Genomic DNA, 56,463 nt, shown 5'->3' on the forward strand with positions numbered 1-56,463 from the left:
AGTACCGCCGCTGGCCCCCGCTGCCGTTTCGCAAACCGGGACAGTCGCTTTCGGCTATTGCGGGCAAGGCGCCCATATCAATTGCGTCGGCGACGGTGGCGTCTTCTGGTACAAAGGCGAGAAGATCGTGATTGCTGACATGGCAAGCCCAGTGGTCGACCAGGCGCGCTGCGACGGCGAGCGCCGGGTGGCCTTTGCCGCCAAGTCGCGGCTGCTGGCGCTTCTGAACGCCGGACCCTTCACCATGAATGCGGCGGGTAAGGCCGAGCCCTCTGGCGCGCCGCGCGTCGTCTCGCGCGACGGGCGCTCTTTCGGCGTGCAGCTGATCAATGAGGGCCTGGCACGCAAGCCAGGGGCCGCCGGCAGTGCCTGGTGCGCCTGAGGGCGGCTACTTACCCTTCTTCACCAGCTTGCCGCCAGTACGGAAACTGCCGGTGAAGGAGGAGTCTTTGCTTTCGGCGGTGCATTCGATCGCGATCGGCTTGCCGGCATAGGGGTTGCCGAAGGTGCAGAAGCCGGCGACCTTGACCTCTCCGGTCATCTTGTTGCCGACACCCGTGGTGACGAGGCTGAGCGGCAGGCGGGCATTACCATTGGAGGCAGGCTTGATGCCGCTGCCGTCGCCCTGGAAGCCCAGCGCTTTGCCATCCGAGGTGAAGATGAAGGTCACCACGCCATTGGCCAGCGTGACGCTGGCAAGCTCGTTCTTGCAGCCCTTGGTGGCGTCGAATTTGGCGACGACCAGCTTGGCGCATTTGCCGGAAAGCGTAATGACGCCGGGAGCGCCAGGAAAGGTCTCTGCGGGCGCGGCCGGCGCGGCAGAGGCCGGCAAGGCGAGGACGGCGGAAAAAAGGGCGGCAGCGGCAAGCGCGGATAACTTCATTTCGATCTCAAACCCCATGTCGTGGCGAGGCGAATCACTACCTCACCCTCGGTTCGCCATGGCATGGCTCTGTGTCCGAATTTGGCGCCGTTATAGCTGAGGCGCAAAAATTTTGTCGGCGGCCGCGGGGCTCGCTCGACGATCGGCGGCAGATCAGTGAAAAGTTGGTTGAACTTGCTGGTCACAAGATCCAGCAACGACATAGGCTGCCGGACATCGGCAACGAACCGATGTGATACGACAGTGGCAAGGCACTCATCGAGCGTGCCGTCTTGGACACACGTCTGGTCAAGGGGAATGGGCCCAGGCAGGGAAGTCCAGGCCCATTCTTTCCCGATCGGAGGTCAGTCAGATCAGGAATTTGTAGCTACCGGATAATTTAGGACAGGATTCAGATTTTAGGCCGACCCGGCCTAAAATGATCCTGTTCTAGCCGGCAGCCTTTTATCAGAACGCGCGCTGCAGGCGGAAGAAGCCCGAAGTGACGTCGCTAGCATTGTCCGGATCGAGGTACTGAACCGAAATCTTCGTGGAGAGGTTCTCGACGATCTGGTAGTCGATCGTCACGCCGGCCTTCCAGGCGCTAACGTCGTCGTTGAACTCGCCAGCGGTGATGCCGTAGTTGTCGTAGTACTGAACGGCCGGGGTGATCTTCAGCTTGTCAGTCGCCTTGATGGCGTATTCAGCGGCGATCGCCCATTCAGCCTTGTTGTAATAGGCGTTTGGGTTGGTTGCGTAGACGACTGCGAGGCCGAGCGTGCCCGGACCGACAGCAACCGTACCCATAGCGCGGACGGCGCCTTCTTCGTTGTCGGTGTCGTAGCCAGCAGTGATCTGGTAGCTGAATGCACCAGCCTTGCCGCCGAGACCGACTGCAACGCCGACGTTGTTGGCGGTTTCGCCGTCGTAGAACGGGCTGTCTTCCAGCTCGTCAACGCTGATGCCAGCGTAGAAGGCGTCGGTTTCGTACTGATAACGGATGGAGTTGTGCAGCGTGACCGGCGAGCCGATGTCGTCGGTTTCGCCGGAGAGGCCGTCGTCCCACCAGCTGTAGAACAGACCAGCGCGGAAACCGGCGATGTCGATGTAAGCGGAGTCGAGGATCGCCTTCTGAGCCGAAGCGTTGTCAGCATTGAACTGCATGACGATGACGCCGGTCAGCGGACCATATTCGGTGTCGCTCTTGGCGGTAAACTGAACCTGACCACGCGTACGGGCATCCCAGTCCGAGTCGTTGGCGACAGAACCACCGCCGCCGGCGCCGATCGAGCTGGCGTTCGGAGCAACGTCAACCTGGAAACGGACGTAGCCGTTGATCTTGAGGCAGGTTTCGGTGCCCGGGATGTAGAAGTAGCCGGTGCCGTAAGCGTCGCAGACGCGAACGTATTCAACCGGTTCCGGCTCGGCAGCAACGATAGCGTCGGCAGCCTGAGCGCCGGATACTACTGCAAGTGCAGCAGCGGAGCCGAGAAGAAGGCTCTTGATGTTCATGGAATAAACCTCCAGTTCAGATGCAAGAGGATGAAGACCGTCTGCCCTCGGCAGTCCCTACGTGTCTTCAACCCGTGTGACCGAAGCGGCACCGTTTTGGCTCGGTGCCTGCCTCGCCGCGGAAGTTACATAGGGGATGTTGCACTGCAACGAAATTGTCGGTCATGACAGCAGGCCGGCACGGCTATGTTGCTGAAATCACACGATTTTTGTCACAAACTCGTCATCTATCCGTCACAAAACCGCGCGTCCGGACGCTCGGGCAACGAAGGGCTGAACTTTCGGCAGCGGTATGCAATCGACGATCGCGTAAGCACGTCCTCATATGCGAACACCCCATAACTGCAATCTGCACGAATCGGGAAAGGCCAGGTGACCGCCAGGGTTTGCCGGGGGGCATGCCGATATTGGCCTCAGGTTCTAACTGGAAGTGATCGGTGGCTGACGATGCGTCGCCTCGACGAGAAGCGATGAAGATCTTGGCGCGCAGTTTTGCTGGAATTGCGCTATTTGCCCTTTTCACAGCTTGCCGGCGGCCGCTCGGGCGTCGAACGGAAAGAGCAATCGTCTCGCTAGGGATTTTTCAAGTCGTCCCAGAGGATCGCTGCCCCAGCCGCGAGGATCGTGATCGGAATCAGCCAAAGCTTGATGCTGACAGGTTCGACGACATGAAACTGCATATAACCGAAACCGAGGAGGCCAGCCCCAACCAGGGCGACGCCGAGGAATATGGATATTGCCTTCCGTGTCCGCGTCCTTTGCGTCATACGCCCTCAATTTGCCACGTGTGGGGCTATCCCACAGCCAATTGAATCCGGCCCATTATGTGGAGCCCTCGCTCCGCAAAGTGCCGGATTTGGAGCGCGTGCCAGCCTCAAGAATTAGAAAATCCCCACGGCGGGGATTTCTCAACAATGTCAGGGAGATCGGATGGTGGGCGTGACAGGGATTGAACCTGTGACCCCTACGATGTCAACGTAGTGCTCTCCCGCTGAGCTACACGCCCATCCGATGGCGGCGCATAGATCACAAAACCTTCGGAGCCGTCAATAGGCTTTTTTCAGTTTTGTGACGCGCCGCCCGGCAAGCCTTACGCGGCAAGCATCTTGTTGACCTCGTCGACGAGATCGCGCAGGTGGAAAGGCTTGGAAAGGACCTTGGCATCCTTTGGCGCCTTCGAATCAGGGTTCAGCGCCACGGCGGCAAAACCGGTGATGAACATCACCTTCAGGTCGGGGTCGAGCTCGGTGGCGCGGCGCGCCAGTTCGATGCCGTCCATCTCGGGCATGACGATATCGGTCAGCAGCAAGGAAAACGGCTCCTCGCGCAGCCGGTCATAGGCGCTGGCGCCATTGTCATAGGAAAGGACCTTGTAGCCGGCCTTTTCGAGCGCTTTCACCAGGAAGCGGCGCATGTCGTTGTCGTCTTCGGCGAGAAGTATCTTCTGAGTCATCAATCCAGACCGCGATCCATAGGTTTTTGGTGGGCTGCCAGCCGTTTACACTAGTCTTTACCCGGTAAACAACCGGTGAATTGTCTGTGCGTGACCGCCATCCCTTCTACATAGTATGGACTTGCGGCCGGGCAACTGGCAACATGGGCCAAGCAGTCAGTTCATGACATGGTAAAGAGGGCCGAAAGTGCCGGAAATACGCGAATACGAGCTTTTTGAGGTTCATGAGCCCGTGTCGCACACCATTCCCTTCGTCTACAACTCCCCCCATAGCGGCCGCATTTATCCACCGGAATTTATCGCCCAGTCCAGGCTGGAGGGCATCGCCATCCGCCGTTCCGAGGATCACTATGTCGACGAGCTCTTCGGCTCGGCCGTCGCACTCGGCGCGCCGCTGCTGGCGGCCAACTTTCCGCGGGCCTATCTCGACGTCAATCGCGAGCCCTACGAGCTCGATCCGCGGATGTTCGACGGGCTACTGCCGCCCTATGCCAATGTCAATTCGCTCAGGGTCGCCGGCGGGCTCGGCACCATTCCGCGCATCGTCGCCGAAAACATGGAGATCTATGCGCGGCGCCTGCCGGTGCAGGAGGGGTTAGACCGCGTCGAAGCGGTCTACAAGCCCTATCATGCGGCGCTCCGCCGGCTGATTGCGCGAACGCATGTGCAGTTCGGCTTCGGCGTGTTGATCGACTGCCACTCGATGCCCGGCAATGTGCGCGTTGCCGGCAGCACTGCGCGACCGGATTTCATCATCGGTGATCGCTACGGCACCAGCGCTTCGGCCGAACTTTCGCGCGCGGCCATCGCCATCCTCGAGGAAATGGGCTTCGCTGCGATCCGCAACAAGCCCTATGCCGGCGGCTTCATCACCGAACATTACGGCCGCCCCTCGCGCGGCCTGCACGCGCTGCAGATCGAAGTTAACCGGGCGATCTATGTCGATGAGCTGACGCTGGAGAAACGCGAGGATTTCGCCGCAGTGGCTGATGCCGTCACGGACTTCATGCAGCAGATGGCGGAATATGTTGAGAAATTTGCCGGCGAGCGGGCGCTGGCCGCCGAATAGCTCTCTTTTTCGATGTCGCTGGCATCTGGCCTACGTCTTCCCGGCCAAAAAAAACCGCGCTTGTGAGCGCGGCTAAGTCTAGGGAGGAAACACCCAAGGAGGGTATTTACAGTCAGAAGACTGTATGAAGACGCTACTATTGCATTGCACAAATGTCAAGCAATATATTGCGCTGCGATATCTTTGGGCAGTTAGAGCCAGATTGCCTGCTGCGTTTGCATTCCCGTTGCTTTTCGCTATGAAAAGCGCCATTCCCGCCAGCCAAACGGATCCATCATGTTTCCTGACCGTTCGTTCTTTAACCGCCTGGCGGAAGCCGCCCGAGCCGAGACGCTGCCGCGTTTCCGCTCCGGCCTCGATGTCACGAACAAGCTTTCCTCGGGTTTTGATCCGGTGACGGAGGGCGACCGGGCGGCCGAACTCGCCATCCGGGCGCTGATCGAGGAGAATTTCCCCGGCCACGGCATTCTCGGCGAGGAACATGGCAATGTCGGGCTCGACCGTGAATATGTCTGGGTGATCGATCCGATCGACGGCACGCGCGCCTTCATCTCCGGCGTGCCGGTATGGGGAACGCTGATCGGCCTGCAGAAGGATGGCCGGGCGATCATGGGCATGATCGAGCAGCCCTTTACCGGCGAGCGTTATTTCGCCGACCAGAACGGCTCGATCTATACCGGGCCCGAGGGCGAACGGCGGCTGGCGACGCGCCAGTGCGACGCGCTTTCGAACGCCATCCTGTTCACCACCTCGCCGCATCTCTTTGCCGGCGAGGAGATGGAGAAATACCGCGAGATCGAGAGCCAGGTACGGCTCTTCCGCTATGGCTGCGACTGCTATGCCTATGCGCTGCTTGCCGCCGGCCATGTCGATCTGGTCGTCGAAAACAGCCTGAAGCCCTATGACGTCGGCGGCATCATTCCCGTCATCGAGGGGGCTGGTGGCATCATCACCACCTGGGACGGCGGACGGCCGGAAAACGGCGGCTCGATCATCGCTGCCGGCAGCCGGGCAGTCTACGAACAGGCAATCGCCATCCTGCAGCGCTGATCCCCCGGTCAACAGCGCTGACCGGTCACGTACCGAGGGCGGCGACGTCCTGGTTTTCTTCGGCATCGCTGCCGGGAATGAAGGCGTGGAAAGCCGCAAGGGCGGCGGCGCGATAGATATCGCGCTCCTGGAAGATCTCGTGACGGGCGCCGTTGATCGGCACCAACTGGCCGGCGCGGAAATAACGCGAAAGCCGCTCCTGCGCCGTATAGGGCACGACACCGTCACGCGTCGGGGCGATGACGATGGTCGGAATGGTGATCGAGAAGAGATGATAGGGTGAGGTGACCCGGTCCATCGTGCGGAAAGCCTCGATCAGCCAGCGGGCCGTCGGCGGCCCGAGCGTCAATTCCGGATAGGCCTTCATCATCGCGACATTGCGCTCGAAACGGTGTTCGTCCGAGGTCAGCGGGTTGTCGCTGAAGTTCGGCTCCTTCAGTTTCGAGGTCAGCGGCAGGAAGCCGAGGCCGAGGGCAGTCAGCGTGCCGGCGAGAGCGCGGATGACGCGAGGGGAGGCCGACTGGCCGGTCAGGCCGATGAAGGGCGCCGACAGCACCATGCGATCGATACGAGTGGTGAGATAGGGGGCGGCCGAGAGTGCGATCAGGCCGCCAGTGGAATGCGCGAGCAGATAGAAGGGCAGGCGGGTATCGGGCAGCACCACCTTTTCCAGGAAGGTATCGAGATCACGCTCGTAATCGGCAAAGCGGCGGATGTGGCCGTGGTTGCGGCGCTTCATGAGCCGTGATGAACGGCCCTGGCCGCGCAGGTCGAAGGTCGCGACCCAGAGACCCTTGGCCGTCAGGTCGCGGATCGTCTCGAAATATTTCTCGATATATTCGTTTCGGCCGTGCAGGATGACGACGGTACCTTTGGCAATCTGGCCACTCGAGCGGAAGACGGCGTAACGCAGCTGCTGGCCGTCATGGGTTTCGAAGAACCCCTCCGTGCGGTTTTCCGGGGCGGGATTATCGGGCGTCGAATAGAGAACCTGATCCATGACTTTGCCAATGCGCCGCTGCTGACTGCTTCGCATCAGGGATAGCGCATGGCATCCGGCTTGGAAAGCGGCGCGCCCGCAAGGCCGTTTTTCAGACGCGCGACGCAGTCGCGTGGGAAAAGGGCCGGCAGGAGCATGAGGGTGCTCGCGGCCGGCCGAAGTTGAGACTGAAGAAGAAGGGACGATGCACTTCAGCCATCGGACCAGATTCACCCGACGCCTAAATTCTTAAGCGAATGCGCCTGAACGTGCTCCGAACCGGTCGTTCATGCGGGGTTCACGGGCCGATCAAGGCGAATGCAAAAAGGTCTTGAACTCCTCGAATCCCATCACCATTTCCTTTCTGCGGGTGCCGAACAGGGCCTGCGCAACCGTCCCAAGGCCGCCAAAGATGGGGTCTCAGGGGCATTTCATCGCAACACGTCGCTTCCACAGGAGGACATCATGCGTCACGTAGACTTCTCTCCCCTTTATCGTTCGACCGTCGGTTTCGACCGGCTTTTCACCATGCTCGACAGCCTTGCCCAACCGGAGCAGGCGCAGACCTATCCGCCCTATAATATCGAGCGTACCGGTGAAAACACCTATCGCATCACCATGGCCGTTGCCGGTTTCGACGAAACTGAACTTTCGATCGAAGCCCATGCCCATGTGCTGTCGGTGAAGGGTGAAAAGAGCGAGGAACCTGCCGAAAGCGGCGAATTCCTCTACCGAGGCATTGCCAAGCGCGCCTTCGAGCGCCGCTTCCAGCTTGCCGATCATGTCGAGGTGACCGCCGCTTCGCTGAAGAACGGCCTGCTGCACATCGACCTTCTGCGCAACATTCCCGAGGCCATGAAGCCCCGCAAGATTACGATTGCCGCAGAACCGGTCGAGGCTCCGAAGGCCATCGAAGCGCAGATCATCAACGGCTAATCACATACTTATCGGATAAAACGAACGGCGCTCCATCGGGGCGCCGTTTTTATTATTTGTTCAGGCCGGGCTGCCGGCCTCTTTCATCTCTTTTTCCGTTGCGCGGCGGGCTGCGGCGGCGGCGTATTTCTGGGCAATAACGGCGCAGACCATCAGCTGGATCTGGTGGAACAGCATCAGCGGAAGCACGATCGCGCCGATCGACTGGCCGGCGAAGATGACGTTCGCCATCGGCACGCCGCTTGCGAGGCTCTTCTTCGAGCCGCAGAAAGTGATGGTGATCTCGTCGGCCTTGTTGAAGCCCAGCCAGCGGCTGCCGAACATCGTCAGCACCAGGACAATCGCCAGCAGAACCATGTCGGCGACGATGACGACGGCGATATCGGCGATCGAGAAGGTGTGCCACAGGCCCTCGACCACCGCCGTGCTGAAGGCAAGATAGACGACCATCAGGATCGAGCCGCGGTCGACAGGCATCAGGATCTTCTTCTTGGCGCGGATCCAGTCGCCGATCCAGGGCTGCAGGATCTGGCCGACAATAAAGGGGGCAAGCAGCTGCAGCAGGATCTGCTCCAACGCGTCGAAGGAGAAGCCGCCATGGCCGCCGACGGAAAACAGCAGGCCGACGAGCAGCGGCGTCAGGAACATGCCGAAGATGTTGGATGCCGAGGCCGAGCAGATGGCGGCCGGTACGTTGCCGCCCGCCATCGAGGTAAAGGCGATCGACGACTGCACCGTCGACGGCAGCACGCAGAGGAAGAGGATGCCGAGATAAAGCGGCTGCGGCAGGATGGTGTCGGGAATCAGCCCGAGCGCCATGCCGAGCAGCGGGAAGATGCCGAAGGTCGTCAGCAGGATGACGATATGCAGGCGCCAGTGCAGCAGGCCGGATATGACCACGTCGCGCGACAGGCGGGCGCCATGCAGGAAAAACAGCAGCGCGATGGCGAGATCGGTGGCGATGCCGAAATAATCCGCAAATGTGCCGCTTGCCGGCAGCAACGAGGCAAGGATGACGGTGCAGACGAGCAGGATGGTGAATGTATCGGGCAGAAAGCGGCGCATGGCGGTCTCGCGGCTTGATAAAACAGTCATTGTTCTGTCGTGCATTATGATCCAGGATGCAAGGAATAACAGTTATCGAGAATCTGGATCATGCTGGACCTTTCGCAATTGCGCAGTTTCGTCGCCGTCGAACAGATGGGCAGTTTTACGCTCGCCGCAGAAAGGTTGGGCCTCGGGCAGTCGACAGTCAGCCAGCACATCCAGCGGCTGGAGACGGCACTCGGGCGCAGGCTGCTGGCGCGCGATACGCATAAGGTGATGTTGACCGGCGATGGCGAGGCGCTGCTGTCGCATGCGCGCGCCATGCTTTCGATCGAGGGACAGGTACAGTCGCTGTTTAAGAACAACAGCCTGCGCGGCAGTCTGCGGCTCGGCGTGTCGGAGGATTTCGTCACCAGCCAGCTGCCGGCGGTGCTCGAGGATTTCGTTCGTTCGCACCCTTCGGTCGACCTGGAGCTGACGGTTGCGCTGTCCGGCGTGCTTTACGAGATGCAGGACAATGGCGAGATCGATCTGGTGCTCGCCAAGCGCCGGCTCGGCGATGCGCGCGGAAAGCTCGTCTATCGCGAGCCGCTCGTCTGGCTGGCGCGCGATCCCGAGCGTGTGCTTGCCTCCGGCCCTTTGCCGCTGATCGCCTTTCCGCCGCCGAGCGTCACACGGGTGATCGCGCTCGAAGCACTCGGACGAAACGGGGTGCCGTGGCGGATCGTCTGCACCTGCGGCAGCCTGAGCGGGCTGACGGCGGCGGCGCGGGCCGGGATGGGCGTGCTGGTGCAGCCGCGCAGCATGGCGCCGTCCGGCCTGAAGGAGATCGCTGCGGGAAAACTTCCGGTGCTGGAGGACGTGGAATTCGTGCTGGTGCCGCGTAAGGGCGCTGACCAAGCTCTGGTTTCAGCACTGTCGGAGGATATTCTGCAAAAGGTGAGGGGACTGAGGTCGGCGTGATTCCTTGCCCGTCACCGAAAGGCCTGCCAACCTGGCGGGCCTTTCGGGGGATCAGGCGGCCAGGCATTTCAGAAAACCATCCACGTCCGCTTCGGTGGTCGCGAAACTGGTGACGAGGCGGATCAGGGTTTCGCTTTCGGAAACAAGTTCGGGCGTTGCCGCCGGGACCGGCCATGCGTAAAATTTCGCGCCCTTTTCCTCCGCAGTTTTTGCGGCACTTTTGCTGACGACGGCAAAGACTTCGTTGGATGCGGTCGGCCAGGCGAGGCGGGCGGAGTTGCTTGTGCCGATGCCGGAGCGCAGCCGGTCGGCCATGCCGTTCGAATGGCGGGCGAGATCGAGCCAGAGGCCGTCTTCGAAATAGGCATCGAACTGAGCGGCGATGAAACGCGACTTGGAGAAGAGCTGTGCGGCGCGCTTGCGGATGAAGGGCATTTCCCGGGCTTGATCCGGATTGAAGAAGACGATCGCTTCGGCACACCAGCAGCCGTTCTTGGTGCCGCCGAAGGACAGCATGTCGACGCCGCGCTTCCAGGTCATTTCGGCCGGGGTGGCGCCGAGTGCGACCAGGGCGTTGGCGAAGCGGGCGCCGTCCATGTGGAGCGGCAGATTGCGCTTCCTTGATATGGCGGCGATCTCGCCGATCTCCGGCAGGGAATAGACGGTGCCGATCTCCGTCGCCTGGGTGATGGTCACCGCGCTGGCGCGGCCGTGATGGACGGCGTCCTCGGGAAAGCTTGCGATCTTCGCCGAAAGCTTTGCCGGATCGATCTTGCCGGCTTCGCCGTCAACGGCAACGAGGCGGGCGGAGCCGGAGAAAAATTCCGGCGCGCCGCATTCATCCTCGATCACATGGGCCTCCGAATGGCAGAAGGTGATGCCACCGGGGCGCTGGACGCTTGCCAGCGACAGCGAGTTGGCGGCCGTGCCGGTAGCGACGAAGAAGATCGAAACCTCGCGCTCGAAGATCTCGGAAAAACGGGCCTCGACCTTCCTGTCGAGATCGCCGGCGCCATAGGCGGCGGCAAAGCCGGCCGATTCCGTCAGCAGACGTTCGGCAATGGATTTGTGGGCGCCGGCCCAGTTATCGGAAGCAAAGAACATGTGGGGAAACCGTGAGAAAGGAAGGGGTTGGCAAAGTCCGCAGCGGACATTACGCCAAAGCTTCACAGGATCAAGGTTGTCGCCCGCGACACATCACGGAAATTGAACTACGCAATCAATAAACAAAATAATGCGTCTCGGCGTAATTTTATTTCGTCATCGCCGCTACCCGGGCAATCTTCCGTCGCAAATTGACGTTTTTTAACGGAGCGCTCTTGCAGAGCCGAATGCTTTCTGGCATAGAACTGATGAATTAGGACAGTGTTGCTGTCCTATTTTGGCCTTTATGACCGAAGAGGCGCCGAAAGCCCTGGAACAGACCGGCTTTCACGCTATAGTTCTTCCGAGTGTCAAGCCTCAAGGGGCGGCGCGCGGAGGCGAATGGCAGGCGCGGAACGCGACGGTTTGCTTTCCTTCAAAAGCAGATGTCTGCGGCCGATCTTCACAATGCAACAGCGCTGTCATGCGCCGAACCTATCTTCGGGTTGCGGCGCGGGACGAAAAGCCGCCCGCGGCCCCGCGGGCTTCGACAGGAGGAAAGATGATGACGAAGACGCCATCCATGGAAGTTGACCGGTTTGCTGCTGCTAATCTGCGCGCGACGGCCAATATCTCCAAATCCGCCTCCGGCCTGCCGAAGAAACAGGGCCTCTACGATCCGCGCAACGAACATGATGCCTGCGGCGTCGGCTTCGTCGCGCATATGAAGGGCCAGAAGTCGCACCAGATCGTCAAGGATGGCCTGTTCATCCTCGAGAACCTGACGCATCGCGGCGCCGTCGGCGCCGATCCGCTGATGGGTGACGGCGCTGGCATCCTGATGCAGATCCCCGACCGTTTCTTCCGCGAGGAGATGGCCGAGCAGGGCATCACCCTGCCGCCGGTTGGCGAATATGGCGTCGGCCATATCTTCATGCCGCGCGATGAAAAGCAGATCGAGCACTTCAAGAAGGTGATCAAGGACGTCATCACCGAGGAAGGTCAGGTCTTCATCGGCTTCCGCGATGTGCCCGTCGACAATTCCTCGCTGTCCAAGGCGCCGGCCATTGCCGCAACCGAGCCGCATCATGTGCAGGTCTTCATCGGCGCCGGCGAGGATGCCGAAAGCAACGACGAGTTCGAGCGTCGGCTGTTCACGCTGCGCAAGGTAATCTCCAACCGCATCTATGACGAGTTCGACGGCGAGGAGAGCAATTTCTATCCGGTATCGCTGTCGTCGGCGACGGTGGTCTACAAGGGCATGTTCCTGGCCTATCAGGTCGGCGTCTATTACAAGGACCTGTCGGATCCGCGTTTCGAAAGCGCGGTCGCCCTGGTGCACCAGCGCTTCTCGACCAACACCTTCCCGTCGTGGAAGCTCGCGCATCCCTATCGCATGGTCGCCCATAACGGCGAGATCAACACGCTGCGCGGCAATGTCAACTGGATGGCGGCGCGCCAGGCGTCGGTCTCCTCACCGCTGTTCGGCGAGGACATCTCCAAGCTCTGGCCGATCTCCTACGAGGGGCAGTCGGACACGGCCTGTTTTGACAACGCGCTCGAATTCCTGGTGCGCGGCGGTTATTCGATGGCGCATGCTGTGATGATGCTGATCCCGGAAGCCTGGGCCGGCAACCAGTCGATGGCGGCCGAACGCAAGGCCTTCTACGAATATCATGCGGCACTGATGGAGCCCTGGGACGGGCCGGCTGCCGTCGCCTTCACCGACGGCAAGCAGATCGGCGCGACGCTCGACCGCAACGGCCTGCGGCCGGCGCGCTACCTCGTCACCGATGACGACCGCGTCATCATGGCGTCCGAAGCCGGCGTGCTGCCGGTTCCGGAGGAGAAGATCATCCAGAAGTGGCGCCTGCAGCCGGGCAAGATGCTGCTGATCGATATGGAAGAAGGCCGCATCATCTCCGACGACGAGGTGAAGTCGCAGCTGGCGACGGCCCATCCCTATCGCAGCTGGCTCAACCGCACCCAGCTCATCCTCGAAGACCTGAAGCCGGTGGAACCGCGGGCGCTGCGCCGCGACGTGTCGCTGCTCGACCGCCAGCAGGCTTTCGGCTACACGCTCGAGGATACACGCATCCTGATGTCGCCGATGGCGACGACCGGCCAGGAAGCGATCGGCTCGATGGGCACGGATACGCCGATCTCGGCGATGTCGGAAAAGCCGAAGCTGCTCTACACCTATTTCAAGCAGAACTTCGCGCAGGTGACCAACCCGCCGATCGACCCGATCCGCGAGGAACTGGTCATGAGCCTGGTTTCCTTCATCGGGCCGCGGCCGAACATTCTCGATCATGAGGGGGCGGCGAACGCCAAGCGGCTCGAGGTGCGTCAGCCGATCCTGACCAATGGCGATCTCGAGAAGATCCGCTCGATCGGTCACACGGAAGACCGTTTCGACACCAAGACGCTCGATTTCACCTATGATATCGAGCGCGGCGCCGAAGGCATGCCCGAAATGCTCGACCGGCTCTGCGAGCGCGCGGAAGCGGCCGTCAAGGGCGGCTACAACATCATCGTGCTCTCCGACCGCCAGATCGGGCCGGACCGCATCGCCATTCCCGCGTTGCTCGCCACAGCTGCCGTGCATCACTATCTGATCCGCAAGGGGCTGCGCACCTCGGTCGGTCTCGTCGTCGAGACCGGAGAGCCGCGCGAAGTCCATCATTTCTGCCTGCTCGCCGGCTACGGCGCCGAGGCGATCAACCCCTATCTCGCCTTCGACACGCTGCTCGACATGCATGCCAAGGGCGAATTCCCGAAGGAAGTGGATGCTTCCGAAATCGTCTACCGCTACATCAAGGCGGTCGGCAAAGGCATCCTCAAGGTCATGTCGAAGATGGGCATCTCGACCTATCAGTCCTATTGCGGCGCGCAGATCTTCGATGCGATCGGCCTGCAGTCGGAGTTCATCGACAAATACTTCTTCGGCACCGCGACGATGATCGAGGGCGTCGGCCTCGAGGCGATTGCCGCAGAGACCGTCGCCCGCCATAATGCGGCCTTCGGCACCGATCCGCTTCTTGCCACGACGCTCGACATCGGCGGCGAATATGCCTACCGCATGCGCGGCGAAAGTCATGCCTGGACGCCGGATGCGGTTGCGGCCCTTCAGCATGCGGTGCGCGGCAATGCCGAGGACCGCTACCGCGAATTCGCCGACATGGTGAACAATTCGGCGCTGCGCATGAACACGATTCGCGGCCTCTTCAAGATGAAGAGCGCCGAGGCGCTCGGCCGCACGCCGGTATCGATCGACGAGGTCGAGCCGGCGGCCGATATCGTCAAGCGGTTCTCGACGGGGGCGATGTCCTTCGGCTCGATTTCCAGGGAGGCGCATACGACGCTGGCGATCGCCATGAACCGGATCGGCGGCAAGTCGAACACCGGCGAGGGCGGCGAAGAATCCGACCGCTATATACCGCTGGCCAATGGTTCGATGAACCCGGAACGTTCGGCGATCAAGCAGATCGCCTCGGGCCGCTTCGGCGTCACCACCGAATATCTCGTCAATGCCGACGTGCTGCAGATCAAGGTGGCGCAGGGCGCCAAGCCTGGCGAAGGCGGCCAGCTGCCGGGTCACAAGGTTGACGCGACGGTTGCCAAGACCCGCCATTCGACGCCGGGTGTCGGCCTGATTTCGCCGCCGCCGCACCACGACATCTATTCGATCGAAGATCTGGCGCAGCTGATCTACGATCTGAAGAACGTCAACCCGACTGCCGATGTTTCGGTCAAGCTGGTCTCGGAAGTCGGCGTCGGCACGGTTGCTGCTGGCGTCGCCAAGGCGCGCGCCGACCATATCACGGTCGCCGGCTTCGACGGCGGCACGGGCGCGTCGCCGCTGACCTCGCTCAAACATGCCGGCAGCCCCTGGGAAATCGGCCTTGCCGAGACCCAGCAGACGCTGGTGCTGAACGGCTTGCGTTCGCGCGTCGCCCTGCAGGTGGACGGCGGCCTGAAGACCGGCCGCGACGTCATCATCGGGGCGCTGCTTGGAGCCGACGAGTTCGGCTTTGCCACCGCGCCGCTGATTGCCGCCGGCTGCATCATGATGCGCAAGTGCCATCTCAACACCTGTCCGGTGGGCGTGGCGACCCAGGATCCGGTGCTGCGCAAGCGCTTCAAGGGCGCGCCGGAGCACGTCATCAACTACTTCTTCTTCGTCGCCAACGAAGTGCGCGAAATCCTCGCCTCGCTGGGCTTCACCCGGCTTGACCAGATCATCGGCGCCTCGGAGCTGCTGGAGAAGGACGAGATGCTGAACCACTGGAAGGCGAAGGGCCTCGACTTCAGCCGCATCTTCCACAAGGTCGACGCTCCCAAGGAAGAGACCTTCTGGACGAGCCGGCAGAAGCACCCGATCGACGATATTCTCGACCGCGTGCTGATCGAGCAGGCGCAACCGGCACTGACGGCCAAGACGCCCGTCGCCTTCGAGGTCGGCATCAAGAACGTCGACCGTTCGGCCGGAGCGATGCTTTCCGGCGAGGTCGCCAAGCGCTTCCGCCATCGCGGGCTGAAGGAAGACACGATCAATGTGACGCTTCGCGGCACGGCGGGGCAGAGCTTCGGCGCCTTCCTGGCGCGCGGCGTCACCTTCAACCTGATCGGCGACGGTAACGACTATGTCGGCAAGGGCCTTTCGGGCGGCAAGATCATCATCCGGCCGCCGGAGAATTCGAGGATCGTGGCCGAGGACTCGATCATCGTCGGCAACACCGTGCTTTACGGTGCGACCGAGGGCGAATGCTACTTCCGCGGTGTGGCGGGCGAACGTTTCGCCGTGCGCAATTCGGGCGCGATCGCCATCGTTGAGGGTGTCGGCGACCACGGCTGCGAATACATGACCGGCGGCGTCGTCGTCGTGCTCGGCGCCACGGGCCGCAACTTTGCGGCCGGCATGTCCGGCGGTGTCGCCTACGTGCTCGATGAAACCGGTGATTTCGCCAGCCGCTGCAACATGGCGATGGTCGAGCTCGAGCCGGTGCCCGAGGAGGACGACATGCTGGAGAAGCTGCATCATCACGGCGGTGATCTCATGCACAAGGGACGCGTCGACGTCTCCGGCGACATGACGCGCCATGACGAGGAGCGTCTCTACCAGCTGATCTCCAACCATCTGCATTATACGGGCTCGGCCCGCGCCACTGAGATCCTGGACAACTGGGCCGATTACCGCCCGAAATTCCGCAAGGTCATGCCGGTCGAATACAGGCGTGCGCTCGAGGAAATGGAGCGCAGCCGGATGGGTATCGCCGCGGAATGAATTGCACCGGACATCCGTCACCTGCTGACTGCAGGTGACGGGTGACGAAAATATCTCGATGACCCGTGACGATCACACCGACGGCGAAAGCTGTTCAGATCGTACGGATGTCTTTCAGGGGATATGGTCCAATGACGGTCAAGACAAGCAACTTGCCCCGGGTACCGGGACTGACGATAGACAGATTGGCTGCGGTGAGGCGGTCATGAGGGTAAGGGACGAAGATATGGGTAAGGTAACAGGGTTTCTGGAAATCGACCGGCAGGTGGCGAAGTACCAGCCGGCGTCGGATCGTATCCGTCATTTCCGCGAGTTCACGATCCCGATGTCGGACCCGGAAGTGCAGAAACAGGCCGCGCGCTGCATGGACTGTGGCATCCCCTATTGCCACGGCCCGACCGGCTGCCCTGTTCACAACCAGATTCCCGATTGGAACGACCTCGTCTACAACAACAACTGGGAAGCGGCGATACAGAACCTGCATTCGACCAACAACTTCCCTGAGTTCACCGGTCGCGTCTGCCCGGCGCCCTGCGAGGAAGCCTGCACGTTGAACCTCGAGGATGCGCCGGTCGCCATCAAGACGGTCGAGCAGGCGATCGCCGACAAGGCCTATGAGCTCGGCTTCATCCGTCCGCAGCCGGCCACGGTCCATACCGGCAAGAAGGTCGCCGTCATCGGCTCCGGCCCCGCCGGCATGGCGGCCGCCCAGCAGCTCGGCCGCGCCGGTCACGAGGTGCATCTCTATGAGCGCGAGACCAAGCCGGGCGGACTGCTGCGTTACGGCATTCCCGATTTCAAGATGGAGAAGAACTTCATCGACCGCCGCGTCGAGCAGATGAAGTGCGAGGGCGTCACCTTCCATTGCGGCGTCAATATCGGCGTCGACGTCAAGGTCGAGCAATTGCTCATCGATCACGACGCCGTGCTTTACTGTGGCGGCTCCGAGACGCCGCGCGAGGCGGGCATTCCGGGCACCGAACTTGCGGGCGTGCATGATGCGATGCCCTATCTGGTGCAGCAAAACCGCCGCGTCGGTCGCGAGAACATCGACAGCGTCGGCTGGCCGTCGGATCCGATCCTTGCCGGCGCCAAACATATCGTCGTCGTCGGCGGCGGCGATACGGCTTCGGACTGTGTTGGCACCGCGTTCCGCCAAGGCGCCGTCAGGGTCACCCAGCTCGACATCCGGCCGCAGCCGCCGGAGAAGGAAGACAAGCTTGCCGTCTGGCCGTTCTGGGCAACGAAGATGCGCACCTCTTCCTCGCAGGCCGAGGGCGCCGTGCGTGAATTCCAGGTGGCAACTCTTGAATTCGTCGGCGAAGACGGTGTGCTCACCGGCGTCAAGTGCTGCGAGGTCGACGAGCGCCGGCGGCCGGTTCCAGGCACGGAATTCGTCATCCGGGCCGATCTCGCCTTCATCGCCATCGGTTTCCGTGGCCCGTTTACCGGCAGCGTGCTGAAGGAGCTCGACGGCAAGCTGACGCTCAACACCGATAAGCGCGGCTCGACCAACGTCGTCGCCAACGACCGCGACTACAAGACTTCGGTCGACAAGTTCTGGACGGCGGGCGACGTGCGCCGCGGTCAATCGCTGGTGGTCTGGGCGATTCGTGAAGGCCGCCAGGCGGCGCGTGCCATCGACGAGGAATTGATGGGCTCGACCGTCCTGCCGAACTGAGCGTCAGCCGCACAGACCTCCCGAAGACACGAACTCCGCCGCTCCGGCGGAGTTTTTTCATGGTGCGCCGTGTCCGACAGGACGTGGCGCCGTGTTGCGATCGCTTGACGCGGAGGCCGTGCGCCGCAAGCCTTAGGCAATGCCGGGAAGCGAGATTTTCCGCCAGGCGCGAGTTCAGAAGGAGCCGGCAGCCACCTCGCAGGGCATTTTCACTTGACCGAGACTTCGGCCGGCGCCTTAACCGCCGGCAGGCGGTAATCGTCAACGCGGCCGGGAGGTGCGGGCGTCATTTCGCCCTGCTCGACAAGCAGGTCACGCGGCGACCGCGTCAAAGTCATAGGCGGCGGCCTGGCGCCGAGAAGCTCGGCGCCGCCGTCCAGATTGGGATCGGAGAGGCTGATCGGCACGGTATGTTCGACCGGATTGGCGGGAAGGCCGAGGCCGGGCAGATTGCTGGAGTCGAGGCGGACCAGATCGGGGCTCGCCTGGGTGCCGAGAAGACGCCGGGCCGGTTTTTCCACATAGAAGGCGAGCTTGCGCCGGCCGGCCTGGGTAAGGTTGATGCCATCGGAGGTGCGCAGGCGCACCTGCTGGCCGTTCACATCCGAACCGGTGACGATGAAGTTGCCGTTTTCATCGACGAAACCATCCCAGATGTCGACGAATTCGCCGCCGATGCTTTCGACCTGGTTGCGGTAGAGCTGGTTCATCTGGACGGCATCGGCCGTCATCGAATCGGATTCGAAGGCGGGAAGACCGACCCAGAGCAGCGGGATCTTGCGGTCGGTGACCTCCTTGCCGAAGGAAAGCACGCGGCGGCGGTATTCGGTGAACCAGGCATCGGTGCGGAATTTTTCCTTGGCGGTGTCGGTGACCATCTGCTGGCGGTCGTTGGCGCCGATCATGACGACGACCATTGCCGGCTTCAGCTCGTCGATCATCTTCAGCAGTTGTTCCGGCCAGTCGTAATAATCGTCGCGGACAAGACCCGATGAGACGTTGCCGCGGGCTTCGACGACGACACCCGGTGAGGTCTCGAAGGCGGCGGTGAGGCCGTCGCCGAGGCCGCTGGCCAGGAAATCGCCGACGATCAGGATCTTTCGGGCGTCGCCGAGCTTCTGTACGACCGGCTCCTCCTCCTGTACGGGAGCGCGGACCGGCGGTGCAGTGCGGGTATTGACGATGGCTTTCTGCGCTGGCGGGCGTTTGCGCTGCTGGCGTCTCGGCTGCTGGACGTCAGGAGCTTGCGGGCCGTCGTCGAGATAGCGTCGGCCAAGGAAGAAATCGAAGATCGACCGGCGCTGATAGCGCTGCTCCTGGGCTTCGGCGACATGCACCGGCGCGAGAGCGCCAAGGCATAGCGAAGCCGCCGCCAAGGCGAGCACGAGCCAGCGGATTTTACGGGTCCGATCAGTTTTCTTCGTCATAGGCAGTTCCGCATCTGCCGGCATCTTGCACGCAGGGTAGGCCAGCGTCCACTCCCGCTATTATCTAGGTCACGGTTCTGCCTGTTGTAGAGCATCATGAAAAGTGTGTGGGGTTTTCGGGCGGTATCATGCCCTACTTCCTTGATTCAAATGCGGATTGAGATTTCCGGCCGGTCCGGCCGGGATCATCCCGATCTAGCGACGCAGTGCGTTCAGAAGCGGCAAGGAGGGCTCACCGTCGGGTTGCATGCCGATGCGCGACTGCACGGCTGATATCGCCGCCTTCGAACCCGAGCCGAAATTGCCGTCGACCTCACCACTGTAATAGCCGAGCGTCTTGAGACGCGTCTGCAGCTCGAATTTCTCGGTGATGTCGAGTGCGCCGTTCGGGCGCGGCCAACGCTGCTGCATGCCGCCGTAGCCGGCGATCTGGTCGGCCAGCAGACCGACGGCAAGCGCGTAGCTATCCGAGGCATTGTAGTTCTTGATGGTGAAGAAGTTGGCGGTCATCAGGAAGCCCGGGCCGCCGGCTCCGGCCGGCATCTTCAACACGGCTTTGGTAGCGCTCTCGCGGAAGGCCTTGCCGTTCGGGCGCGTCAGGCCGAGTGCCGCCCATTGCGCCAATGTATGGGTCTTGCCGGCCTGCTTGGCGGCCGCTGTGGGAACGACGACCTCGTAGCCCCAGGTCTTGCCGGTATCCCAGCCGTTCTTCATCAGGAGGTTGGCCGAGGTCGCCAGCGCGTCGGGGATCGAGTTCCAGATATCGCGATGGCCGTTGCCGTCGGCATCGATGGCATAAAGCAGGTAACTTGTCGGAATGAACTGGGTGTGGCCCATGGCGCCGGCCCAGGAGCCGGTCATCTCGCGTGCCGGCACATCGCCGTTCTGCAGGATCTTCAGCGCGGCGACCAGCTGTTTCTTGGCGAATTTGGCGCGGCTCGGATCGGCATAGGCAAGCGTTGCCAGGGCGCGCGGCACGTAATGCAGTCGGTCGTCCTTGTCGAGGACCGCGCCGTAATTCGATTCCATCGACCAGATAGCCAGCAGTATGGTCTTGTCGACGCCGAAGCGCTGCTCGATCGCAGCGAGCGTTCTTGCGTGCTTGGCGGCCATCTCGCGGCCGATCTTGACCGTATAGGGGTTGACGCGGGAATCGACATAGTCCCAGATCTTCGAGGTGAATTCCGGCTGGTAGGCCGCCTTTTCGAGCACGGTCGGATCGGGCTCGCTCACCCCGGAAAAGGCCTTTTGATAGGTTGCCTTACTGATGCCACTCTGAGCGGCAGTCTGGTAAAAATCCGCGATCCATTTCTGGAAGCGGGAATCAGCTTGCGCGTTGTCGGGAACCAGTGCCACCTGGACGGCGACAACGAGGGCGAGAGCAAGACCACGAAGGGAGTTTTTGTGATTCTGGGTCATCGACAGTCGTATCCGTCATCTTTAGTTTCTGGTGCAGCGGGGCATCACGTCCGCCCAGACCCGAGACTACAGGAACGGAGTCAACAAATTCTTTACCATGGCGGCCCGCTGCGGTCACCATTTGCAAAACAGTAGCAATTCTATACTAGTTAAAGCTAAAAAGCTCTATTTCCAAAGCGATATGATCGAAGCAGGAGGCCGGGTGTGGCTCAACACAACAAAGTTCGTAAAGCAGTATTTCCGGTTGCCGGATTGGGAACGCGATTCCTGCCGGCGACAAAGGCTGTTCCGAAGGAAATGTTGACCGTCGTCGACAAGCCAATCATTCAATATGTCGTCGACGAGGCGATCGAGGCGGGGATCGAACATCTGGTCTTCGTCACCGGACGCAACAAGCACGTCATCGAAGATTATTTCGACATTCATTTCGAGCTGGAGCAGACGCTACGCGAGCGCGCCAAGAAGGCGGAAATTACCCTTCTCGCCCAGCAATTGCCGAAGGCCGGCACGGTGAGCTTCACCCGCCAGCAGGAGCCGCTCGGCCTCGGCCACGCCGTGTGGTGTGCCCGTGAAATCGTCGGCGACGAGCCCTTCGCACTGTTGCTGCCCGATATGATCATGAAGGGTGACAAGGGCTGCATGAAGGGCATGATCGACCTCTATGCCCAGAGCGGCGGCAATATCATCGCCGTCGAGGAATGTGCGCCGGATCAGGCGCATAAATACGGCATCGTCGGCGTCGGCGAGGCGATCGGCGACGGTTTCCGCATCACCGGCATGGTGGAAAAGCCTGCCAAGGGAACGGCGCCTTCCAACTTCTTCATCAACGGCCGCTACATCCTGCAGCCGGAGATCTTCAAGATCCTCGAAACCCAGGAGCGCGGCGCCGGCAACGAGATCCAGCTCACCGACGGCATGCTGAAGCTGCTGAAGGAACAGGATTTCGCCGGTTACCACTTCCGCGGCGCGACCTACGACTGCGGCGCCAAGGACGGCTTCATCCTGGCGAACGTCGCCTTCGCCCTCGAACGCGCCGATATCCGCCCCTCCGTCGAAGGCGGCTTCAGGGAACTGCTTGCCGGCTTGAAATAAGTTGCAGATTCAATGTGATAGAGCGCCGCGTGTCCTAACGGATACGCGGCGCTCTATTTTTCGACATTCTTAGCGTTTCAGCTTGAGACCGACGCCGGCTCGCCATTGCTGCGAATCGCTGCCTTCCTTGCGCGTCGTCAGCTCGTAGCCGAGCGTGCTGGTCAGATCGAGATAGCGGTTGATGTTCCAGGTCAGGCCGGTTGCGGCGGTATAGACGAGCTCGTCGTTGATGGTGCTGTCCGTGGGATAATCGCGCCATATGACCCCGCCGATCATCGTCCCGACCAGGTTGTCGCGCAGCTGGTGGGTGACTGTCGTCGTCAGCGCGTGCGAGACGTAGCCGCTTTCGCCTGCCGTGGTCGAGGGCTGGATGCTCGTCTGCAGGTCGAGATTGACATCGGTGCCGCGGATCGGCGACCAGAGCAGGCTCGCATCGAGCGTCGCGGTATCGATCGAGGACAGCCTGTCGTCTTCGAAATCCGCCATCTCGTAGCCGACGCCGACTTCACCCTTCAGCTTTTCGCCGAGATCGACCTCGACGCCTGCCTTGGCGCCATAGCTATGGCCGGAACGCTCGTAACCGGCAGAGTCGCGTGTTTCATCATAGACCGAACGGCCGATCGTCGCCTCGATGAAGGGGATGAGCGCGGGAGATAGCTCGTAGCCGACGCGGCCGCGCAGCGTGCCCGTCGTCTGGTTACGGTCGCTGAGGGCGACGGTGGTGCCGTTGGCAAGCTTCGCATCCGAATAGATCGAGCGGGTCAGAGCCAGTGCCGTCGTGCCGCGCAGGATGCCGAAATCGCGTTGGACGGAGGCACCGGCCGAAAATTCCTGCACGTCCGATTGCTGTGCGGCGTCGGCGATGGCGTCAGGATCGTCCGTATCCTCACGGTAGAAGTTATAGCCAGCGGTGAGGTGCGCGGTCGTATCGTCGGGAAGATCCAGCCTGAGATCGCCGTTGACTTTAAAGGAAGGCTGCTCCTCGCCCTCGCCGCTGATATTCCTCTGCCAGGCGCCTTCCGAGGTGACGGTCAGTTGGTGCCGGCCCCAGTCGGAAGTCAGTGTCGCTGCCGCATCCGTTTCGAGAAAAGCGCGCCGCTGCCTGGTATTGCCGTCCTTGGTGGTCTCGGTGTTGATGCTCTGGGTGACGCTCGGGCGGAGCACGAAAGTGCCGATCGGAATTCCCGGCGTTTCCTCCGTCGAGGCGTTCTCGGCAGCCCTGCGGCGTGGCAGTGTCTCGTCGAGCGGCGCTTCTCGGGTGTTCAGCCGGCGTATGTCCTCGTCGAGGATGGAGCCGGTGACGTCGTCGCCGGCCTGTGCATCCGGTATGGCGGGCCGCTGCTCGGCATCGTCCGCGTTCGCAGTCGCGCCGTTTACCGCAGGAGTGGCGGTATCGCCGGTCTCGTCATCGAAGCCGGCGTCGGATGCGGCATTGTTGGTGGCGCTGTTATCCTGAGAGGCGGCGGAGCGGCCGGTTGCCGCCTGCGACGAGGCGGACTGCGCGAAGGCTGCCGTCTGGCTGAGAAGCAGGGTACCCAGCACGGCAAAAGAGACGGCACGGCTCATGGCGCGGAGCGGCGTCACACTGCTCGTCTGTTTTGGCTGGCCCATGCAATTCGCGCCTGACATGCTTTCGGTTCTTACCCAAAGGTAAAGCCTTGTGGTTAACCATTCGTTGCCGGCGGCGGGCGCTGTTCACAATTCGGAAAGAGTGCGGGTCGGAAAGACTGCCGGTCGGAAAGACTGCGGGGTGGACTTGGAAAGTGAAAAGGTCTAACGCAATTTCATGAACAGAAGAGCGATCAATCTCGTTGAAAACAGCGTGCTCGAGTCGGCAAAACGCACGATAGAGACCGAAAGACGCGGTCTTGAAGCGCTCGAACAGGCTTTTGACAATGGATTGGCCGGCCCTTTCACACGCGCCGTCGAAGTCATCGGCGACATCTCCGGACGTATGATTGTCACCGGCGTCGGCAAGAGCGGGCATATCGGCGCCAAGCTCGCGGCGACATTCGCTTCGACCGGAACACCCGCCTTTTTCGTGCATGCGGCGGAAGCCAATCACGGCGATCTCGGCATGATCGAGCGCGATGACGTCGTGCTGGCGATTTCCAAAGGCGGCGAGAGCGCCGAGCTCAAAAGTATCATTTCCTTCACGCGGCGCTTCTCCATTCCGCTGATCGCGATCACCTGCAGCGAAGGCTCCTCGCTCGCCGCCGCCGCCGATATCGTCCTTCTGATGCCGAATGAACAGGAGGCCTGCCCCAATGGGCTGGCGCCGACGACCTCGACGCTGATGCAGCTTGCCATCGGCGACGCGCTGGCGGTGGCGCTCCTGGAGGCGCGCGGCTTTACCGCCACGGATTTCCACGTCTTCCATCCGGGCGGCAAGCTGGGCGCGAGCCTGATGCATGTCGCCGATATCATGCATACCGGCGAGCGGCTGCCGCTCGTTGCCAAGGGCACACCGATGCCGGAGGCGATCACGGTGCTGTCGCGCAAGCATTTCGGCTGCGTCGGCGTGCTTGATGAGGATGGGCGGCTCTGCGGCATCGTCACCGAAGGCGACATGGCGCGCAACCTGACGCGCAACCTCGCTGAACTTGCCGTCGACGACATCATGACTAAGACGCCGAAGACGGTGAGGTCGACGGTGCTGGCGACCGCGGCCCTGGCGCTGCTCAACCAGCATCACATCGGCGCGCTGATCGTCATCGATGACGACCGTCGGCCTGTCGGGCTGGTGCATTTCCACGACCTGCTGCGGATCGGCGTCGCCTGATCAGGTTCGTTTGATCAGAGTTATTTTGATCAGACGGGCTCGACCGTCAGGTCGCGGCCATTGCTCGACACCACCTTCACCTGTGTTCCGACGGGCAAGTCCGGTCCCATCACCTGCCATAGCGTATCGTCGAGGCGGATGCGCCCGCGGCCCTCGCGGATCGGTTCGTGCAGCGTCGCCGTGCGGCCGACGAGGCTGGCGCCGCGCTGATTGAGAAAGGGCTCGTCGGTCGTCGCATTGCGCAGCGTCAGCCGGCGGCCGGCGAAGGTCGTGGCAACGGCGAGAAGCGCAAAAAGGATCGCCTGCAACTCCCAGACCCAGAAGGCGCTGTCCCAGAAGAGCAGCGACAGCGCGCCGACGATCAAGGCGGCAAGGCCGATCCAGACCAGGAAGAAGCCGGGAACGATCATTTCCGCGGCGAGCAGCACGAGGCCCGCGACCCACCAGCTCCACGGACCGAGTTCGGCGACGATCTTCGCCAGCATGGCTTAGCGCTCCTGCTCGGGATTGAAAGGATTGGGGGTCGACGGATTGATCGGCGGCGTCGAGCGCGCCGGAGCGGGACGCGGACGCGGGGGTACCGGCAGCGGCGTTGACGGGCTGCTGCCAGCATCGCCGAAGACCTCGCGGGCAATGGCGCCGATACCACCGAGCGAGCTCAGGATGGAAGAGGCTTCCATCGGCATCATCACGATCTTGGAATTGGGCGCCGAACCGATCGAGGTGAGCGCCTCGGTGTATTTCTGGGCGACGAAGTAGTTGATCGCCTGGATGTCGCCGGCGGCGATCGCTTCAGAGACCATCTTCGTCGCCTTGGCTTCGGCCTCGGCCAGACGTTCGCGGGCTTCGGCGTTGCGGAAGGCGGCCTCGCGCTGGCCTTCGGCCTGCAGGATGGCGGATTGCTTGGCGCCTTCGGCCCTGAGGATCTGCGCATTGCGCGAGCCTTCGGCTTCCAGCACCTGGGCGCGTTTCTCGCGCTCGGCCTTCATCTGGCGGGCCATCGCATCGACGAGGTCGCGCGGCGGCTGAATGTCCTTGATCTCGACGCGGGTGACCTTGATGCCCCAGGGATGCACGGCCTCGTCGACGACGCGCAGCAGCCGGTCGTTGATCGCATCGCGGTTGGAGAGCAGTTCGTCGAGATCCATCGAACCCATGACCGAGCGGATGTTGGTCATGGTGAGATTGAGGATGGCGTTTTCGAGGTTGGAGACCTGATAGGCAGCCTGGGCGGCGTTCAGCACCTGATAGAAGGAAACGGCATCGGCCGAAACCGAGGCATTGTCCTTGGTGATCACCTCCTGGGTCGGCACGTTCAGCACCTGCTCCATCACGTTCAACTTGGCGCCGACGCGCTCGATGAAGGGGGTGATGAGGTTGAGGCCTGGCTCCAGCGTGCGGGTATAACGCCCGAAGCGCTCGATCGTATAGCGGTAGCCCTGCGGCACGGTCTTGATCCCGGCAAAGAGCACCAGGATGACGAAGATGACCAGCACGATCACGACGATGTCGAAGCCGCCGAACAACATGAAAAATTCCTCCTATCGGCGCATGCGCCCATACACTGATGTGGTGGGGTAGCATGTTCTTTGCGAGGAAGAAATGCCACACGGATGCCGCACATCCGTGTGAGATGGAGGTTTCGTCTCGGTTGGGTTATTCGGATCTTCGCCAGCTATCCGTGCGGCGCTGCTTTCTGAAAAAAGTTTCTCAGGCCCAGCCCTGCAATTCGCGGCGGACCACCTTTTCCAGCACCTTCATGCCGTCCTCGCCATCGTTGAGGCAGGGAATATGCGCGAATTTCTCGCCGCCATTCTCGTGAAAGGAATGGGCGGCCTGTTCGGCGATCTCCTCCAGCGTCTCCAGACAGTCGGAGACGAAGCCGGGATTGATGACGGCGATGCGCTTGACGCCATCCTTGGCGAGCTTCTCCACGGTCTTGTCGGTATAGGGCTGCAGCCATTCCTCCGGCCCGAAGCGGGACTGGAAGGTGACCATGAAGTTTTCTTTGGTGAGCCCGAGCCGCTCGCGCAGCAGCCGGCCGGTCTTCTGGCATTGACAGTAATAGGGATCGCCCTGCTTGAAATAGGACATCGGTATGCCGTGGAAGGAGGCGAGCAGCATCTCGGGCTTCCAGTCGAGGGTCGAAAGATGCCTGTCGACGGACGTGGCGAGCGCCTCGATATAGGTCTCGTCGTCATGATAGGCGGGAACGGTGCGCAGCGCCGGCTGCCAGCGCATCGAGAGCAGCTTCTGGAAGGCCTTGTCGTTGACGGTGGCGGTGGTCGCCGCCGCATATTGCGGATAGAGCGGGAAGAGCACGATGCGGTCGCAGCCTTCTTCTTTCAGCGCGTCGATGCGCGATGCGATCGACGGCGTGCCGTAGCGCATCGCCCAATCGACCTTGACGTTATCAAGATCCTTCAGGCGCTCGGCCATCAGTTCCGACTGGTTGCGGGTGTAGGTGCGCAGATAACTTTCGTTCTGCTCCTTGTTCCAGATCAGCTCATAGGCCTTGCCGACCTTCTGCGGGCGGGTGTTGAGCACGATGCCGAACAGGATCGGATACCACTTCCAGGGCGACCATTCGATGACGCGGCGATCGGTCAGGAATTCCCTGAGGTAGCGGCGCATCGAGGTATAATCGGTGCCGTCAGGCGTGCCGAGATTGACCAGCAGCACACCGACCTTACCAAATTTGATGGCCGGATGATCGGCCGGGCGGAGTGAAATATCTGCTGTCATTCTGGCCCCAACGTTCATTTGTCTCTTCGGCTCATACGCAGCCTGGAGATCGTGGTTCACCCTATAGAAACAAAAGCCGGCCCGGGAAACCCAGGACCGGCCAGTGGCATCGAGACAAATCGTCTTACTTGGCGGGGACCTCGATCTCCTTGCCGACCGTCAGGTGACGCGGGTTCGGCTTGCCATTGGCATCCGAAAGCTTCCGCCACAGCGTGCCGTCGCCATAGAAGGTCACGGCGAGATCCCAGAAGGTGTCGCCCGCGGCGATGACGTGCGTGGAAGGCGTCGTCGCGGCAGGTGTGGAGGCTGCCGGTGCGGGTGCTGGTTCCGCAGCGGGTGCTGCTGGCGCCGGTGCTGCGGGTGCAGGAGTCGGTTCTGCAGGTGCCGCCGGCGCGGGAGCCGGTGCTGCTGGGGCCGGGGCAGCGGGAGCCGGCTCGGTGGATGGGGCGGGAGCAGCCGGTGCAGGGTTGGGTTCGGCAGAGGGAGCCGGAGCAGGCGCTGCCTGCGCCAGTTCCGTGACGCGGCCATCCGTGTAGGGCTTGTAAGGCGAATGTGCGGCGACATATTCGGCGGTTACGTCGGCAAGGTCCGGACCGTAATCATAGGCGTTCTGGCCGTCCTTGAAGATCGAATAGCCGTCGCCGCCGGCCCGCATGAAGTTGTTGGTGGCGACCTTGTAGGTCTTGGCTGGGTCGATCGGAGCGAAATTGTCGCCTTCCTTCACCTGGACATCGCCGACGCGGCTGCCGACAGGCTTCGACTGGTCGAAGGAGAACTTCAGGCCGGCGACCTGTGGGAAGCGCCCGGCGCCCTGGTCGATCTGGCTGACGCCGTTTTCGAGCGCTTTGACGACATCTGCGCCGGTCGTCTCAAATGTAGCGAGCGTGTTCTGGAAAGGCAGGACGGTGATGACTTCGCCCTGGGTGACCTCGCCGCCGTCGATTGAAGCACGCAGGCCGCCGCCGTTCTGAACAGCGATGGTGACGCCCTGGTTCTTGGTGCGATCGAGCATGGCGTCGGCCACCAGATTGCCCATCGAGCATTCCTTGACGCGGCAGACCTTGCGGTCGCCGTCGATCGGGCTTTCGGAAGAGCCGATCACCTTCTTGCGCAGTTCCTCGATCGGCTTTGCCAGTTCGGCAATGCGGGTAATGACGGCGGGATCGGGCGTGAAGCTGGAATCGATCAGGATCGGATCGCCCTTGGCATCCTTGACCACGCCGCTATCGTCGAAATTGACGACGAGATCGCCGAGATACTTGCTGTAGGAGGCGGCCTGGACGACCGGCACCTTGTAGCCGCCGGGATTGTCGACCATCGTCGGGTAGGGGCCTTCAGCCTTCGGATCGGTGTTGGAGAGCAGGCTGTGGGAATGGCCGCCGACGACGACATCGACATCCGGGATCTTGGCGATGAGGGCGAGATCACGGGGGTAACCGACATGGGTCAGCGCGATGATCTTGTTGACGCCCTGGCCCTTCAGATCCTGAACGGCCGCTGTAATGGCCTCAACGTCATCGGCGATCGTGACGTTCGGGCCGGGGGAGGAAAGCTCTGGCGTATCGTTGGTGACGGCGCCGACGATGCCGATCTTCTGGCCGCCGACATCGAGCACCAACGACGGCTTGATGCGGTCGCCGAGCTTGGAGGCCGCCGTCGCCTTGACGTTCGCCGTCACGACAGGGAACTGCACCTTGTCGAGGAAGGTCGCAAGCCCGTCCTCGCTGTCGTCGAATTCATGATTGCCGACGGTCATGGCGTCGAACTTCATCAGGTTCAGGAATTCGGCTTCGGCTGCTCCCTTGTAGGTCGTGTAGAAGAGCGAGCCCTGGAAATTGTCGCCGGCATTGAGGAGGAGGACGTTCTTGCCGGATAGCGCCTGACGGCGCTGGTCGATCGCGGTCTTCAGGCGGGCAGCACCACCGAAGCATTCCTTCTTGCCTTCCTCCTCGGCCGAGCAGGTGGAGTCAAACTTGTTGATCGATTCGATGCGCGAATGGAAATCGTTGATATGAAGAATATTGAGTTCGTAATCCGCAAAGGCGGCGCCCGCGCTGAGCGCCAGCATGGACGCGGTCAAAAGACCGAAGCTGAAAGACTTCGTCATCCCTGTTCTCCTGATTGAGGCGAAAGATCCCCCTGATCCTCGCCGATCCCTTTCATTATGCGCCGGGGCGGTTTCCCGGCCTGCGGATGTTCCATCAGACGATGCACGACCGCAAGAGAAAGCTGGGCCAGGCGGGACGCTTTCCAAGGGGGCAGGGCAAAAAAGCCGGGTTCCTATCCCAGGCATTCGCCGTCGGCGGCGTTTCGATAGAGTTCGTGCACGGCCTCTGCGATATTCGGAACCGTGGCGAGCGCGATGATCAGGCAGAGAAGGGAAACGAGGCGATGAAAGCGCCGGCCGGCCCGATAGGCAAGGAGCGCGCCTGCACCATAGATCAGCACAGTAGGCACGGCGAAGATCAGCACCTGCCCCGGCCCGTCGCAATCGGGAGCGGCGATGCCCTGGGCACGATATTCGTTGGCCGGCGAAACGACCGCAAGTGCCGCAAGCGGCATTGCGAGCATCAGAATGAGATAACCGGCGAAGGCTCGCATCGTATGCTTAGCCTATCGTCTCATCTTTCAGCCGCGGCGGGAAAGCGTGAACTGTGCGCCGGAATCGGAGGTGCAATTGAGCTGGCTCGGGTTGACGAGGGCACAATTGACCTTGGATTGCGTCTTGCGCACCAGCGAGGTCATGTTGATCTCCACCAGGGTCGGTGAGGTATTGATATAGGTGCCCGAGGCAAGAAGCTGGTTGCTGTCGGTCGTGCGGGTAGTGAAACTACCGCCCTGGAAGGTGGAAACGATGCCGTTCGGATCGCTCCAGTTGCCTTCGACGCCGGTGGCGGCGGGCGCGGTTGCAACCGGCAAGCGACGCGGCTCTGATGAAACGCAGGCGGCAAGAGCGGCCGCTGCACCGACAAGAACGAGACCAGTTCTGATTTTCATAAGGCTTCTCCCGGCGAATCGGCGCGGCGGACAGCCGCCAAGTTCGGGCAAAACATGGCGCGCGCCCGGCATGAAGGCAAGCCTTGGAAGGGCGGCAGGCGGCATTTAGACAGCCGGCGTTACAAAAATGCCCGCCTTGCGGCGGGCATTGTCAAAGCCATGCAGGCAATCTCAGCGAACGAGAATGTTCCTGAACTGCCAGGGATCCTTGGTGTCGATATCCTCGGGGAAAAGGCCCGGACGGCCGTCGAGCGGGGTCCAGTCGGTGTAGTGGCCCTCGACCGGGCCGAGATAGGGCTTCTGCACTTCGAGGCAGCGCTTGTAGTCGATCTCGTCGGCTTCGACGATGCCGGCATTCGGGTTTTCCAGCGCCCAGACCATGCCGGCGAGGACGGCGGAGGTCACCTGCAGGCCGGTGGCGTTCTGGTAGGGCGCGATGCGGCGGGTTTCTTCCAGCGACAGCCGCGAGCCATACCAGTAGGCGTTCTTCTCGTGGCCGTAGAGCAGGACGCCGAGTTCGTCGATGCCGTCCTCCAATTCGTCCTCGTCGAGAACGTGATGGACGGGCTGCGGCGTACCGCCATTGCCGAACATCTCATGCAGCGATAGCACGGCGTCGTTGGCCGGATGGTAAGCATAGTGGCAGGTCGGGCGGAAGGTCACTTCGCCGTCCTTGTCGCGGACCGTGAAAAAGTCGGCGATCGAGATCGACTCGTTGTGGGTGACGAGGAAGCCATATTGCGGGCCGGGCGTCGGGCACCAGGTGCGCACGCGGGTGTTGGCGCCCGGCTGCTCCAGGTAGATCGCCGCCTTGTTGCCCTTCTTGTGCTTCTTGGCGTTCTTCGGCATCCATTCTTCATGCGTGCCCCAGCCGAGTTCGGCCGGCTGCAGGCCTTCAGAGATGAAGCCTTCGACAGACCAGGTGTTCCAGAAGACGTTGAGCGGCTTCGGATGCTTGGTGCGCTGGGTGTCGCGCTCGGCGATGTGAATGCCCTTGACGCCGACCTTCTTCATGAGCTTTGCCCAGCCTTCGCGATCGTGCTGGTCCGGCTCCTCGAACTTGAGGCCGATGTCGTTGGCGAGGTTGACGAGCGCCTGCTTGACGAACCAGGAGACCATGCCGGGATTGGCGCCGCAGGTGGAGACGGCGGTGGCGCCGCCCGGGTTCTTCGCCTTTTCCTTGCGCATGGTTTCGCGCAGCGCATAGTTGGTGCGGTCGGCATTGCTCATGCCCTTATCGAAATAGAAGCCGAGCCAGGGCTCGACAACCGTGTCGATATAGGGAACGTCGAGTTTGCGGCAGAGCTTGATGATGTCGAGCGAGGAGGTATCGACCGAGAGGTTGACGCAGAAACCCTGACCTTCGCCTTCCGTCAGCAGCGGCTTCAGCAGTTCCTTGTAGTTGTCCTTGGTGACATGTTCCTTGATATGGCGAACGCCGTGCTTCTTCAGGATCTCCATGTCGGAGGGCTCTTCACGAGGGTCGATGACGACCATCCGGCTCTTGTCGAATTTGAAATGGCGCTCGATCAGGGGCAGAGTGCCGCGGCCGATGGAGCCAAAGCCGATCATTACGATCGGACCGGTAATTTCGGCATATACCGGATAATTCTGTTCCGTCATTCTTTTCTCCTGTGGAAGGCGACGAAGGCGTTCAGCCTGAAGAATTGTTTTGAAATTGCCGCAGAGAGTGCGAGGTGACCGGCTCTAACCATAAAACGACGTCACAATAAAGAGCGTTGACGGGGAAAGACCAAATATCGAGTGGCGACAGAGGCCGGCGAAACCGTCCTGGGGATCGGCAGCTCGATGGATTGGCTTAACCGATGACAGTGCCCTGGTGGAAGAGCATGCGCCAGTGCCCGTCCTCTTCCAGCCGCCAGATGGAACTGCGCAGCGTCCGCCTTTCGCTTCCGTCGGTGTCTGTGTAAATGGCGCGGTAGGTGACGAGCGCGATGTGCTCCGCAAGGCTTTGGGTTTCGAAATGCTCGCCGCGGGACGTTCCCGTCCGTTGTTCGGCCAAAAGACTGGGCACAATGACGTCGAAGGTATAGAGCCGTCCGGAACTGCCGATTTCACGGAAATCGCGCGAGAGCAGCGTAGTCAGCATCTCCCGCGAGGCGCGAACGGACGGGTCGAAGAGTTTTTCTTCGAGCTCTTTCAGATGGGCTGCGAGATCATCCATGATTTGCTCCTGCAAATTCAGCCCTTCAGGATTTCCAGTCCTTCGACCGCCGTCGTTACCGCAAGTTCGGTGATGTTATATTCGGCGACGCCGTGGATGGTGAAGGGATCGGCGGCGACATAGGCCTCGATTGCGGTGCGATCGCCGATTGCTAGGATGACGCCGCCGGTGCGCGGCACCTTGCGGCCGGAAGCGAGGAACCAGCCCTTGGCATAACCCTCCTTCACCCAGGCCATGTGCGGTTCCATGTGCCTGTCGGCTTCATCGTTGGATTTCACATAGGTGAGCGAGAGAATGAACATGGTCAGCTCCTGACGAGGTTTGCGCGGATCAGGCCGCGCAGCGAATTGCCGATATAAAGCGTGCCGGCATCGAGATCGGCAAGCGTGATACGGCCGACGCGGGCTTGGCGCCGGCAGATGAACTCGGTGCGCAGCACGCCGGCGAGCAGGCCGCAGGAGATCGGCGGGGTGCGCAGGATGCCGGTTCCGTCGTCCAGGAAGATCGAGGTGATGGTGCCTTCACAGACTTCGCCGCGCTCGTTCAAAAGGATAACTTCATCGGCCTCGGCTGGCGTGTATTCGGCGCGTGCGGTCTCGTAGATGGCGCGGCGCGTGGTTTTGACACGCAGCAACCTATCAGCAGAATCTAGACGGGATTCGGCGAGGCGGACGGTCCAGACCGTGTCCGGTGCGAGCGGAACAAAGGCGGCGCTCGTCACCTCGATGTGGCCTAGCGCGTCGAAGGTCAGGCGGACACGCAGCGGACCGGCAGCACCTGTAACGGCTTCGTCGAGCTTGGCCGCTGCCTCCGTCGGTTGCGGGAAGCCGAGCCGACGGGCGGAGCGCGAAAGCCGGGCGAGATGCAGCCGCAGCCGGATGAAGCCTTCGCCGGGCTGCCAGCGCAACGTCTCGATCAGCGAAAAATCGATCATCGCGCAATCCATTGGTCGCCGACAGCGAAGCGGGCCTTGAGCAGGCATTCCTCATATTCGGCCTCGGCGGTCGAATCGAAGACGATGCCGCCGCCGACATTGAAGACGGCCCTGCCGCCCTGAAAAAGCGTGATTGTGCGGATGGCGACGGAAAAACGCATGGCGCCGGTGGGCGAGATCATGCCGATAGCGCCGCAATAGGCGTCGCGCGGGACATCCTCGAGCGCATGGAGGATTTCCATTGCCCGCATCTTCGGCGCGCCGGTGATCGAACCGCAGGGAAAGAGCGCGGAGAAGATGTCGCGGATCGAAAGATCGGGGCGGAGTTTCGCCTGCACGTGGCTCACCATCTGGTGGACGGTCGGATAGGTCTCGATGTCGAAGAGCTTCGGGACGTCGAGCGTGCCGACCTCGGTGATGCGGGAGATATCGTTTCGCAGGAGATCGACGATCATGCGGTTTTCCGCCTGCGTCTTGATATCGCGGCGCATGGCTTCGATGATTTCGGCATCCTCGGCGGCGGCAGCGCCGCGTTTTGCCGTGCCCTTCATCGGATGGGTCTCGATCCAGCCCTCTTCGTCGGTGCGGAAGAAAAGTTCGGGCGATCGCGAAAGGATGATCGGGCCGCCGAGATCGACCAGCGCGCCGTATTTGACCGGTTGGCGTTCGATCAGCGACCAGAAGGCGGCACGAGGATCGCCGTTCCAGCGAGCCTCGACCGGCATGGTGAGGTTTGCCTGATAGGCGTCGCCGAGCCGCAGGTGCTGGTGAAGACGGTCGAAGCGCTCTTTATATATAGGGAAATCCCAGGCAGCTTTCGGAGCGGTGAGGAATTCCTCGTTTTCGGGGCGCTGTTTTGGCTGGGCAAGCGGATGCGTATCGGCCTGTGGAGCGTCGAACACGCCGAAACAGATGAGCGGGGTCTCGCGATGCTCCCCGGCGAAGGAGGCAAGTTTTTCCTCGAAGAGGTATCCGGCCTCATAGGCCATGTAACCGGCAAGCCACTTGCCTGCAGCCTTGGCCTGCTCCATCCGGGCAAGACCTGTAAAGAATTCGGCGGCAGTCTGGGCAACGATGATCTCTGCCGGCTCGGCAAAGAGCATCACCTGTCCGGTCACGTCGTCGCGGAAGAGAATAGTGGGTTGGGTTTCGGCCATCGGCGGCGTCTTTTCTTGGAGCGCGATCCCTCGTTCGCCTGCTGGCACCTCTTCCCGCTTGCGGGAAGAGGTTTGGCGTAGGGACAGGGCTGATCAGGCCGCTCTATCCAACGCTTCCAACTCGTCGATCAGCCCTTCGATCATCGACAGGCCCTGGCTCCAGAACGACGGATCGGTGGCGTCGAGGCCGAAAGGTTTCAGCAGTTCGGAGTGGTGCTTGGTGCCGCCGGCCCTCAGCAGTTCGAAATACTTCTCCTGAAAGCCCTTCTCCGCCTTCTGGTAGACGGCATAGAGCGAATTCACCAGGCAATCGCCGAAGGCATAGGCGTAGACATAGAAGGGCGAGTGGATGAAGTGGGGGATATAGGCCCAGTAGGTCTCGTATCCTTCGGAAATGCTGATGGCCGGCCCAAGGCTTTCCGACTGGACGGAGAGCCAGAGTTCGCCGATGTCGTCGGCTGTGAGTTCGCCGGCCTTGCGGGCGGTGTGCAGCTTCCGCTCGAATTCGTAGAAGGCGATCTGGCGCACGACCGTGTTGATCATGTCCTCGACCTTCTGGGCGAGCATCGCCTTGCGTTCGCGCGTATCGGTGGTCTTTTGCAGAAGCGCGCGGAAGGTCAGCATCTCGCCGAAGACGGAAGCGGTTTCGGCAAGCGTCAGAGGCGTTTGGCACATCAACGCCCCTTGTGCGCCGGCGAGAACCTGATGCACGCCGTGGCCGAGTTCATGGGCAAGGGTCATTACATCGCGCGGCTTGCCCATATAATTGACGAGCACATAGGGATGGGCCGAGGGAACCGTCGGATGCGCGAAGGCGCCGGGCGCCTTGCCGGCACGGACCGGAGCATCGATCCACTGTTCGTCGAAGAAGCGCCTGGCGATATCAGCCATCTCGGGGGCAAAATTGCCATAGGCCGACAGCACCGTGTCCTTCGCCTCCGGCCACGAGATGATGGCGCTGGAGGTTTCCGGAAGGGGCGCGTTGCGGTCCCAGAAATTCATCTGCTCCATGCCGAGCCATTTCGCCTTCATCTTGTAATAGCGATGCGAAAGGCGGGGATAGGCTTCGCGGACGGCTGCGGCCAGCGCATCGACGACCTCGCGCTCGACGCGATTTGCCAGGTGTCGGCTGTCGGCGATGTCCTCGAAGCCGCGCCAGCGGTCGGCGATCTCCTTATCCTTGGCAAGCGTGTTGGTGATCAGCGTAAAGGTGCGGATATTCGCCTTGAAGGTTTCGGCGAGCGCCATGGCTGCCTTGCGGCGCACTTCCGGATCCTTTTCTTGCAGCTTGTTCAGCGCCACTTCGAGCGGCACTTTCGCGCCATCGATGTCATAGCGAAGTTCCGCCATGGTTTCGTCGAAGAGGCGGTTGAAGGCTGCGGCCGATGTCATCGACTTCTCGAGGAAGAGCTGTTCCAGCCTGTCGTCGAGTTGATAGGGCTTGTCCTTCCTGAGGTCGAGCAGCCAAGGGCGATAATGTCCGGCGGCGGGATCATTCGCCATGCAGGCGTCGATCACGGCGTCGTCGATGCGGTTCAGTTCCAGCGCGAAGAACAGGAGATGGCCGGAAAATTCGGTGATCTTGGCCTGTACGTCGCCATAGAGCTTGCCGTTTGTCGGATTGGTGGTGTCGGAGAAATAGGTCAGGCCGGCAAAGGAGCCGAGGCGGCCGATGATGTCGTCCAGCGCCTCATATTCCTTCAGCGCCGCGCCGATGCCCTCAGCGCCGGTCTTCGCCGCCGCCTCCGTGAGTGTGCCCTTCCACTTTTCTTCAAAGGCGATCGCGGCCTTGCCGGCCTTTTCCATGTCGGCGACGAAGGCGGTGGAGGTGGCGGAGGGATAAAGATCCTGCAGCTTCCAGACCGGCAGATCGCCGAGTGCCGCATCGGCGGCCCCAGCTGGCACTGCTGCCGATAAAAGAAGGCCAGCGTGCGGGAGCTTGATTTTCATGGGCGCAATTCCTCTCCACTTTCATAACAGGTCTGATTGTCTAAGCGTGCTAAGGCCCGGCATCAAGGGGCTTTCGGCGCATGAAAGGCCTCGCTTCGGCACGAAAACGACCCGTTGCAATCGTTAAAATGCAATTATTTCTCAAAACTGGATGTTCAAGCCTTGCTGTCAGAGTGCGCTTTATGGTTTCGCATGAAGTGAGGCGACAATGACCGGTTACAATGAGCTCAAGGGAGCAGGGCAAATCCTCGTGGTCGAGGACGACCCCGTGCAGCGCCGCCTGCTCAAGAACGCAATCGAGCGTCACGGCCATGTCGTGCACCAGGCGGAAAATGGCCGCATCGGCCTGGAAATGGTCAAACGCGACAGCGGCCTTTTCAACGTCATCGTGCTCGACTTGATGATGCCGGAGATGACCGGCCTCGAATTCCTCGATGCGCTTCACGAATTCGGCACGCAGATCCCCGTCATCGTGCAGACGGGGCAAGGCGGCATCGAAACGGTGGTGCAGGCGATGCGCGCCGGCGCCTTCGATTTCGTCGTCAAGCCGGTCTCGCCCGAACGCATCGCCACTTCGATCTCGAATGCGATGAAGCTCGACCAGCGCGAGGTGAAAGCGCGGGCCGGACGCCGATCGCGCTCAGGCTCGGTCGGTTTCGACGACATCGTCTCGGCAAGCCCGGCGATGCTCCGTGTCATCGATCTCGCCCAGCGGGCGGCTCAGTCCAACATTCCCGTCGTGCTCGAAGGCGAATCCGGCGTCGGCAAGGAACTGGTGGCGCGCGCCATCCAGTCCGGCGGCGACCGCTCGAACAAGCCCTTCGTCACCGTCAATTGCGGGGCGATCCCGCATAATCTGGTGGAGAGCATTCTCTTCGGTCACGAGAAGGGCGCGTTTACCGGCGCGACCGAGCGTCATATCGGCAAATTCATGGAAGCCGACGGCGGTACCATCTTCCTCGACGAGATCGGCGATCTGCCGCTCGAGGTGCAGGTGAAGCTTCTGCGTGCCGTGCAGCAGGGCGAGATCGAGACCGTCGGTGCGCGCACCGCGCACAAGGTCAATGTCCGGCTGATTTCTGCGACCAACAAGGATCTGATCGAGGAGGTCAAGAACGGCCATTTCCGCGAGGATCTCTACTATCGCCTCAACGTCTTCCCGATCACCATTCCGGCGCTGCGCAAGCGCAAGGAAGACATTCCGCATCTGGTGCGCGTCTTTGCCGACCGCTTCTCCAGCGAGCAGAAGAACGGCCGCCGCATGACGGTGAATGCCGGCACGCTCGCTTTGCTGACGGCCTACGACTGGCCGGGCAATATCCGCCAGCTCGAAAACGCGATCTTCCGCGCGGTCGTGCTGGCCGAAGGGCCGGAGCTGACCGAGGCCGATTTTCCGCAGATCGCCGCCCAGCTTCCTGAATATGACGTCGTGGATCACCTGGCACTCGTTGCCGACAATACCGGCCTCGATCCCGACAACGGCTATGGCGAGGACTTCAGGGCGTCGATGGGTGAGGTGCACCACCGCCTGTCCGAGGCCTCGGAAAACGCGATCGCCAGCGTCAATCCTGCCGGAGACGTGCGCAAGCTTGCCGATGTCGAGGAGGAACTCATCCGATTCGCACTCAAATTCTATCGCGGGCAGATGAGTCAAGTAGCACGCAAGCTCGGCATCGGCCGATCCACACTTTATCGCAAGCTCAAGGACTACGGCATAGACCCCGACAATCCCCAGAAAGATGCGGCTTAAGCGCTTTTCATTAAGATTAAGGCAACCACGTTTTGTTACTAGTCATAAACCACTTGTTAGTGGCGCGTTCACTATGTAAAGAAAAGGTTGATCATGTGTGGCATTTTTGCCATCGTGTGACCGCATTTGACAGTCATCTGAGACAGTACGGGACATTGTCTGTCTGACGGGGATCGAGTTGCCGAATCTGAATGGGAATTCCAAGCCTTCGCGCTTGAGCTGGCGTTTGTTGTGCGCCGACATCTGCGGAAAGGCAATAAGGACGGTAGCGGCCGCCCTTCTTGCGCTCGCGGTTTCCTCACCGGTATTCGTTGGTACGCCTTCGCAGGCAGCGGGCGATACCCGCAGCCTCAAGCTCTATTTCATTCATACCGGCGAAAAAGCCGTCATCACCTACAAGCGTAACGGCAAGTTCGACCCCAAGGGTCTGGAGCAGCTGAACCGCTTTCTGCGCGACTGGCGCAAGAACCAGCCGACGAAGATGGACCCGCGCCTGTTCGATCTGATCTGGGAAGTCTATCGCCAGAGCGGTTCGAGGGATTACATCAACGTCGTCTGCGGTTTCCGTTCGCCGGGGACCAACGAGATGCTGCGAGGCCGCTCGCGCAAATCCGGCGTCGCCGAAAAGAGCCAGCATATGCTCGGCAAGGCGATGGATTTCTTCATTCCCGACGTCAAACTCGCGACGCTGCGCGCCATCGGCATGAAGATGCAGGTCGGCGGCGTCGGCTTCTATCCGAAATCGGGCTCGCCCTTCGTGCATATGGATGTCGGCGGCGTTCGCGCCTGGCCGCGCATGAGCCGCGACGAACTCGTCAGGCTTTTCCCCAACGGCAACACCATACATATTCCGGCTGACGGAAAGCCGCTGCCGGGCTACCAGCAGGCGATGGCCGACTATAAGCGCCGCGGCAGCGGCCCGCAGATCCAGATCGCCAGCGCTTCCGAATCGGCGCCGAAGCACAAGACGCTGTTTGCCGCGCTGTTTGGCGGCGGAGCGGACGAGCAGGAAGACGAGTCGGATGATTCCACGCCTGTCGCCGTTGCCAAAGCGACGCCGCCGAAGGCCGAGCCCGCCCCCCCTGCCGAACCGCAGCAGACCGAAGTCGCCGATCTGAACGCGCCGGTGCCGCAGGTTCGCCCGGCATTCAGCAATCAGCCGACGGCCAGCGAAGTGGCGAGCGCGCTCGTCGCCCCGCCTTCGGGTAATGCCGCACAGCAGGCTCTTGCGGCGGCCCTTCCGGCCGATCAGGCCCAGCCCCAGCAGTTCGCCGATCTCAGCGCCTACAGCATTCCGGTTCCCTCGCTTCTCGGCCAGCGCCGCGCGCCTGGCGACGCCGAGGTTGCATCGACCGATCCCGTGCTGACGGGCGCGAATGCGCTGCCGGTTCCGACGCCGATCGAACGGCCTTCCGTTGCCGAGAACCTTCTTGCCGCGGCCGATGCCGATCCGGAGGCAGACGCCGACGAAGCCGATCAGGACGCACTGTCTCCTGCCGTCGCCGATGCACTCGACCAGCAGCGAAGCGAGGATGCGGAAAACCAGATCGCGTCGAAGGCGCCGCCGCAGACGGTTGAGCAGGCGATCAACGCCGCGATGACTCAAAAGGCGCCTGCCGCAAAGCCGCCGCTCGAACTCGCCGCCTTGGCGCCAATGACCAAATCGGCAAGCTTTGGCGACGGCTTCGACGAACCGGCTGTCGAAAGCGCCGTGGCGCAGGGGCTTCCTGCCAAGGGTGGTCGCCCGACGCATAAGGAAGCCGCCGCAGCGGATGCCAGCCGCACGACGGTGCGCACCGAACCGAAGCTGACGGAAAAGATGATTTCGCAGTGGGCGCTCACCAATGCCCGCCTGGAAATGGCCTCCAAGCAGGTCAAGGCGCCGCGGTTCGTCAGCCAGACGATGCGCGCCCAGCCGACCGCCGTCTATGCCGAGGGCTTCAACGTCAAGACCGCTTCGGTCGACCCGGCCCGCTTCAGCGGCACGGCTGTGAACTTCATGGAAGTGCGCAAGTTCAACACGAACTGAGCCTACCGAATACGGAATATCGAAAACCGCCGGAGCGATCCGGCGGTTTTCTTTTTGCTGTTTCGATGGAGCGAGATGGCCGTTCCGCCTTGCGCGCAAAAGAAAAGCCGCCGGAAGGTCCCGGCGGCTTATCGATATCGGCGATGTGAGCGGATCAGCCCTCCGGCGGCGACTCGATCATGCCGAGCGCGAGCAGGTAGGTGTCGAGGATTGCTTCCTCTTCCATGCGTTCCTGCTCGTCCTTCTTGCGCAGCGCCACGACCTTCTTCAGGATCTTGGTATCGAAGCCCATTCCCTTGGCCTCGCCATAGACGTCCTTGATGTCGTCGGCGATGGTCTTCTTTTCTTCTTCCAGCCGTTCAATGCGCTCGATGAAAGCGCGAAGCTGATCGCGGGCGACGCCATGAGCATCAGACATCGTGTTCTCCTGATTTTTCGGTGATCAAGTTTGGATGCCAGTGACTGCCGCGAAGCGGCGTCACGGTCAAGCCTGTTCGCGGCCTGCCAAGCTATTTGTGTGGATTGTTCTGTTCAAAAGCAGCCTTTTGCACAGGCGAGGCCTCGTTCTGGTGAAGATTCTTCCAGTCCTCATAGGACATGCCATAGACCATTTCGCGCGATTCGTCCCTGGTAACCGGGACACCTTCGGCCTCTGCGGCTTCGCGATACCAGTTCGACAGGCAGTTGCGGCAGAAGCCGGCCAGATTCATCAGATCGATGTTCTGAACGTCGCTGCGTTCGCGAAGATGTGCGACGAGGCGGCGGAAGGCGGCAGCTTCGAATTCGGTCTGTTGTTCCTTGCTGAGCGCGGTCATCTTGCTTCCTTTCTTTCAATAGGGGCCGGTGCGTGACAGATGAACGTCGTATCCGTGCAAGGCGGGATCGGCATTCATCGCCGCAAAGATCGGCGCCAGGCGTTCGGCCCATGCTGATATGCCGGTCTCATCTCCGATCAGGTCTTGGCGCACCTCGAGCAGCGCATGCGGAATGCCTGTGATCATGCAATGGCGGTACATGGTATCGCCCTTCAGTGCGCCGTCATAGGGTTCGTTGTCGCCAACGGCGAGATCGGGGTCGGCGCGCAGCATGTGGAGCAGCGGGCCGACGGCGCGATGGTCGCTATCCCAGAGCACGGCAGCGTGCCAGGGACGGGGAATGCCTTTCCAGGCCGGGGTGAAGGAGTGCAGCGACAGCACCAGCGGTGCCCTGCCGGTGGCATTCGCCACGCTGTCGATCGTTGTGGCGACAGCGTCGTGATAGGGGCGATGGAAGGTTTCGATGCGGTAGTCCCATTCCTGCGGCGTGATCGGATGATTGCCTGATATGACGGCGCCGTCGGAGATCTTCATGATCAGCGTCGGATCGTCTTCGCCGCGATTCGGATCGATCAGCAGACGCGAAAAGCCGCCGAGCACGGCAGGAACGCCGAGCTTCGCCGAAAGCTGCCGCGTCAGGCCCTCGATGCCGATGTCATAGGCGATGTGGCGGGCGAAGGCCGCCTCGGGCAGTCCGAGCCGGCCATATCGCGCGGGAAGGCGGTTCATCGCGTGATCTGCGAGGATCACCATGCCTTTGTCATGTTTGCCGGATAGGATTTCGAAGGATTGGAAGTCGTCCATCAGGGAATTGCCGTTCGTCATTGCGCCGTCGGGCGCAGTGATCGCATGCACCTGCGGCAGGTTCAAGCGCGGCAGGTGGGGAGAGGTTGAGTCGGACCCTCGACGGTGGTTATGAAAGGAAATATAATCGATTAGCATTGCGTTGACTTTCGCTTGACGGCGGCGCAAGAAGACACGGATACGAATAACCGTGGAGCTATTTGGGAGCCGTGTTGATCCAAGCCGCGCCAAGTTTCCTCACGCGGTCCGGACCGCTGGTCCGTCTCGCTCTGTTCGCTCTTGCAGCCGCCATGCCGTTTTTCATCGCAGATGCCGCACGCGCCGATTTTCGCGTCTGCAATGGAACACAAAATCTCGTCGGCGTCGCGATCGGATACCGGGCCAAGGATGGCTGGGTGACGGAGGGCTGGTGGCAGGTGCCGGCAACGACCTGCGCCACGCTGATCGAGGGAGAATTGCAGTCGCGTTATTATTACCTCTACGCAGAGGACGCAGCCCGGGGAGGACGATGGACGGGTGACGTGCAGATGTGCGTGGCGGAAAATGAATTCAAGATCTCGGGTGTGCAGGATTGTTATGCCCGCGGTTACCAGAAGATGGGATTCAAGGAATATGATACGGGCCGCCAGGGTAGCTGGATGGTTCAACTCTCCGACACCCCAGGGACGCAAGAAAGCCAGAATTGATGAAGCGTAATCGCAAAGTTAAAATCCTCGCCACCCTCGGGCCAGCCTCCTCCGAGGAATCGATGATCGAGAAGCTGCACCAGGCTGGTGCCGATGTCTTCCGCATCAACATGAGCCATGCGAGCCACGACATGATGCGTATGCTCATCCAGCGCATCCGCTCGGTCGAGGCGCGCTCCGGCCGGCCGATCGGCATTCTCGCCGACCTGCAGGGACCGAAACTGCGTGTCGGCAAGTTCGTCGACGGCAAGGTGGATCTGAAGCCCGGCCAGACCTTCACGCTCGACAACAACGAAGCCCTCGGCGACCAGAACCGCGTCTATCTGCCGCACCCCGAGATCCTGGAGTCGGTACAGCCCGGCCACCGTCTACTGATCGATGACGGCAAGCTCGCCCTGCGCGCAGAAAAATGCGACGGCAAGAGCATCGTAACGACTGTTATTTCGGGCACGCGCATCTCCGACCGCAAGGGCGTCAGCCTTCCCGACACGCTGCTCGGCGTCGGCGCGCTGACGGACAAGGACCGTGCCGATCTCGATGCAGTGCTTGCCACCGACGATGTCGACTGGGTGGCGCTTTCCTTCGTCCAACGTCCCGACGACCTTGCCGAAGTGCGCAAGATCGCCCGCGGCCGCGTCGGCCTGATGTCGAAGATCGAAAAGCCGCAGGCTCTCGAGCGCATCGAGGAAATCATCGAACTGTCAGACGCATTGATGGTCGCCCGCGGCGATCTCGGCGTCGAAATGCCGCTCGAATCGGTTCCCGGCATCCAGAAGCAGCTGATCCGCGCCTGCCGCCGTTCGGGCAAGCCGGTGGTCGTTGCCACGCAGATGCTGGAATCGATGATCTCGGCGCCGGTGCCGACACGCGCCGAAGTTTCCGACGTCGCGACCGCCGTCTTCGAAGGTGCGGATGCCGTCATGCTCTCGGCCGAATCGGCCTCGGGCGACTATCCCGTCGAAGCTGTGACGACGATGGCGTCGATTGCCACCGCCATCGAGCGCGAGCCGCATTATCCCGGCATCATCTATGCCCAGCGTGCCCAGCCGGAAGCGACCGGTGCCGATGCGATCTCGCTTGCCGCCCGTCAGATTGCCGAAACGCTGAAGCTGTCGGCGATCGTCTGTTATACCTCGTCGGGCACCACAGGCCTTCGCGCTTCGCGCGAGCGTCCGCAGGTGCCGATCCTGGCGCTGTCGCCGATCATCAAGACGGCGCGCCGCCTTGCCGTCGTCTGGGGCCTGCATTGTGTCGTCACCCATGACGCGACCGATCTCGACGACATGGTCAACCGCGCCTGCCGCATCGTCGCCGACGAAGGCTTCGGCAAGCCGGGCGACCGCATCATCATCTCGGCCGGTGTGCCGCTCGGCACGCCCGGCGCCACCAACATGATCCGCATCGCCTATATCGGCTCCGACGGCCAGAGCGGTGTCTGATCCAATTGCATGGATTCTAGAGCCCGCTGCCTGAAACGGCGGCGGGCTTTTTCGTTCATGGGCCGGCATTGCCAAAGGCGGCGGCGCATGCAAGTTTCGATATTCTGGGTTCGGAGGAGCACTATGGATATCGTCACGCTTCTGGCTTTTGCAGCTGTTTCCTTCGTTGGCATCGCGACACCCGGACCGACCGTGCTGCTTGCGCTGACCAACGGCTCTCGGCATGGCCTGCGCCGGGCAGTTGCCGGCATGATCGGCGCGGTGCTGTCCGATTTCGTGCTAATCGGCGCCGTCGCGATCGGGCTCGGTGCACTGCTCGCCGCATCGGAATTCTGGTTTTCGATGCTGAAATGGGCGGGTGCCGCCTATCTCGCTTTTCTGGGCATCATGCTGCTGCGTTCGAAGGGCACGATCGATGCGGCGTTGAAGTCCGGAGCGCCTGCGGGCGCGACATCGCCCTTCTCGATCGGACTGAAGAGCTTTATGGTCGCGGCGACCAATCCGAAGGGCTACCTGTTCTTCTCGGCCTTCCTGCCGCAGTTCATCGATCCGACCATGCCGCAGGCGACGCAATATATGCTGCTCGCCCTTGTCTTTGCCGCGCTCGATTTCCTCATCATGTTCGGCTACGCCTTCTTCGGCTCGCAGGCGGTGCGTTTCCTGAAAACCTCGGGCGCCATGTGGCTGGAGCGGGCCTGCGGTGGCGCGTTGCTGGCGCTCGCCGGCTCGCTGGCCTTCTATCGCCGGGCAACCGTCTGAGTTCAGGGTCGAGGCAGGGATAGATGACCGACGCGATAGGCTTGCGTTTGCTCGCCGATCTCGGGAAGCTCCCGCCAAAGCCTGAAGCGTACCCGCGTCCAGGTCGTCGGTTCGAAGCCGGAGACGGAGGCGAGTGTGTCGCCTGTCTCTACGTCGGCTCCAGCCTGCGCGCTTTCGGCGTGGCGGATGTCGGCGAGCGGCGCATAAGGCTCTGTCTGCAGGACATCGCGTGTGGCGAACTTGGCTGAGGCGATATCAGGCGAGATTTCTGCCTGCCAGACGATCCAGGTCCTCACCTGCGGCCAGCCTAAGGCGCTGGTGAGAGCCTCGAAACCTGGGCCGCAGAGGAAGTCGCTTGCTCCTTCCGGCCTCTGCCAGAGATAGAAGGGCGCATAGAGATTGTCGTGGCTGCCGAACTCCCCCTTGCGAGCGCTGAGATAGGCTTTGAAGCCGAGATTGGGAAAGCCGTCGAGCAGCGGACCCTTGTCGCGGATGCGGCGGTCGATGATCGACATGTCGTAATCGGCGGGCAGGGTGAAGCTGTACTGCATGGCGATCATGACTGTCTCTCCACCGGTTGCAGCCATTCGACGACGCTGCCGTTTTCCACCGGTTGGACGCTGATGTAGCTGAAGGGGCTGTCGCCGGCGGCGCCATGCCAGTGGCGCTCACCGGGCGCAAACCAGACGGCATCGCCGGCACGCAATGCTTCGATCGGGCCGCCGTCGTTCTGCGCCAACCCATGACCTGAAAGCACATAGAGCAGTTGGCCTCTGGGATGCGTGTGCCAGCGGGTGATGGTGCCGGGACCAAGCGTGGCGCGCATTGCGGTGTTCTCGCCATCGGCGCTGCCTTCGAGCAGCATCTCGACCCAGAAGGGTGCAGTCGCGACGCCCTCCGGCGAGCGGATTGCCTTGCCGGGGCGCCTGACGGACATGGTCTTCGGGTTCGAAGCGCTCATTGTCGGCCTCCAGCCACACGAAGCCGCCAGTCTGGGTCGGTCATCTGGGCAATACCGTCGCCGAAGGACCAGTCTTCCGGTGCGCTGGTGCTGATGACGATCATCACATCCTGAGGCCGGAGGCCCGGCGATTGCGCCAGGAGATCGGCGAGCCGCCGATAGAGCGCCGCCTTCATCTCGCCGGTGCGAGGCCTGCCGATCGTGATCGAGATATAGACGAAGTCGTCCGAGCGCGGGCCGGCGAGATAGCTGCGGTCGAAGATCAATTCGTTGCCGTCATGCTGGTGGATAGCCTGGAAGCGGTCGCTTTCGGGCACGTCGAAGGTCTCGACCAGGGCGCGCTGGATGTTGCCGGCCAGTGCCATGAGGTAGTCCGGCGACTTGCCTTTGCGAAGGGAAATGCGAACGAAGGGCATCGGGATCTCCATGGTTTCAGGCCGTCGGTCGGCCTTGACAGCAGAACCATCGCACGGCAGGATAGTGCTGAAAATCAGAATTTTATGGATGAATGATCCTGAAAAATAGGATTATGCAATGCGACGGACGATCTTCGATCTCGACGTGCTTCGAACCTTTTCGACTGGTATGGAACTCGGCAATTTCGCCAAGGCGGCCGAGCGGCTCGGGCGTTCGACCTCGGCAGTGAGTGCGCAGCTGAAGAAGCTGGAGGAGCAGGCGGGCACGCCGATCTTCCGCAAGGCGGGGCGCGGACTGGCGCTGACCGATGCCGGCGAGACGATGCTCGGTTATGCCAGGCGGCTGCTGGAGCTCAACGACGAGGCGGCTGCGGCCGTCAACAGCGTCGAGCTGGAAGGCTGGGTGCGGCTCGGCCTGCAGGAGGATTTCGGCGAGACCCTGCTGCCTGATGTGCTCGGCCGCTTTGCGCGTGCCCACCCGAAGGTCCGCATCGAAGCGCGGGTGGTGCGCAATGCCGAACTGCTCGAGCGCGTCACATCGGGCAAGCTCGATCTCGCGCTTGCCTGGAGCGATGGCGCGCTGACGGCGCATTGCGAGCGGATCGGCGAAGTGCCGATGCGCTGGATCGGACCTTCCGAGGGGCAGCCGGGTTGGCAAGCCGCAAGCGGTGAGCCGATGCCGCTCGCCTCGCTGGAAGCGCCGTGCCTGTTGCGGAGTGCAGCGACCAAGGCGCTGGATGAGGCGGGCATCTCCTGGCGGCTCGCCTTCGTCAGTCCCAGTCTCGGCGGTCTCTGGGCCGCGACGGCGGCAGGCCTCGGTCTCACCATCCGCACGCCGATCGGCCTGCCGGCGAAGGTCCGGCCGCTGGCGCCGGAGACCATCGGCTTGCCGGATTTGCCAAAGCTCGGTCTGGTCCTGCATCGGGCGGAAGCCGAACCGCAGCCGGCTGCTGCCCGGCTTGCCGAGCTCGTGCTTCAGTCCGTGCAGGGCGCGCTGCGCGAGGTGTTGGCTTGACATCTCCGCATTGACCCCTCGGGCGCAAGCCTATAGCCTCGAACCGCTATGAAGTCGTTCACCCTCAATATCGCTTCGGTCTTCTTCTTGAGCCTCTAAGGCTCTGCCTTCGGGCATCAGAAGATGCGGCCGCTGACCAGCCTTCGCGGCTGGCGCGGCGCCGTGGACTGTAACCACCCTGCGTCCGGCCAAGGAAAGAGCCGGCAGGATTGGCGATAGAGAGATATGTCATGACATCAGATGTTTATCCGGCGGCGCTGAGTGCTGCGCAGATCGAGCAATTCATCGAGGACGGTTTCGTCAGGATCGACGACGCTTTTCCCCGCGCATTGGCCAAGGAAGCTCGCGCCATCATGTGGCGCGACATTCCCTTCGATGCGGATGATCCAAAGACGTGGACGCAGCCAGTCGTGCGACTTGCCGGTTATGGCGGCGGACCATTCGAGAAAGCCGTCAATACGCCGGTGTTGCATTCGGCCTTCGACCAGCTCGTCGGCAAGGGGCGCTGGGAGCCACGCAGTGGGCTTGGCAGTTTCCCGGTCCGTTTTCCCCATCCCGATGATCCCGGCGATGCCGGTTGGCATGTCGACCTGAGCTTTCCCGGCGAGGATTCCAATCCGGATGAGCAACGGGACTTTTCCGCCTGGCGGGTGAACGTCACCTCGCGCGGGCGGGCGCTGCTGATGCTCTTCCTGTTCTCGGATGTCGGGGAGGAGGATGCGCCGACCCGTATCCGCGTCGGTTCGCACAAGGATATCGCCCGCCTTCTTGAGCCGGCCGGCGAGGGAGGGATGGCCCACCTCTGGCTGGAGCGTGTCGGGGAGGAGCGGCCGCTGGCATTGGCGACGGGACGGGCGGGCACGGTCTATCTGTGCCATCCGTTCCTCATCCATGCAGCGCAGATGCATCGCGGCAAGGAGCCGCGCTTCATGGCGCAGCCCGGCCTTGCGCCTTCCGAACCGCTTCGGCTCGAACGAGATGACGGCGCCTATTCGCCGGTCGAAATCGCAATCCGCCGGGCGCTTCAAGAGCGGTAACGAGGATAGAATACATCCGGTTCAAAAGGCTGGGTGCATCACATCTGCAGTTCCTGCAAGGCGGCGCGACGAATTGCCTGCGGCGGCTGACCGAAAGCGCGAAGGAAGGCGCGGCGCATGCGCTCGCGATCGGCAAAGCCGGTTTCGCGGGCAACAACATCGATCGGGTGGCGGCCCTGCTCCATCATCAGCCGGGCCGCTTCCAGCCTCAGGTTCTCGACGGCCTTCGCCGGCGATTGTCCGGTTTCGGCGCGGAAGGCGCGGCTGAACTGGCGGGGGCTGAGATGGGCGGCTTCCGCCAACTCCTCGACTGAGAGCGCCGATTTCAGATTGCTGCGGGCGTGGGCGAGCGCCTTTTGGATCCGGTCCGATTTTGGCTCCAGTTCCAGAAGGGCTGAGAATTGCGACTGGCCGCCGGCGCGGCGATGATAGACGACGAGCTTGCGGGAAACGGCGCGCGCCACCTCGAAACCATGATCCTTCTCGACCATCGCCAAAGCCAGGTCGAGACCGGCCGTCATGCCTGCCGAGGTCCAGATGGAACCGTCGATGATGAAGATCCGGTCCTCTTCCATCTTTATCTTGGGATAGCGGCTTTGCAGCTCGCGAGAGACATACCAGTGCGTCGTCGCGCGGCGGCCGTCGAGGATGCCGGCTTCGGCAAGAAAGAAGGCGCCGGTGCAGATCGACGCCAAGCGACGTGTGGCGGGCAGGGCGGCACGAATGAAGTCGGCTTCTGCGGCATTCGGCAGCCTGATATCGGGCGCGCCCGCCACGATCAGGGTGTCGAGGGCCGGGGTGCTGAAGGCCTCCGTCTCCATCATCATGCCAAGCGAGTTGGCAACCGCCCCGCCACTTTCGGAGAGGTAGCGGATCTCGTAAACCTTTTCCTCGAGTTCGAGATTGGCGAATTCGAAGGCGGAGACGGCCGCCAGGCTCATGATCTGAAAGCCGGGATAGAGCAGAAAGCCGATTTGCTGCATGATCGTCGCGTCCTGAAAAGAGGATGTCCTGAAAGGTGGTATATATGACATTCAGGACGCGCACAATCGGGCGTAAGACTCTCCTCAAGCGCAAGGCATTGGGCCGGCGCGCACGCAAGGAGACGGATCATGACACAGGACCATAAGGGTACGGCACTGGTGACCGGCGCATCCTCGGGCATCGGCGCAGTCTATGCCCACAGGCTGGCGAAGCAGGGCTACAATCTCATTCTCGTTGCCCGCAACGGCGAGCGGTTGAAGACGCTGGCAAGCCGGCTGACCGATGAGACCGGCCGGACGGTCGAGACTGTCGTTGCCGATCTCGGCAACCGGGCCGATCTCGGCCGCATCGAAGGGGTGTTGAAGGATGACCGGAGCATCACGCTTCTGGTCAACAATGCCGGTGTCGGTGGAACGGCGCCGCTGCTTTCCGCCGATGTCGAAAAGATGCAGGAGATGATCGAGCTCAACGTCACGGCGCTGACGCGGCTGACCTATGCCGCCGTGCCGGGTTTCGCTACACGCGGCGGCGGCACGATCATCAATATTGCGTCCATCGTAGCGATCGCGCCGGAGCTGCTGAACGGCGTTTACGGCGGTACGAAAGCCTTCGTGCTCGCCTTCAGCCAGTCGCTGAAGCACGAACTGGCGGAGAAGAACATTCGCGTGCAGGCCGTGCTGCCCGGCGCCACCGCCACGGAATTCTGGGACATCGCCGGCACGCCGGTCGAACATTTGCCGAATGAGATCGTGATGTCGGCAGAAAATATGGTCGATGCGTCGCTCGCAGGTCTTGAGCAGGGCGAATTTGCAACGATCCCCTCGCTTGAGGATGCAGGCCTGCTTGCCGCCTACGAGCAGGCGCGTCAGGCATTGATGCCGAACCTCTCACGCACCGCGCCGGCGAAACGCTACAAGGTCGCGTAATTATAAAAGATAGAAACCATCCGCGGCTGCTGCTGCGGATGGTCGACGGCGTTCACTTGCACGATGTTCAGCCGAAACGTTCCAAAGCCATGGCGAAGATATCGGCATCGACATTGCCGCCGGAGGTGACCACGACGACCGTGTCGCTTTCCAGGGCATCGCCATGGAAGAGGGCGGCGGCGAGCGCCACAGCGCCGCCGGGCTCGACGACGATCTTCAGCCGTGTGAAGGCGAGCGCCATGGCGCGCAGCGCCTCCTCGTCGGTGACGACGATGCCGGCGCCGGCGAGGCGCTTGAGGATCGGAAAGGTGATGTTGCCCGGCTGCGGCGTGACGATCGCATCGCAGATCGAGCCTGACACCGCCGCGTTGCGTTCGATCTTGCCGGAGGCGAGCGAGCGGGTGGTGTCGTCGAAATCCTTGGGCTCGCAGGGGCGCACGCGAAAGCCGGGGGCGCTGGCCTCGAGGGCGAGCGCAATGCCAGAGGTCAATCCGCCGCCGCCGCAGGGAACGAGGACCTCGGCTGACGTCACGCCTTCCTCTTCCGCCTGTTCGGAGATTTCGAGACCGGTCGTGCCCTGACCGGCGATGACCAGCGGTTCGTCGAAGGGCTTGATCAGCGTCAGGCCGCGCTCGGCCGAAAGTCTCGCGCCGATCTCGTCGCGATCCTCGTTGACGCGGTCGTAGAGCACGACTTCGGCGCCGAAGGCGCGGGTGTTGGCAATCTTCAGCTTCGGCGCATCGCTCGGCATGATGATGACGGAGGGGATATTGTGCAGCTTGGCCGCAAGCGCAACGCCCTGGGCGTGGTTGCCGGAGGAGAAGGCGATGACGCCCTTCGAGCGTACCGCAGCATCGAGGCCTGAGACGGCCGACCAGCCGCCGCGAAACTTGAACGAGCCGGAATGCTGCAGACATTCCGCTTTCACGAACAGACGCCGGCCGGCGATCTCATCGAGGAAAGGGGAGGAGAGAAGCGGCGTGCGCCTTGCATGACCGCGCAGACGGGCGCGAGCTGCGACAATCATTTCAATGCTGGCCATTCGGGAATCTTTCTGCTTGCGGGTTCGCCCATGCATAGGGCGCGGCAAGCCAATTGTGAACGGCGACTTTGTCACGGTGACATGAATGGTGCCACCGCTGCTTCTTCAGCCGCGTTGCGCTTCCGCCGACGGTTTGATCAGGCGATCCCCGAAGCGTCAGTAGCCGCTTGCAGACCCTTCTGCCGCGCGGCTGTCCATGGCGCCGTTGTAGCGGGCGCCGCCGCCTTTTGCGATGGCCGCAAGGCTTTTGCCGCCGACGAGGATGCCGGCGGCCTGGCCCCATTGTGGCGTGTCGTTGCCGCCGTCGAAGCTGTAGCCCATGGCTGCGAGCGTCTTTTCCGTATCCGGCGAAAGTGCATAGGGTTCGATAAAGACCTTGTCGGGCTGCCATTGGTGGTGGAGACGCGGGGCGTTGACCGCCTGACTGATATCCATGCCGAAATCGACGACATTGAGGATCGCTTCCAGCGTGATGGTGATGATGCGCGAGCCGCCGGGGCTGCCGATGACCATGAAGGGCTTGCCGTCTCGGGTGACGATCGTCGGGCTCATCGAGGAGAGCGGCGTCTTCTTCGGGGCGATGGCATTGGCCTCGCCCTGCACCAGTCCGTAGAGGTTCGGCACGCCGGGCTTGGAGGTGAAGTCGTCCATCTCGTTGTTGAGCAGGACACCGGTGCCGGGCGCTACGACCGCGGCACCGAAGGAGCCATTCAGCGTATAGGTGACCGCGACCGCATTGCCCTCGTCGTCGATGATCGAATAATGCGTGGTCTCGGTGCTTTCCTTGCCGCCGAGCGGCTTCAGGTTCGCCGAGGTACCGGCCTTGTAAGGGTCGATCTTGGCGGCGATCTCCAAAGCATACTTCTTGTCGAGCAGCTTTGTGACCGGGTTCTCGACGAAATCGGGATCGCCGAGTGCAGCATTGCGGTCGACATAGGCATAACGCATCGCCTCGACCATGATGTGCACGGTTTCGGCCGAGTTATAGCCGAGATAGGAAAGCGGGTATCCTTCCAGAACGTTGAGGATCTCGCAGATGATGACGCCGCCGGAAGACGGCGGCGGCGAAGAGATGATGTCGTAGCCGCGGTAATTGCACTCGATCGGCTTCAGTTCGCGCACGGCATATTGCTCGAAATCCTCCTTGGCGAGGATACCGCCCTTGGCCTGGCTCGCCTTGACGATCGCCTCGGCGGGCGCGGCCTTGTAGAAGGCGTCGGGACCTTTTTCGGAGATGCCTGCCAGGACTGCGGCAAGGTCCGGCTGCTGGAGTTTTTCGCCTGATGCATAGGGTTTACCATCAGGTTTCAGGAAGATCTTTGCCGTGGCTTCATCCTTGGCGAGGCGCTTGGCGTTGCCAGCGAAACTTGCGGCGTCGCCCTGTTCCAGCGTGAAACCTTCCTTGGCGAAGCGGAGCGCCGGTGCGATCAGTTCTTCGCGCGACTTGGTGCCGTATTTCTCGCGCGCGGTCTCGAAGCCCATGACGGAGCCCGGTACGCCGACGGCAAGATACCCGTCGAGGCTGGCGCGCGGCACGATATCGCCCTTGGCGTCGAGATACATGGTCTTCGTTGCGGCAAGTGGCGCGCGTTCGCGGAAATCGAGGAAGGTCTTGGTGCCATCCTTCAGGCGGATAGTCATGAAGCCGCCACCGCCGAGGTTGCCGGCCGCGGGATAGACCACCGCCAGTGCATAACCGACGGCGACCGCTGCATCGACGGCGTTGCCGCCGCCTTTCAGCACCTCGACGCCGACATCGGTCGCCAGATGCTGGGCAGTGACGACCATGCCGTGCTCGGCTTCGACGGGTGCAGGCGAGGCGGCGAAAGCCGAGGTCAGGCTCAGCGAGAATGCTGATATGACGGAGATCGTCCCGATATGCAGGCGGCCCATGATTTCCCCTCCTATGGACAATGATGGAAAAACATATGGGACTGCCTGGGCCTGTGGCAATGCAAGGGGTTGGCTTTAAATCATGTCGCGCAAAACTGTGCAGCGCTTTGCGACGATGACATGGGTAAAAACAAAACCTAAAGCGTCAGCAGTTCGGTGAGTTTCCGGGTGGTGTCGTCGTCATCGAGCGGCGTGTAGACGATGAGCTTCATCTCCGGCCGGCTGGTCAGTGTCAGGCCGGTATGTTCGAAGGACATGCGGCCCTTGACGGGATGGTTGATGCGCTTGATGCCGGACAGCGGACTGACGACCTCGTGGCGCTGCCACCAGTCACGAAACTCCGCGCTTGCCTGTTTCAGCAGCGCGATCAACCGCTCGAAATCCGGATCGCCGGCATAACGCGCACTGTCGGCGCGAAACATCGCCAGCGACACGCGGGCAACTGCCTCCCAGTCGACGAGCAGCTGGCGATGCGCCGGGTCGGCGAAGAGGCGATGCATTATATTGCGCTCGTCGCGGTCGAGCGTGTCGTAACCGCCGAACAGCACCTCGGCAGCGCGGTTCCAGGCGAGCACGTCCCACCGGCGGCCGAGCACATAGGCCGGTTGGTGGGTCAGGTTGGCAAGCATGCGCTGCAACGGCTCGTCGACACATTCGGGTGCGGACGAGACTGCCTGAGGCACTTGCCGATTGTTGAGGGTGAAGAGATGTCGGCGTTCGGCCTCGTCGAGGCGCAGCGCATCGGCAAGGGCGTTGAGCACCTGCATGGAGGGCCGGATGTCGCGCCCCTGTTCCAGCCAGGTGTACCAGGTGGTGCCGACGCCGGCGAGCATGGCGAGCTCCTCACGGCGGAGACCCGGCGTGCGCCGGCGAAACCCCTCCGGCAGGCCAACCTCGGAGGGCGTCAGCCGCTCGCGACGGGAGCGCAGAAAGGCTGCGAATTCACGGCGGCGGGCTTCGAATGTGTCGGGTCTCTGGTCCATGGCGGCAATCATATCAGTATCGATACCAGGATAAAACTGGAACTGTTTGCCGTTTCCGGGCCGCGCATGATTGACGTGTCGCAGGTGGTTGAAGCGCCTGCGGCTCGATCAATTCAAGGAGCAGCATCATGTCTTTGCAGCATGTGGTCGTCATCGGCGGTTCTTCCGGCATCGGCCTTGCCACGGCGAGATTACTTTTGAAACAGGGATATACGGTGACCATTGTGGGCCGCGACGGCGAAAAGCTTGCCGCGGCAACGGCATCGCTCGAGGGCGAGCTACGCAGCCTGGTGCTCGATGCAGCGGAGCTTTCCGGGATCGGGGAGGCTTTTGCCGGGATCGGCGCATTCGGTCATCTCGTGCTGGCGATGGGCAGCGGTCACGGCGCCGGACCCTTCGCGACGCTCGACATGGCGGATCTGCTTGCTGGGTTTCAGACCAAGCTCATTCCGCATGCCGCGGCAGCCCAGGCGGCACTGCCGCTGCTGCAGCCGGGCGGCAGCATCACCTTCGTTTCGGCGGTCAGCGCGCAGGCAGCGATGCCGGGCACGGCTGGACTTGCGGCCGTCAATGCCGGCATCGAGGCGATGGTGCCGGTGCTTGCCGCCGAGTTGAAGCCGCTACGTGTCAACGGCGTTTCACCTGGGGTCGTCGATACGCCGTGGTGGAATTTCCTGCCGCCCGAGCAGCGCGGCAGCGTCTTTGCGGATTTCGCCGGCCGCACGCCGGTCGGCCGTGTAGGCAGGCCGGAGGATATCGCGGAGGTGATTGCCTTCCTGATCGGAAACGGCTTCATGAGCGGCCATGTCGTCACTTGCGACGGCGGCATACGTCTCGGTGTCTGAGGCAGGTTTCCGGCGATGTTGAGGACAAAATTATGCAGCAGTTCAAAGTGCTACAGCGTGTTTTGTGCGTCGGAAAAGACGTGCGGCGCTGCAGGCTCTAACGACGGTGCGGCTGCGGCCCTCTGATCGCGAGAGGCGGCGGCAAGCCTCTCCTCGGCTCTGCGGGCAATTGCCTGCAGGTCGCGCGGCTTGCCGGCGAGCTTCTCTATGGCGGCGATGGCGACATCGGTTGCGAGGTAATCCGGCTTGTGGCCGACGCCGCGAACGGTGATGAGTTCGGAGCCTGATATATCGCGGGCAAGGCCGCGTGAATGCAGGTGTTCCCAGACAATCTCGTCGCGGTCGCCCGTTATGATGACGGTCGGTGCGGTGATCTGCGAATAGAGCAGCGACTGCTCCTTCACATAGGCGAGCAGTCTTTTGAAATCGGCAGCGTTGTTATGGAAAGCGTTGGGCCGCAGCACCAGCGACGGACCGGTTTTTTCGATGTAGTCGGCCGGGCGTGGATTGGGGCGGAAGATGTTCAGCGTGCCGCGCTCCAGTCGCCGGAGCCCGAGCGGCACGACGAACGCGTGGTTGAAGAGCCAGCCGATGATCGGCGCGGTCGCCACATGATAATACCAGTCGATACCACCAGGCCAGGGATGGGTGGCGGGCGCGAGGAAGAGCAGGCCGGCGGTCTTATCAGGATGGCGCAGGCCGAAGGCGGCGGTGATCGCGCCGCCGAAGGAATGGCCGACGATGATCGCCTTCCCGATGCCACGCTTCTCCATCAGCCTGGCGATTGCATCTGCCTGGCCGGAGGGGACGGCGTTCTCAGGGCCGCCGCGTTCGGAATAGCCATGACCGGGACGATCGACGAACAGCATTTCCGCCCGGCCTTCGAGTGCGGCGCGGAAGGCAACGACCTGGTCGAGCAGATTGCCGCTGGCGCCGTGAATGAAGACCAGCGCCGGCAGATCCGCATTTTCGGGACGCTCGACGTGGACGGCATTCATGCGGAAGCCGCCGACATCCGTCAGTTCGCCGATATTCGGATAGGCGTGTTCGAATTGCCGCGCCTTATAGGATGAGTAACCGATGGCGGCGGCGAGCGGGGCGAGAAGAGCGGAAACTTCTGCAAGCATGATTTCAACGAGCGATAATTGCGGGACGTCCTGTGAGCGGACAACCGCCACATCGTTCCCTCTCTATTCTAAAATTGTGCAGGGTGATCCGACGTCAAGGTCGCCGCCCGGGAATCAGGTGCGGTTGCCGGCAAGTTTTTCCGCAAGCGTGTTAGCCTGTTCCTGGGCGGTGCGTTCGGCGGGATAGATATCGAGAAAACGCTCCCACGCCTTCAAGGTCAGCTGGTCGTTGCCGGAATTGCTGAGGATCGCCGCCATGCCGGAGAGCGCACCGAAATGGCGCGGCTCGAGATCGAGCACACGCTCGATATCGGACATCGACTTGCGATAATTGCCCATGAC

The 56,463-nt window shown here is 62.0% G+C and carries 52 protein-coding genes and 1 tRNA gene (2 of these 53 only partly in view); 18 read left to right on the top strand and 35 right to left on the bottom strand.

The window, feature by feature from the left end; genetic code table 11:
- A protein-coding gene (locus tag GR198_RS22040; protein WP_029871894.1) for a hypothetical protein crosses the window boundary here: on the top strand, positions 1-382 show its 3' portion. Its footprint begins 338 nt before the window's first position; the window shows 382 of its 720 coding nt (coding positions 339-720); its start codon lies off the left edge, out of view; the stop codon is at positions 380-382.
- A gap of 6 nt (positions 383-388) precedes the next feature.
- Here GR198_RS22040 and GR198_RS22045 read toward each other — a convergent pair whose 3' ends face one another.
- The 5 genes from GR198_RS22045 to cpdR1 all read right to left on the bottom strand — a co-directional run bounded on the left by GR198_RS22045 (position 389) and on the right by cpdR1 (position 3,827).
- Positions 389-883, bottom strand: coding sequence for a hypothetical protein (locus GR198_RS22045; RefSeq protein ID WP_172643807.1), 495 nt, complete (start codon positions 881-883; stop codon positions 389-391).
- Between the two features lie 447 nt (positions 884-1,330).
- On the bottom strand, positions 1,331-2,374 hold the full coding sequence (locus tag GR198_RS22050; RefSeq protein WP_029871895.1) for a porin: 1,044 nt from the start codon (positions 2,372-2,374) through the stop codon (positions 1,331-1,333).
- Between the two features lie 572 nt (positions 2,375-2,946).
- A complete protein-coding gene (locus tag GR198_RS36265) occupies positions 2,947-3,141 on the bottom strand; it encodes a hypothetical protein (protein WP_029871896.1) in 195 nt (64 codons plus the stop codon).
- A gap of 164 nt (positions 3,142-3,305) precedes the next feature.
- A tRNA-Val gene (locus tag GR198_RS22060) sits at positions 3,306-3,380 on the bottom strand.
- Positions 3,381-3,464: 84 nt separating this feature from the next.
- Positions 3,465-3,827, bottom strand: coding sequence for a response regulator CpdR1 (cpdR1, locus tag GR198_RS22065; RefSeq protein ID WP_003542883.1), 363 nt, complete (start codon positions 3,825-3,827; stop codon positions 3,465-3,467).
- Between the two features lie 187 nt (positions 3,828-4,014).
- Between cpdR1 and GR198_RS22070 the strand changes: the two genes are divergently transcribed.
- Positions 4,015-4,896, top strand: a complete 882-nt coding sequence (locus GR198_RS22070) for an N-formylglutamate amidohydrolase (protein WP_029871897.1) — start codon at positions 4,015-4,017, stop codon at positions 4,894-4,896.
- Between the two features lie 276 nt (positions 4,897-5,172).
- Positions 5,173-5,946, top strand: coding sequence for a histidinol-phosphatase (gene hisN, locus GR198_RS22075; RefSeq protein WP_028742275.1), 774 nt, complete (start codon positions 5,173-5,175; stop codon positions 5,944-5,946).
- A 25-nt stretch (positions 5,947-5,971) separates the two neighbouring features.
- On the opposite strand, the gene GR198_RS22080 is transcribed toward hisN, so the two are convergent.
- Positions 5,972-6,946, bottom strand: coding sequence for an alpha/beta fold hydrolase (locus GR198_RS22080; RefSeq protein ID WP_029871898.1), 975 nt, complete (start codon positions 6,944-6,946; stop codon positions 5,972-5,974).
- A 444-nt stretch (positions 6,947-7,390) separates the two neighbouring features.
- On the opposite strand from GR198_RS22080, the gene GR198_RS22085 reads away from it, so the two are divergent.
- Positions 7,391-7,861: an Hsp20 family protein gene (locus tag GR198_RS22085; protein WP_011653499.1), complete on the top strand. Its 471-nt coding sequence runs from the start codon at positions 7,391-7,393 to the stop codon at positions 7,859-7,861.
- A gap of 60 nt (positions 7,862-7,921) precedes the next feature.
- Here GR198_RS22085 and GR198_RS22090 read toward each other — a convergent pair whose 3' ends face one another.
- Positions 7,922-8,971, bottom strand: a complete 1,050-nt coding sequence (locus GR198_RS22090; protein WP_032983918.1) for a bile acid:sodium symporter family protein — start codon at positions 8,969-8,971, stop codon at positions 7,922-7,924.
- A 45-nt stretch (positions 8,972-9,016) separates the two neighbouring features.
- On the opposite strand from GR198_RS22090, the gene GR198_RS22095 reads away from it, so the two are divergent.
- Positions 9,017-9,871 carry a LysR substrate-binding domain-containing protein gene (locus GR198_RS22095; protein ID WP_024322337.1) on the top strand — a complete coding sequence of 285 codons (855 nt, stop codon included), beginning with the start codon at positions 9,017-9,019 and terminating at the stop codon, positions 9,869-9,871.
- Positions 9,872-9,922: 51 nt separating this feature from the next.
- On the opposite strand, the gene GR198_RS22100 is transcribed toward GR198_RS22095, so the two are convergent.
- Positions 9,923-10,975, bottom strand: coding sequence for a threonine aldolase family protein (locus tag GR198_RS22100; protein WP_011653496.1), 1,053 nt, complete (start codon positions 10,973-10,975; stop codon positions 9,923-9,925).
- A gap of 541 nt (positions 10,976-11,516) precedes the next feature.
- On the opposite strand from GR198_RS22100, the gene gltB reads away from it, so the two are divergent.
- Both gltB and GR198_RS22110 read left to right on the top strand, forming a co-directional pair.
- The gene (gltB, locus tag GR198_RS22105) at positions 11,517-16,241 is read left to right on the top strand and encodes a glutamate synthase large subunit (RefSeq protein WP_029871899.1); all 4,725 of its coding nucleotides are present in this window, start codon (positions 11,517-11,519) and stop codon (positions 16,239-16,241) included.
- Positions 16,242-16,467: 226 nt separating this feature from the next.
- Positions 16,468-17,922 carry a glutamate synthase subunit beta gene (locus GR198_RS22110; protein ID WP_164069590.1) on the top strand — a complete coding sequence of 485 codons (1,455 nt, stop codon included), beginning with the start codon at positions 16,468-16,470 and terminating at the stop codon, positions 17,920-17,922.
- A gap of 209 nt (positions 17,923-18,131) precedes the next feature.
- Here the strand turns inward: GR198_RS22110 and GR198_RS22115 are convergent, their stop codons facing one another.
- Together GR198_RS22115 and GR198_RS22120 are read right to left on the bottom strand one after the other, a co-directional pair.
- Entirely contained in the window at positions 18,132-19,373 is a 1,242-nt protein-coding gene (locus GR198_RS22115) for an SGNH/GDSL hydrolase family protein (RefSeq protein WP_029871901.1), read from the bottom strand.
- Positions 19,374-19,544: 171 nt separating this feature from the next.
- Positions 19,545-20,768 carry a lytic murein transglycosylase gene (locus tag GR198_RS22120; RefSeq protein WP_029871902.1) on the bottom strand — a complete coding sequence of 408 codons (1,224 nt, stop codon included), beginning with the start codon at positions 20,766-20,768 and terminating at the stop codon, positions 19,545-19,547.
- Positions 20,769-20,972: 204 nt separating this feature from the next.
- Here GR198_RS22120 and galU point away from each other — a divergent pair, with 204 nt between their 5' ends.
- The gene (gene galU / locus GR198_RS22125; protein WP_003542870.1) at positions 20,973-21,860 is read left to right on the top strand and encodes a UTP--glucose-1-phosphate uridylyltransferase GalU; all 888 of its coding nucleotides are present in this window, start codon (positions 20,973-20,975) and stop codon (positions 21,858-21,860) included.
- 69 nt (positions 21,861-21,929) lie between these two features.
- Here galU and GR198_RS22130 read toward each other — a convergent pair whose 3' ends face one another.
- A complete protein-coding gene (locus tag GR198_RS22130) occupies positions 21,930-23,471 on the bottom strand; it encodes an outer membrane beta-barrel protein (RefSeq protein WP_029871903.1) in 1,542 nt (513 codons plus the stop codon).
- Positions 23,472-23,646: 175 nt separating this feature from the next.
- Between GR198_RS22130 and GR198_RS22135 the strand changes: the two genes are divergently transcribed.
- A complete protein-coding gene (locus tag GR198_RS22135; protein WP_029871904.1) occupies positions 23,647-24,642 on the top strand; it encodes a KpsF/GutQ family sugar-phosphate isomerase in 996 nt (331 codons plus the stop codon).
- A 29-nt stretch (positions 24,643-24,671) separates the two neighbouring features.
- On the opposite strand, the gene GR198_RS22140 is transcribed toward GR198_RS22135, so the two are convergent.
- From GR198_RS22140 to GR198_RS22195, 12 genes are all read right to left on the bottom strand, one after another.
- The gene (locus GR198_RS22140) at positions 24,672-25,127 is read right to left on the bottom strand and encodes an NfeD family protein (protein WP_003542867.1); all 456 of its coding nucleotides are present in this window, start codon (positions 25,125-25,127) and stop codon (positions 24,672-24,674) included.
- A 3-nt stretch (positions 25,128-25,130) separates the two neighbouring features.
- Complete coding sequence (locus GR198_RS22145) at positions 25,131-26,171, bottom strand: SPFH domain-containing protein (RefSeq protein WP_003542866.1); 1,041 nt, start codon at positions 26,169-26,171, stop codon at positions 25,131-25,133.
- 181 nt (positions 26,172-26,352) lie between these two features.
- Entirely contained in the window at positions 26,353-27,387 is a 1,035-nt protein-coding gene (gene hemH, locus GR198_RS22150) for a ferrochelatase (protein WP_029871905.1), read from the bottom strand.
- Between the two features lie 124 nt (positions 27,388-27,511).
- A complete protein-coding gene (locus tag GR198_RS22155; protein ID WP_164054190.1) occupies positions 27,512-29,494 on the bottom strand; it encodes a bifunctional metallophosphatase/5'-nucleotidase in 1,983 nt (660 codons plus the stop codon).
- 173 nt (positions 29,495-29,667) lie between these two features.
- The gene (locus tag GR198_RS22160) at positions 29,668-29,988 is read right to left on the bottom strand and encodes a hypothetical protein (protein WP_029871907.1); all 321 of its coding nucleotides are present in this window, start codon (positions 29,986-29,988) and stop codon (positions 29,668-29,670) included.
- A 27-nt stretch (positions 29,989-30,015) separates the two neighbouring features.
- Entirely contained in the window at positions 30,016-30,384 is a 369-nt protein-coding gene (omp10, locus tag GR198_RS22165) for an outer membrane lipoprotein Omp10 (protein WP_012758937.1), read from the bottom strand.
- Between the two features lie 171 nt (positions 30,385-30,555).
- Positions 30,556-32,007 (bottom strand): homospermidine synthase, encoded by a 1,452-nt coding sequence (locus GR198_RS22170; protein WP_029871908.1) that lies wholly within the window; start codon positions 32,005-32,007, stop codon positions 30,556-30,558.
- Between the two features lie 196 nt (positions 32,008-32,203).
- The gene (locus GR198_RS22175) at positions 32,204-32,569 is read right to left on the bottom strand and encodes a nuclear transport factor 2 family protein (RefSeq protein WP_029871909.1); all 366 of its coding nucleotides are present in this window, start codon (positions 32,567-32,569) and stop codon (positions 32,204-32,206) included.
- Between the two features lie 17 nt (positions 32,570-32,586).
- Positions 32,587-32,871: a YciI family protein gene (locus tag GR198_RS22180; protein ID WP_029871910.1), complete on the bottom strand. Its 285-nt coding sequence runs from the start codon at positions 32,869-32,871 to the stop codon at positions 32,587-32,589.
- 2 nt (positions 32,872-32,873) lie between these two features.
- Complete coding sequence (locus GR198_RS22185) at positions 32,874-33,503, bottom strand: aminotransferase class IV family protein (protein WP_025395991.1); 630 nt, start codon at positions 33,501-33,503, stop codon at positions 32,874-32,876.
- Positions 33,500-34,660: an aminodeoxychorismate synthase component I gene (locus tag GR198_RS22190; RefSeq protein WP_029871911.1), complete on the bottom strand. Its 1,161-nt coding sequence runs from the start codon at positions 34,658-34,660 to the stop codon at positions 33,500-33,502. Before GR198_RS22190 ends, GR198_RS22185 begins: the two co-directional genes overlap by 4 nt.
- A 93-nt stretch (positions 34,661-34,753) precedes the next feature.
- Positions 34,754-36,610, bottom strand: a complete 1,857-nt coding sequence (locus GR198_RS22195) for a M3 family oligoendopeptidase (RefSeq protein WP_164047517.1) — start codon at positions 36,608-36,610, stop codon at positions 34,754-34,756.
- A 208-nt stretch (positions 36,611-36,818) separates the two neighbouring features.
- Between GR198_RS22195 and GR198_RS22200 the strand changes: the two genes are divergently transcribed.
- Positions 36,819-38,360 (top strand): sigma-54-dependent transcriptional regulator, encoded by a 1,542-nt coding sequence (locus tag GR198_RS22200; protein ID WP_029871913.1) that lies wholly within the window; start codon positions 36,819-36,821, stop codon positions 38,358-38,360.
- Between the two features lie 178 nt (positions 38,361-38,538).
- Positions 38,539-40,389, top strand: a complete 1,851-nt coding sequence (locus tag GR198_RS22205) for a DUF882 domain-containing protein (RefSeq protein WP_029871914.1) — start codon at positions 38,539-38,541, stop codon at positions 40,387-40,389.
- 154 nt (positions 40,390-40,543) lie between these two features.
- Here the strand turns inward: GR198_RS22205 and GR198_RS22210 are convergent, their stop codons facing one another.
- The 3 genes from GR198_RS22210 to GR198_RS22220 form a co-directional block, all read right to left on the bottom strand.
- Positions 40,544-40,807 (bottom strand): DUF2312 domain-containing protein, encoded by a 264-nt coding sequence (locus GR198_RS22210; RefSeq protein ID WP_003542853.1) that lies wholly within the window; start codon positions 40,805-40,807, stop codon positions 40,544-40,546.
- A gap of 91 nt (positions 40,808-40,898) precedes the next feature.
- Positions 40,899-41,204, bottom strand: a complete 306-nt coding sequence (locus GR198_RS22215; RefSeq protein ID WP_029871915.1) for a DUF1244 domain-containing protein — start codon at positions 41,202-41,204, stop codon at positions 40,899-40,901.
- 15 nt (positions 41,205-41,219) lie between these two features.
- Positions 41,220-42,008 carry an N-formylglutamate amidohydrolase gene (locus GR198_RS22220; RefSeq protein WP_029871916.1) on the bottom strand — a complete coding sequence of 263 codons (789 nt, stop codon included), beginning with the start codon at positions 42,006-42,008 and terminating at the stop codon, positions 41,220-41,222.
- 200 nt (positions 42,009-42,208) lie between these two features.
- On the opposite strand from GR198_RS22220, the gene GR198_RS22225 reads away from it, so the two are divergent.
- The 3 genes from GR198_RS22225 (at position 42,209) to GR198_RS22235 (ending at position 44,892) form a co-directional block, all read left to right on the top strand.
- Entirely contained in the window at positions 42,209-42,694 is a 486-nt protein-coding gene (locus tag GR198_RS22225; protein ID WP_011653476.1) for a DUF1036 domain-containing protein, read from the top strand.
- Positions 42,694-44,133 (top strand): pyruvate kinase, encoded by a 1,440-nt coding sequence (pyk, locus tag GR198_RS22230; RefSeq protein ID WP_003542849.1) that lies wholly within the window; start codon positions 42,694-42,696, stop codon positions 44,131-44,133. The genes GR198_RS22225 and pyk overlap by 1 nt, the downstream gene beginning before the upstream one ends.
- A 123-nt stretch (positions 44,134-44,256) precedes the next feature.
- A complete protein-coding gene (locus GR198_RS22235; protein WP_011653474.1) occupies positions 44,257-44,892 on the top strand; it encodes a LysE family translocator in 636 nt (211 codons plus the stop codon).
- Between the two features lie 2 nt (positions 44,893-44,894).
- Here the strand turns inward: GR198_RS22235 and GR198_RS22240 are convergent, their stop codons facing one another.
- From GR198_RS22240 to GR198_RS22250, 3 genes are read right to left on the bottom strand one after another with little or no spacing between them, the layout of a single operon-like run.
- Positions 44,895-45,452 (bottom strand): DUF4865 family protein, encoded by a 558-nt coding sequence (locus GR198_RS22240; protein WP_025395986.1) that lies wholly within the window; start codon positions 45,450-45,452, stop codon positions 44,895-44,897.
- On the bottom strand, positions 45,449-45,853 hold the full coding sequence (locus tag GR198_RS22245; RefSeq protein ID WP_029871917.1) for a cupin domain-containing protein: 405 nt from the start codon (positions 45,851-45,853) through the stop codon (positions 45,449-45,451). Before GR198_RS22245 ends, GR198_RS22240 begins: the two co-directional genes overlap by 4 nt.
- Positions 45,850-46,269 (bottom strand): tautomerase family protein, encoded by a 420-nt coding sequence (locus GR198_RS22250; RefSeq protein ID WP_025395984.1) that lies wholly within the window; start codon positions 46,267-46,269, stop codon positions 45,850-45,852. The genes GR198_RS22245 and GR198_RS22250 overlap by 4 nt, the downstream gene beginning before the upstream one ends.
- A gap of 118 nt (positions 46,270-46,387) precedes the next feature.
- Between GR198_RS22250 and GR198_RS22255 the strand changes: the two genes are divergently transcribed.
- A complete protein-coding gene (locus tag GR198_RS22255; protein WP_025395983.1) occupies positions 46,388-47,284 on the top strand; it encodes a LysR substrate-binding domain-containing protein in 897 nt (298 codons plus the stop codon).
- Between the two features lie 230 nt (positions 47,285-47,514).
- Positions 47,515-48,321, top strand: coding sequence for a phytanoyl-CoA dioxygenase family protein (locus GR198_RS22260; RefSeq protein ID WP_025395982.1), 807 nt, complete (start codon positions 47,515-47,517; stop codon positions 48,319-48,321).
- Between the two features lie 38 nt (positions 48,322-48,359).
- Here GR198_RS22260 and GR198_RS22265 read toward each other — a convergent pair whose 3' ends face one another.
- On the bottom strand, positions 48,360-49,304 hold the full coding sequence (locus GR198_RS22265; protein WP_029871918.1) for a GlxA family transcriptional regulator: 945 nt from the start codon (positions 49,302-49,304) through the stop codon (positions 48,360-48,362).
- 129 nt (positions 49,305-49,433) lie between these two features.
- Between GR198_RS22265 and GR198_RS22270 the strand changes: the two genes are divergently transcribed.
- The gene (locus GR198_RS22270; RefSeq protein ID WP_025395980.1) at positions 49,434-50,231 is read left to right on the top strand and encodes an SDR family NAD(P)-dependent oxidoreductase; all 798 of its coding nucleotides are present in this window, start codon (positions 49,434-49,436) and stop codon (positions 50,229-50,231) included.
- Positions 50,232-50,298: 67 nt separating this feature from the next.
- On the opposite strand, the gene GR198_RS22275 is transcribed toward GR198_RS22270, so the two are convergent.
- The 3 genes from GR198_RS22275 to GR198_RS22285 form a co-directional block, all read right to left on the bottom strand.
- A complete protein-coding gene (locus GR198_RS22275) occupies positions 50,299-51,273 on the bottom strand; it encodes a threonine ammonia-lyase (protein ID WP_003542841.1) in 975 nt (324 codons plus the stop codon).
- A gap of 156 nt (positions 51,274-51,429) precedes the next feature.
- Complete coding sequence (ggt, locus tag GR198_RS22280; protein ID WP_025395979.1) at positions 51,430-53,166, bottom strand: gamma-glutamyltransferase; 1,737 nt, start codon at positions 53,164-53,166, stop codon at positions 51,430-51,432.
- 137 nt (positions 53,167-53,303) lie between these two features.
- Positions 53,304-54,161, bottom strand: a complete 858-nt coding sequence (locus GR198_RS22285; RefSeq protein ID WP_029871919.1) for a helix-turn-helix transcriptional regulator — start codon at positions 54,159-54,161, stop codon at positions 53,304-53,306.
- A gap of 116 nt (positions 54,162-54,277) precedes the next feature.
- Between GR198_RS22285 and GR198_RS22290 the strand changes: the two genes are divergently transcribed.
- On the top strand, positions 54,278-54,994 hold the full coding sequence (locus tag GR198_RS22290; protein WP_025395977.1) for an SDR family oxidoreductase: 717 nt from the start codon (positions 54,278-54,280) through the stop codon (positions 54,992-54,994).
- 50 nt (positions 54,995-55,044) lie between these two features.
- Here the strand turns inward: GR198_RS22290 and GR198_RS22295 are convergent, their stop codons facing one another.
- The gene (locus GR198_RS22295) at positions 55,045-56,121 is read right to left on the bottom strand and encodes an alpha/beta fold hydrolase (RefSeq protein ID WP_029871920.1); all 1,077 of its coding nucleotides are present in this window, start codon (positions 56,119-56,121) and stop codon (positions 55,045-55,047) included.
- Positions 56,122-56,235: 114 nt separating this feature from the next.
- Positions 56,236-56,463, bottom strand: partial view of a hypothetical protein gene (locus GR198_RS22300; protein ID WP_003542836.1) — the 3' end only. It continues 408 nt past the right edge of the window; the window shows 228 of its 636 coding nt (coding positions 409-636); the start codon falls outside the window, past its right edge — the gene reads right to left on this strand; the stop codon is at positions 56,236-56,238.

This window comes from Rhizobium leguminosarum (assembly GCF_010668065.1).
Taxonomy (GTDB): domain Bacteria; phylum Pseudomonadota; class Alphaproteobacteria; order Rhizobiales; family Rhizobiaceae; genus Rhizobium; species Rhizobium leguminosarum_S.

Bases quoted from the DNA above. Each gene is read 5' to 3' on its own strand.
- GR198_RS22045 (WP_172643807.1), bottom strand. From the start codon at position 883: ATGAAGTTATCCGCGCTTGCCGCTGCCGCCCTTTTTTCCGCCGTCCTC.
- GR198_RS22050 (WP_029871895.1), bottom strand. From the start codon at position 2,374: ATGAACATCAAGAGCCTTCTTCTCGGCTCCGCTGCTGCACTTGCAGTA.
- GR198_RS36265 (WP_029871896.1), bottom strand. From the start codon at position 3,141: ATGACGCAAAGGACGCGGACACGGAAGGCAATATCCATATTCCTCGGC.
- cpdR1 (WP_003542883.1), bottom strand. From the start codon at position 3,827: ATGACTCAGAAGATACTTCTCGCCGAAGACGACAACGACATGCGCCGC.
- hisN (WP_028742275.1), top strand. From the start codon at position 5,173: ATGTTTCCTGACCGTTCGTTCTTTAACCGCCTGGCGGAAGCCGCCCGA.
- GR198_RS22080 (WP_029871898.1), bottom strand. From the start codon at position 6,946: ATGGATCAGGTTCTCTATTCGACGCCCGATAATCCCGCCCCGGAAAAC.
- GR198_RS22085 (WP_011653499.1), top strand. From the start codon at position 7,391: ATGCGTCACGTAGACTTCTCTCCCCTTTATCGTTCGACCGTCGGTTTC.
- GR198_RS22090 (WP_032983918.1), bottom strand. From the start codon at position 8,971: ATGCACGACAGAACAATGACTGTTTTATCAAGCCGCGAGACCGCCATG.
- GR198_RS22095 (WP_024322337.1), top strand. From the start codon at position 9,017: ATGCTGGACCTTTCGCAATTGCGCAGTTTCGTCGCCGTCGAACAGATG.
- GR198_RS22100 (WP_011653496.1), bottom strand. From the start codon at position 10,975: ATGTTCTTTGCTTCCGATAACTGGGCCGGCGCCCACAAATCCATTGCC.
- gltB (WP_029871899.1), top strand. From the start codon at position 11,517: ATGATGACGAAGACGCCATCCATGGAAGTTGACCGGTTTGCTGCTGCT.
- GR198_RS22110 (WP_164069590.1), top strand. From the start codon at position 16,468: ATGGGTAAGGTAACAGGGTTTCTGGAAATCGACCGGCAGGTGGCGAAG.
- GR198_RS22115 (WP_029871901.1), bottom strand. From the start codon at position 19,373: ATGCCGGCAGATGCGGAACTGCCTATGACGAAGAAAACTGATCGGACC.
- GR198_RS22120 (WP_029871902.1), bottom strand. From the start codon at position 20,768: ATGACCCAGAATCACAAAAACTCCCTTCGTGGTCTTGCTCTCGCCCTC.
- GR198_RS22130 (WP_029871903.1), bottom strand. From the start codon at position 23,471: ATGGGCCAGCCAAAACAGACGAGCAGTGTGACGCCGCTCCGCGCCATG.
- GR198_RS22135 (WP_029871904.1), top strand. From the start codon at position 23,647: ATGAACAGAAGAGCGATCAATCTCGTTGAAAACAGCGTGCTCGAGTCG.
- GR198_RS22140 (WP_003542867.1), bottom strand. From the start codon at position 25,127: ATGCTGGCGAAGATCGTCGCCGAACTCGGTCCGTGGAGCTGGTGGGTC.
- GR198_RS22145 (WP_003542866.1), bottom strand. From the start codon at position 26,171: ATGTTGTTCGGCGGCTTCGACATCGTCGTGATCGTGCTGGTCATCTTC.
- hemH (WP_029871905.1), bottom strand. From the start codon at position 27,387: ATGACAGCAGATATTTCACTCCGCCCGGCCGATCATCCGGCCATCAAA.
- GR198_RS22155 (WP_164054190.1), bottom strand. From the start codon at position 29,494: ATGACGAAGTCTTTCAGCTTCGGTCTTTTGACCGCGTCCATGCTGGCG.
- GR198_RS22160 (WP_029871907.1), bottom strand. From the start codon at position 29,988: ATGCGAGCCTTCGCCGGTTATCTCATTCTGATGCTCGCAATGCCGCTT.
- omp10 (WP_012758937.1), bottom strand. From the start codon at position 30,384: ATGAAAATCAGAACTGGTCTCGTTCTTGTCGGTGCAGCGGCCGCTCTT.
- GR198_RS22170 (WP_029871908.1), bottom strand. From the start codon at position 32,007: ATGACGGAACAGAATTATCCGGTATATGCCGAAATTACCGGTCCGATC.
- GR198_RS22175 (WP_029871909.1), bottom strand. From the start codon at position 32,569: ATGGATGATCTCGCAGCCCATCTGAAAGAGCTCGAAGAAAAACTCTTC.
- GR198_RS22180 (WP_029871910.1), bottom strand. From the start codon at position 32,871: ATGTTCATTCTCTCGCTCACCTATGTGAAATCCAACGATGAAGCCGAC.
- GR198_RS22185 (WP_025395991.1), bottom strand. From the start codon at position 33,503: ATGATCGATTTTTCGCTGATCGAGACGTTGCGCTGGCAGCCCGGCGAA.
- GR198_RS22190 (WP_029871911.1), bottom strand. From the start codon at position 34,660: ATGGCCGAAACCCAACCCACTATTCTCTTCCGCGACGACGTGACCGGA.
- GR198_RS22195 (WP_164047517.1), bottom strand. From the start codon at position 36,610: ATGAAAATCAAGCTCCCGCACGCTGGCCTTCTTTTATCGGCAGCAGTG.
- GR198_RS22200 (WP_029871913.1), top strand. From the start codon at position 36,819: ATGACCGGTTACAATGAGCTCAAGGGAGCAGGGCAAATCCTCGTGGTC.
- GR198_RS22210 (WP_003542853.1), bottom strand. From the start codon at position 40,807: ATGTCTGATGCTCATGGCGTCGCCCGCGATCAGCTTCGCGCTTTCATC.
- GR198_RS22215 (WP_029871915.1), bottom strand. From the start codon at position 41,204: ATGACCGCGCTCAGCAAGGAACAACAGACCGAATTCGAAGCTGCCGCC.
- GR198_RS22220 (WP_029871916.1), bottom strand. From the start codon at position 42,008: ATGGACGACTTCCAATCCTTCGAAATCCTATCCGGCAAACATGACAAA.
- pyk (WP_003542849.1), top strand. From the start codon at position 42,694: ATGAAGCGTAATCGCAAAGTTAAAATCCTCGCCACCCTCGGGCCAGCC.
- GR198_RS22235 (WP_011653474.1), top strand. From the start codon at position 44,257: ATGGATATCGTCACGCTTCTGGCTTTTGCAGCTGTTTCCTTCGTTGGC.
- GR198_RS22240 (WP_025395986.1), bottom strand. From the start codon at position 45,452: ATGATCGCCATGCAGTACAGCTTCACCCTGCCCGCCGATTACGACATG.
- GR198_RS22245 (WP_029871917.1), bottom strand. From the start codon at position 45,853: ATGAGCGCTTCGAACCCGAAGACCATGTCCGTCAGGCGCCCCGGCAAG.
- GR198_RS22250 (WP_025395984.1), bottom strand. From the start codon at position 46,269: ATGCCCTTCGTTCGCATTTCCCTTCGCAAAGGCAAGTCGCCGGACTAC.
- GR198_RS22255 (WP_025395983.1), top strand. From the start codon at position 46,388: ATGCGACGGACGATCTTCGATCTCGACGTGCTTCGAACCTTTTCGACT.
- GR198_RS22260 (WP_025395982.1), top strand. From the start codon at position 47,515: ATGACATCAGATGTTTATCCGGCGGCGCTGAGTGCTGCGCAGATCGAG.
- GR198_RS22265 (WP_029871918.1), bottom strand. From the start codon at position 49,304: ATGCAGCAAATCGGCTTTCTGCTCTATCCCGGCTTTCAGATCATGAGC.
- GR198_RS22270 (WP_025395980.1), top strand. From the start codon at position 49,434: ATGACACAGGACCATAAGGGTACGGCACTGGTGACCGGCGCATCCTCG.
- GR198_RS22275 (WP_003542841.1), bottom strand. From the start codon at position 51,273: ATGGCCAGCATTGAAATGATTGTCGCAGCTCGCGCCCGTCTGCGCGGT.
- ggt (WP_025395979.1), bottom strand. From the start codon at position 53,166: ATGGGCCGCCTGCATATCGGGACGATCTCCGTCATATCAGCATTCTCG.
- GR198_RS22285 (WP_029871919.1), bottom strand. From the start codon at position 54,161: ATGATTGCCGCCATGGACCAGAGACCCGACACATTCGAAGCCCGCCGC.
- GR198_RS22290 (WP_025395977.1), top strand. From the start codon at position 54,278: ATGTCTTTGCAGCATGTGGTCGTCATCGGCGGTTCTTCCGGCATCGGC.
- GR198_RS22295 (WP_029871920.1), bottom strand. From the start codon at position 56,121: ATGCTTGCAGAAGTTTCCGCTCTTCTCGCCCCGCTCGCCGCCGCCATC.